The organism is Paracoccus sanguinis (genome assembly GCF_900106665.1).
GTDB classification, from domain to species: Bacteria; Pseudomonadota; Alphaproteobacteria; order Rhodobacterales; family Rhodobacteraceae; genus Paracoccus; species Paracoccus panacisoli.
On sequence record NZ_FNNA01000010.1, the window covers coordinates 1 to 55,341 of the forward strand.

Sequence of the window (55,341 nt, forward strand, 5' to 3'; positions counted from 1 at the left end):
CAGAGGTCGGCCGTCGGTTCCAGCATAGGGGGCTCCATCGGATGGGGCAGGGCGATCAATACACACCATAGTTGATAACATCAAAGTATGTGAAGCGCGATCCTGTCCGCCATGGACATGCGCGCCCTCGTCGGTCGGAACTTCGCACGCATCCGCCGCGAAAAGGGTCTCACCCAGGAGCAGGTCGAGGCCCGCTCGGGCTTCAGCCAGCAGTACCTCAGCGGCCTCGAGCGCGGGAAACGTAACCCGACCGTCATCACCCTCTACGAGCTGGCCCAGGCCTTGGGCGTCAGCCATCTGGAGCTCCTGGTGGAAAGGTAGGAAAATGGGTAGATTCTACGTGACTGGCGCAAGAAAGTCCGCAAGCACCGACTAGCGAGCTTGCCCGGACCGGTGCCGGGCGCAGCCCGTTCGCGGCGGTTGTACGCTGGCTAGGAGCCTCTCTACACTGACACCACAGTGGGGAGACGGATCTGTCTGTCAGGGTGCGCGCATTCGCGTCGACACATTATGGCCGAAGCGCTGCGATAAGCGCCTGCAAAATGTCCGTGTGACCACAGTCCCGCTGCTGCTGAAGTGCCGGCCTTGGTTCAGGACATGGGGTGCCTGATCGAGACGTACGCCCCCCAGAAAAGCGCGGAGCGAGGTGCCCTCCATGGCCAAAGTGCCGTCGCAGTTTTTGGATTTGACACCCCAAGTGCCCACACCGCGTCGCTGACTGTCCAGCTTCTCGCTGAGTCGGCGCCAATCAGCCGTTCGAGCCGCCGGGCGGAGCCGGCATGCCCTCTGCGCCCTCTCAGGCAACGGAATCACGCGCAGCCGCACCGGGCAACGGCCATCTCACAATATCTGAGGCCAAGCGGTTTTTTTCCCCGATCGGCGGCGCGAGAGCACATGCGGAGCCTGCTGCGGCTCGAGTCGCTGGAGATGCAGCTTCTTGGAGCAGCGCCGCGGCCGTCTTCCCGCCTAGTCCGGTGAGGGCACGGGGGAAGGCGTCAGCGGGTGGTCAAGCGCTGGAACTGGGCGCCGGTCAGATAGCCGGTCGACGACAGGTCGTTGGCGCGCTGCCAGTTGGCAATCGCCCGACGGGTACCGGGACCGAAGGTCCCGTCCACGCCGCGGGTGTCGAAGCCTCGCCGGGTCAGCCCGGCTTGCACCGCGCTGCGCTGCGCAATGCTCAACCCCAAGGCACGCTCGCTTTGGGCCGCGCTGCCGCCCCCGGCCGCTTCGGCCGCGGCCGCCGAACCGGCGGAGGGGACATCGCCGGTCGACCGGCCGCGCAGGATCTCGGTCGCCTGGGCACGGGTCAGGGTGCCCGTCTGGGCATAGTTCCGGTCACGCTGCCACAGGGCGATGGCCCGGCGGGTGCCGGGGCCGAAGCTGCCATCGGTACCCCCGGTGGAATACCCAAGGGCGTTCAGGCGCCGCTGCACCTCGACCCGGTCGGCCGCGGACAGCGACACCCCGCCCGAGCCCGCCGGGGTCGTGCCGCCCAGCCGCTCGACCCGGTCGCGGGCATGGCTGGCATAGGCGCCGTTCGGGAACTGGCGAAGATAACTCTGATAGGCGCTCAGCGTGTTGACGCTCTGCGCCTGCGCGAAGGCGGCGCGGTCCTGCTCCTGCTGCAGGTATTGCTTGGCGATGCCGCCGACGATGTCCTTGACCGTGTCGTCCGCATGGGCGGGCACGGCCATCGCCACCATCACCGTGGCGGCCTTGATAAACGAGCTGGGGGTCATGGCAGGATCCTGTCTCGAGTCGACGTTTGTCAGATTTCTGACGGCGCAACGCCCCGGGCGGCGGTTCGGGTTCCGTCTCTGTGCCCAAGTCAGCGCCCATACGGGCGCCGCAACTCTCGGTCGCGGAGCGTGCAGCAGATGCAGCCGTCGAGTATCTTGACCAGCGTCTCCTCGGTGCAGCAAGCTTGATGGCGCACAAGACCAACGCTCGTAACGCTCTCGTACAGGAGCGACTCCAGACTGAAATCTGTCGGTCGTGTCAAAAAATGGTCGTCCGGGGCACGTCCAAACCGGCGGATTCTGACGTAGTCAGAATTCCGGGACAAAACCCCGCCTACTTGGCTCGGTCGGTCATTCCACGCAATTTCCCTTGAATTGCAGCACACCACGCGGCGTCCTGCGCCGATAGTCGAATGCCAGATCGCCGAAGCGGACCGCAATCATTTCACCCCTGTCGAGGCTCTCATATTGGGTGACGCCGCCATCCAAATCCTGCGCGGTGACCTCAACCGGCGGCCCGTCCGACGACAGGCCCAGCCAGCCCGCCTCCGACACCAGCCGCGCGCCCTCGTCGCCGGTAGCGGTTTCGCAAACACCCTCGCGGCAGACCAGCGCGGCTGGGCAGGACAAAGTGTCCGCTGCCGCCAGCACAGGGAAGGCCAGCAGCAGAGGCAAAAGATAGGCCTTATGCAGGGGCCACGGCCGCCAACCGTGGTTGGTGGCCGGAAGAACCAGCAGAACGACGGTCCCGGCCCTCATCGGCCTCCACCGTTCCAGGATTCAATTCGCAGGGCCTGTCGCGCAGTCTCCCGCATCACGCAGGCCTCGGCCGCGATCAGGCCGCCTTCGCCGTGGGCGTAGTGTCGGGCCTCATAGGCGCAGACAGCGTCCCGGAACACCGGAAAGGCCGTGATCTCAGCTTCCAGCAGAGGCAGGTTCTCGGCGTAGCCGTCACGCACCCAGGCCATTAGCGCGGCCTGAGCGCGGTCAAGACGAACCTGCCACTGGGCGGTCGCTGCCTGGGTGCAGGCGGTCATCGAGCCGATCCGGTCCTCGGCCTTCTCCCTCTCGGCGTCCAGGCAGGCAAGATGCGCGAATTGGATGCAGTCCTCGCGCGCGCCATGCGTTTGCGCTGCGGCAAGGCAGGCTGGCAGAAGCTCGTCGTCGAAGGCAAGGGCGAGGGCCGGTAGCGGGGCCAGCAGCGCAGGGGCCAGTGACGCCGCGGCCAGCAGCAGGCGCGTCATTCCTCTCTCTCCACCGGAACGTAAGGCTCAAGCGTCAGGGCGGCGTGCGCGGTTTCCCGCATGAGACACTCCTCTCGCGCGACCTCCAGTGTCTCTCCGCCATCGGTGACGGTCAGGGCGTAAGCGCCGCACAAATCTGCCGCCCAGACCTGACGGGCGGCGAGACCGTCGGTCAGCATGTCAGGCGCCTTATGCTTTTCGCGCAGCCCGGCAAGGCCCGCGTCCTGCCGGGCCTGCCAATCGTCGTGCTCGGCCGCATAGCATCCCGCCATCCGCTGCGCGCTGTCGGTGCGCTCACTGTCGAGACAGACCTGCGCGCCAATTCCGATGCAGCCCGCCCGCGCCGCTTCGCCCTCCATGTGGTAAAGACAGGCAGCGAGAAAGCGCGGGTCGTAATCCGCCTCCTCGGCTAAGGCCGGAACCGCCGCAATGGTGATCAGGGCAATGGTCCAGTGCCACATAGCGGTGTCCCAACGCGTCAGTTCGCTCAACGTCCGCCAAGACTGCCGTGCGCGCAAGCGCGATCTTACGCTCCTCCCACAACAGCTGGGGTCCGGGGTTTTCACCGATACCGACCGCTTGAAGTTGCCCGTTGAACGTCGACTGGTCATTACGCTTGAGTAAGGCGAGAGGGATGGATATGTATATACCGTCTGTATATCCATCCGAAAGACCGCCCGATGCAGGTTGCAAAATGGGGAAACTCGCTGGCGGTTCGACTGCCCGCTGGACTGGTCCGTGAAATGGGCCTCAAGGAAGGCGACCGGGTCGAGCTGACGCCTGCCGAGGGTCATCTGATCGTGCGACGCCAACCTACGCCGGCTGAGCTCCTGGATGGGTTGCGTCGCTTCCGCGGCAGGCTGCCCGCTGCGGACCGCCTGTGCCGTGACGCGGCGAATGAGCGCTGATTTCCTCGATACAAACGTCATTCTCTATCTGCTGGACGATGGCCCCAAGGCAGACCGCGCCGCCGAAGTCGTCGCCAGCGGCGGGACGATCAGTGTGCAGGTGCTGAACGAGACGCTGGCCAACTGCATCCGCAAGGCCCGCATGAGCTGGCACGAAGCCGCCGAGTTTCTCGCCGAAGTTCAAGCGGTGTGTCCGGTATGCGATCTGACGGCCGAGGTGCATCGCGTTGGCTTGGCCTTGGGTGCACGTTACGGGTTTTCTGTTTATGATGCGATGATCGTAGCGGCCGCACTGGTGAACGGCTGCGACCGACTGCTGAGCGAGGACATGCAGGACGGCATGCTGGTCGAAGGCAGGCTCCGCATCATCGATCCTTTCTAAGTTTAGGCGCCGGGCCACCGTCAGCGACAACGGAACCGAGTTCACCAGCAAGGCCATCCTGAAATGGGCCAACGCGAACTGGCCCTCTGGCGTTACGACTACAACAACGTCAGGCCCCATTCCTCGCTGGGCAACAAGACCCCGTCCGACGCGCGCCGAGCGCTTGAGCAATCTGAGGACTCCGCGCCCGGCGCGCTTGCCACACCGAAACCAACCAATATCAACCCCAAGGACTCTCGTTATGAACGAGGGACGACCGGGGGGCAGGTCAAAGGCAATGTCCTACAAACGGTATCCGTTTGGCGCTGCATGGATGCCGACCTGGTCGGCGGGGCAGGTGAGCTCATCGATGGCAGATGGCAGCACGGTCGAGTCCGACGCCAACCGCGACAAGCGGAGGACGCCGGGTGACCTGGTCAGGAGCGAGACCTCAGGGTGTCATTACGCACTTGACACATTCCGAACGTTTGTCCCGGAAGGACTCGTAAAAGCCGGGACCGTCCTCGAGCGTGCCACGATGGGTGATGATGACGCTGGGATCGATCTCGCCCGCCTTGATCCGCTTTAGCAGGCGGTCCATGTAGGCGCGGGTGTTGGTCTGCCCGCCCCGCAGCATCAGGCCCTTGCCGAAGGCGGCGCCGATGGGAAACTTGTCCACCAGTCCTGCATAGACGCCAGGGATCGATACAGCCCCGCCCTTGCGGCAGCACATGATCGCATCGCGCAGTGCGTTCGGCCGGTCGGTTTCCATCATCAACGTCGTCTTTACCCTGTCATAAACATTACCGATGACCGACGCGCCATGTGCCTCCATCCCGACGGCGTCAACGCAGCGATTTGGGAGCTTTCCGCCCGTCAGTTCCATCAGGCTCGCATAGCTGTCCTGTTCGGACAGGTCGATCGTCTCGGCACCCGCTTCGCGCGCCAGCGCCAGCCGACCCTTTTCGAAGTCCAGCGAGAAGACGCGCTCCGCCCCCAGCATCAGCGCCGAGCGGACGGCGAACTGGCCCACCGGCCCCGCGCCCCAGACCGCCACAATATCGCCCGGACCGGTGCCGATCTGTTCGACCGCCTGGTAGCCGGTCGGGAAGATGTCGGTCAGGAAAAGCACCTTTTCGTCGGGCAGGCTTTCGGGAACGGCCAGCAGCCCCACGTCGGCGTGCGGCACACGGACCAGTTCGGCTTGGCCGCCGGCGTATCCGCCGAAAAGATGCGAATAGCCGAACATCCCCCCACCCGACTGGCCATAAAGCTTTTCCACCTTTTCGTGATCAGGGTTCGTGTTCTCGCACAACGAGAAGGCATCGACACGGCAGAAATCGCAGTTGCCACAGGCGATGTTGAAGGGCACCAAGACCCGGTCGCCAACCTTGTGCTTGCCGACGCCGCTGCCCACCGCGACGATCTCGCCCATGAATTCATGGCCCAAGATGTCGCCCTTGCGCATCTCGGGCACGAAGCCGTCGTACAGATGCAGGTCGGATCCGCAGATCGCGGTCGAAGTGACCCGGATCACGACGTCGGTCGTTTCCTCGATGGTCGGGTCATCGACAGTGTCGACCTGGACCTTGCCGGTCCCTTGAAAAGTGAGGGCGCGCATAGGCTTTCTCCTGCTTGACTAAGGTACAATGCCGCGTGGGCACCCGCAGCTCCGCTAATATTTGTGTGGCTTTCTGAAAGCTCCCCCTTCAGATTCCAGGGTCAGACCCCATAAATTGTCTTGAGGCAGCTCGACAGCACGCACATCACGGCACAGCGTACGGCAGCGATCTGCCGTACGCCCAAGACCGACGGAATGGTGCCGAGCACTCTGCTATTTAGCTGCCAGCAGGGTGATCTTATGGATCTGCGGCGGTTCGGAAAACAGCTCATCCGCCTTGTCCATCAGTGCGGCGGCAACCTTTCCGTCAAGATGCGCCTGCCGATCTTCCTCTGTGTCGAACGTATCGAAGATCGCGTACGCACCGGGGCCTTCCTGGATCGCATACCAGGTCAGGGTACCGGGCTCGGCTTGAACGAGCGGTAGCGCCGAGGTGAGAAAATCGGCGACATCGCTTTCTTTTCCGGCCTTGGCCTTCAGTGGCACGTACAGCGCAAGTTTGGCCACGATCAACTCCTCAAGGTAAACGAAAAGATATCATCTGGAAAAATAAACAGGCGAGAGGGTCAAACGTTCCCGGCTCAGGACTCACAACCAGAACATGACGGTTGCAGCGGCCATCCATCGAGATCCGCGTGCCGACGCGGCCCTGTCCAAGCCTGCCCGCAACCGGCGAAGTCCCAAGGTGGGCGCGACCCAGCCTTGTCAGGCGGGCGAGGGCAGGGCCGCCGCATCCCAGATCCGGCCGTGCCATTCCGGGGAGCCGCCGAGAGCATCGAACGCCGCGTCCTTGGAGATCAGGGGACAAGCCAAGGCGATGGCGGTTGCCGCGATCATCCGGTCGAACGGGTCCCGGTGGCTCCACTGCATCGCCCCTGCCAGAAACGCGATCTCGGCCGTGTAGGGCGCGATCTCGGTGCCCTGCGCGCGCCAGAGCGGCAGAAGCTTGCCGATGACGGGATCAAGCTCCGGCCACTTCCCGAGCCGATGCTTCTGCGTGATCTCGTAGAAGCTGATCGGGGCGACATAGGCCACGTCCGCCGCCTCGATCACGTCCCGGGCCGTGGCACTCAGTTCCGAGGACATGACCAGGCTCCAGATGAGGGTATGGGTGTCGAGCAGGACCGCTCTCACTCCCAATCCCTCAGCTCGTTCTCGGACATGGGAGCGAGGAAATCCGGCACCCTGCTGACCAGTCCATCGCCGATTCCGATGCGCACGGTGGGCCGATGGACCGAAACCAGCCGCACGGCCGGCTGGCCGCCGCGCGCGATGATGACGTCCTCGCCCTTTTCGGCCGCGGCGATCAATTCCGACAGCTTTGCCTTCGCCTCTGCGATGTTCATCTGCATGGGGCACCTCCTGAGCTGAAAACAAGATAGTCTTGGACTTGGTTTTGGTCCATAGACCTGTGCTTGTCTCGGTCAAGGGGGAAAGAGTAAACGTCTCACAGGTGTTGAACCTGAACGAAGGTGAACCCTTTGGCGTATACCTTGGGCGCGGCTGCGAAAGCGTCGGGAAAGTCGAAGGCGACGATCTCGAAAGCCATGAAATCCGGGCGCCTCTCCGCGCTCAAGGATGAGACTGGCGTGTATCGGATCGCGCCTTCGGAGTTGCACCGGGGTATACCCCCTCAACGTTGACGGGAACCACGACCGAACCCCCCGAACACCCGAGGAAACCCCGACAAAGGGCCGTCCGTCAGGGAGTTGCAGGTGCGCCTTGAGGCGGCGCATGAGCGTCTGTCCGACAAGGAGGCCATGATCGCCAACCTGCGCGAGGACCGCTGGCGGCAGCCGGCAACCGCGTTGCTGGCCGACCAGCGGTCCGCGCCTGCGCCCGATCAGCCGCCTGCGCAGCCGCGCAGGGGCTTCTGGAAGCGGCTGTTCGGCTGAGGCTCAGGCCGCGAACCGCCCGCCTTCGATGAGGCGGGCTTGACCCAAGGCGCTGAGGCTTTCCAGCAGGGGCATCACCGACGCCGCGCGGGCGCGCTTGAACTGGCGCGCAACCTGTTCGGGCGTGGCCTCGCCCATGTCCGACAGGACGGCGCGGACGGCGGCGATCTGTTCGGGCAGGGCCTTGGGCCACAGCGCCTTGTCGGCGGCCTCGGCCGCCGCGCCCACGTCCAGTTCGACCTGCTGGCCCTTGGCGGCGGCAATGCGGCCTGCGGGGTTCTGATAGTCGGGGCGCAGCCAGCGGACCAGGCCCGCCGCTTCCTCGGCGGCGCGGGCGCGGTTCAGATCGACCAGGCGCGTCAGGATGGCCTCGTCGTCCAGGTCGGCGGGCCAGCGATAGGCGTCGGCCACGGCGGCGTCGATGCGGTCGTGGATGTCCCGCAGGATGCCCACAAGGCCCGCGTCATAGGTTTCCCGGTCGCGCCCTTCGATCCGTTCGCCGGCGCGCAACTTTTCCAGCACGTTGTAGAGGGCCGTCAGGGTCAGCCGGGGATGCGCGGCCTGCTGAGCCTTGCGATGCGCGTCCAGTTCCTCGCCCAAGGCGCGCAGGCGGGTCTTCTGGGCCTCGGTGGCATCTGGGAAGGGGAAGGGGTCGAAGCAAAGCGACTTGTTGTAGCGCGGGCGATCCTCCAGCGTGCCGCCTGCCTTCAAGGCCCAGGCAACATGGATGCGGCTGGACAGCACCGCCAGCGCGGCTGCGTCGTCCAGGCCGATGGCGATCAGCATGTTGTCCGGCAGGGTGTCATGGCCAAGAAACTGGAAGAAACGATGCTTGGCCGTTTCCACCGTGGCGATGTAGCGGGGCAAGCCTTCCAAGGCCGGACGCAACTGCGGGCGAGGCTTTCCATGCAGCCACCAAAGTCGGGCATATTGCGCGCTGTCGGGTGAAGTCGCGGCCTTTGCATCCCTTTCGGGCCGCACACGATCAGATAGCCACTGATAAACGGCGGGAAACCGGGTCCGCACCTCGGCCTCGGACAGGCCGAACAGGTCGATCACCATGACGCCGCGTGGCCTAGCGGTCAGGTCGCGGCCGTTGCGGTAGGTGCGGATATGCGCCTCCAGCCCCGGAACGGTGCCCAGGCCAAGCGCCCGCGCCTCGGCCGGGGTGACGATGAAGCCCGCACCGTGCAGCTTCATTCCTGGTGATGAGATGCCATCATTCGCCCGCAGCGGCCTTGCCCCGGCCACATCCGCGCCGATCCGCAGGTTGGCGTGGATCTTGCCCACCTGCCCGGACAGGGTGACGGGCCGCCCCTCGGCCTCGCGCTCGCCCCGGCGTTCGTCCGTGACGGTGAACAGCCGCCCCGGCGATGATCCGGCCGCTGCCACGGTCATGGCGATCCGCACCGCCGCGCCGTCGCCCGCATCGACCCAAGGGTGATCGGGGATGGCGAAGGCCAGCGACAGGGGTTTCTTCGGGTCGGCCAGATGCGGTTCCAGCACCTGCCGGTTAAAGGTCTGGCGCAGCGAATTGGTGGTGATGAAGCCAAGGCGCCGGGTCTTGCCCGCCCGCACGGCCAAGGCCGCCTTTTCCCACCAGAACATCACGAAATCGGCGCTTTCGGGCATCTTGGGATAGGCCGCGCGCAAGGCCTCGGCATAGCCGTCGCCCAGGGCCTCGCGCATCCGCGATGCGCCGATGAAGGGCGGGTTGCCGACGATGAACTCGGCCTCGGGCCATTTGGCCGGGCGCGGCTTGAGGTAATCCAGAACCTGCACCCGCGCGGCCGGATCGGGCACCTGTTCGCCCGTGACCGGGTGGCGGATGGTGGACACCCCGTCCCAGCGGGTCACGGGGCGCCCCGCCCCGTCCAGCCGGGGGCGGGTGCCGTCCCAGGCCAGCACGGCGTCGCGGTTCTCGATATTGCGGAAGTCGCGCAGGACCGGCTCGGCCGGGCTGGCATTGCCGTGGGTGCGGAAATGCCATTGCAGGTAGCCGATCCACAGCACCAGCTCGGCCACGGCGGCGGCCCAGGGGTTCACCTCGATGCCCAGGAACTGGTGCGGGTCGACGGTGTGGCCTGCCAGCGCCAGCGCGCCCTGATCCTCGCCCAGCTCGCGCAGCAGGGCGATCACCTCGCCTTCCAGGCGCTTCATCAGTTCAAGCGCGACATACAGGAAGTTTCCCGACCCGCAGGCCGGGTCCAGCACCCGCACCTCGCACAGGCGCCGGTGGAAGTCGCGCACGGTCGCGCGGGCCTCGTCCAGCTTGTCCTGGCCTGCCAGCGTGACGGCCGCGGCCTGGATGTCGCGCCATTCGGCCCGCAGCGGCTCGATCACCGTGGGGTTCACCAGCCGTTCGACATAGGCGCGGGGGGTGTAGTGCGCGCCCAGCTTGTGGCGCTGGCGCGTATCCAGCGCGCGTTCCAGCAGGGTGCCGAAGATCGCCGGCTCGACCTCGCGCCAGTCGTGGGACGCGGCCTGGATCAGCAGGCCAAGCTGCATGGCGGACAAGGGCAGGGCGGTTGCCTCCCGAAACAGGCCACCGTTGAACCGCTTGAGGTCGCAGGACAGCGCCGGGCAAAAGCCGCCGGTGTTCATCGTCTGCCACAGGCTTTCCAGCATAGGGGCGGCGTGTTCGGGATGGCCGCGCCTGTCCTGGAGCAGCTTCGAGAAGGCCCCCTCGGGGATCAGTTGCACGTCCTCGGCGAACATGGTGAACAGGGCGCGCATCAGGAAGCGCGCCACCGCCTCGGGGGCATGGCCCTGCGCCTCGAAGGACCGCCCCAGTTCGGCCAGATGCTCGGCCACCTGCCGCGTGACCTGGGCGCTGACGCGGGTCGGGTCGAGGCTGTGCGGATCGGTCCAGATGGCTTGCAGGCGGGCAAGGGTCGCCTCGTCGCGCAGGTCGTCCAGCGTGATCCGGTAGCGGTTGCCGTCCGGGAACTGCGTGTAGCCCTGCCCCTGGCCCGAGAAGTCGGCATAGACCTCGATCACATGGCCCACGTCCACGATCAGCAGGAACGGGGGCCAGCCGTCCTCGCGCGCCACGGCGCGGGCATAGCCGTCGGCCTGGTTGCGGGCGCGCAGCATGGTGTCGTCCCACTGGCGGGAGCCGCGCCTGCCATGCCCCTGGCGCTGCACGGCCGGGACGCCGCCCAGCAGGTCGAGCTGGCTTTCCTCGGGCGCGGCGCCTGTGCCCTGCTTGGCTTCCATGACGAAGCAGCCGCGCCGGTAGAGGTCGATGAAGCCGCGCGACTGCGTGCCGGTATGAATGAAGGTCACGGGCCGCTCGAAGCGGTAGTCGTCGTTCTGCGCATCCGCCGTCGCGGGCTTGGGGGCCGGAACGTCCAAGAGCTGCGTCAGCTCGATGGCGAACTGCTGGAAATTGGCCCGCTCGCTGCCACCCGAGGCCGTCCAGCGGGCAATGAAATCATCGACGTTCAAGATCGGTCCTGCCTGTTTCGGGCCACTCAAGCCGATTTCCGGCGGCTATTCCATGGCCTGTCCCTTTCGCTTTCGTTCTGATCCCCGATCACCAGCGCAGCTAAGGTCAGGTGCGGGCCTTGCCGCCCGGCCAACGACCCGCGGCGACGCCGGAGAGGGAAAGCCAGGCCCTGAAGGCTTGCTGGAAGTGCGGCACCTCTGGAAACGGACGCTCGACGAGGATGCCGCAAATCTGACGCAGAACTGCCGCAGCCCCGGAGGACCTCTGGGGGTATGAACCAGCAGTGTTTATTTCCCGCCTAACACACCCACCATCCGGGACCTGATGCTCGAGGCCGTCGAGCGACGGTTCGGCACATACCGTGCGCCTGCGGTCATCGACATGCTGTCCGACAACGGCTCGCATCGCGAGGGATACGCAGATCTTCGCCCGCCAGCTCGGCCTGAAGCCCTGCTTCACCCCGGTGCGAAGCCCGCAGAGCAACGGCATCTCGACAGGTAACGCCGCTGCCCGATGCACGGACCGTTCCCGAATTGATCGGAGCCTGGATCAAACGACGACAACGAACACCACCCGCACTCAGGGCTGAAGATGCGCTCACCCCGCGAGTTCATCGCAGCTCGAACCGCAACCGCCTGAATGTCCGGCGAAACGGGGGCAAGACCAGCATTGATGAAGGCTGCCCAGACCATCATCAATGCCAGGTTCTGCCGATCATACCGATCCTGGCACGCTTCTGCGGCCTGTGTCCCATTTCGGCGCCGTCACCGTGCCACTAGCCGCTTCCCCTCCCGTCACTCCGCCGAGTTGAGCCGCATCCGGGCACGGCGTTCGCGGCGTTGCAGTTCCCGGCCAAGGCGGATCGACTGCTCGACGAAATCCAGGTGATCGCGGGCAGCCTTGTCGGCCCGGGCGGCGTCGCCCGCCTCGATCGCCGCGATGATTTCGAGGTGCTGGTCCAGCAGCTTGCGGCCGGTGCCGTCGATGCTGCGCAGCAGGTCGCGGTTGTAGAAGATGCCCCGCCTGGTCAGGTCGAAGACCGAGGCCATCATGTGGATCAGCGTCGTATTGTGGCTGGCGTCCACGACCGCGCTGTGCAGCCGGAAATCGGCCTCCTGCTCGGCCTCGCGGTCCTGAGCGTCCCAGGCGACCCGAAGCTCGTCCCGGATCGCGGCCAGGCGTTCCTTGTCGGCCGCGGTCGCGCGTTGGGCGGCGAGGCGGGTCGCGAATGCCTCCTGCTCGCGGCGGTATTCCAGATAATCGTGGAACGCCTCGCCATGGCGCGCGTAAAGGGCCAGCATGGCGGGCGACATCGCCCGTCCCGTGAGTTCCGCGATATAGGTGCCGTCGCCGTGGCGGACCGTGACGAGATTGCGGCTTTCGAGAATCTGCAGGGCCTCGCGCAGCTTCGGGCGCGAGACGTGGAAGGCGTCGGCCATCTCGCGTTCTGACGGCAGGCGGGCGCCGCCCCTCAGCACCCCGTCCACGATCATCGTCTCGATCTTGTCCACTACCATCTGGACCACCGATTCGTGGTCGATGGGTTCAAAGACATCCACTGCGATCATGGTCGGCACTCCTCGACCGCGCGGCGCCAGCGGTCGGCAATATTATTTACCCCCGATGGAACGGTTTCAAGGCGACACGCATACAATGCAAGCAATTGTTATAAATTGTTTTCATGGAAACGCGCTCTGCGCTCAATGGCCTCCCGCAGCGTGGTAAATTAAAATATTTACTTTCAACATAGGATAATAATATAAACCTCTTGCGGCAGACGATTGCCGCCCGCCGGGAGGGGCGGTCAGAGGGAGCGGGAGGATGCCGATCATACCCAGCAGGACGCCTGTGCCTTGCCGAGGCGCGGCTTCACGGGCCGGGCCTGCGCAAGCCTCGAGGCTGGCTGCACGCGGCCCCGGACCGCACCGCCTGCCCGACGGGGCCTGACCGATCGCGTCGTCGCCATGATCCCCGGTGGGCGAGGCGCGGATCAACGGGACGGACCATCCGGAAGTCGTTCTGCGCACGGAAAGTCTCTGTGCAGGTCAAGACCATGTTTCGGTAAAAGGACGGCGCGGAATGGCCGGAACCATCATCGGTCTGGCCGTCCCATACCCAAGCCCCATACCCAAGGGCGCCCTTCAGGGATCGGCCGCCGCTGCGCGCGCTGCAAGGCGCGCCTTGTCCCCGTCCACGCCAACCTTCGCATACCTCCGATAGTGCTTCAGCCAAGGGAAACATGATGAAAGATCAGGCTTCTGACATCGACCCCATCGAATCGCAGGAATGGCAGGACGCGATCGCCGACGTGATCGAGCGCGACGGCGCGAACCGCGCGCATTTCCTGCTGGACAAGGCAGTGCAGCAGGCCCGCGCGGCCGGCGCCAACCTGCCATTCTCGGCTACGACGCCCTATCAGAACACGATCCCGGTGGACGACCAGCACGAGTTCCCCGGCGATCTGGAGATGGAATGGCGCATCCGCACCATCAACCGCTGGAACGCCATGGCGACCGTCGTGCGACGCAACAAGGAATCCAGCGAATACGGCGGGCACATCGCCTCCTACGCCTCGTCGGCGGTGATGTATGACGTGGGCCTCAACCACTTCTGGCGCGCGCAGTCGGAGATTCACGGGGGCGACCTGGTGTTCTTCCAGGGCCATGTGATCCCCGGCATCTACGCGCGGTCCTTCATGGAAGGCCGGATCACCGAGGAGCAGTTGCTGAACTTCCGCTCCGAGGTGGGCGGGGGCGGGCTTTCGTCCTATCCGCATCCCTGGCTGATGCCGGACTACTGGCAGTTCCCGACCGTCTCGATGGGCCTCGGGCCGCTGATGGCGATCTACCAGGCGCGGTTCATGAAATACATGCACAACCGGGGCCTGATCGACATGGCCGACCGCAAGGTCTGGTGCTTTCTCGGCGACGGCGAGATGGACGAGCCCGAAAGCCGCGGCGCCATCGATCTGGCCTCGCGCGAGAAGCTGGACAACCTGATCTTCGTCATCAACTGCAACCTGCAGCGGCTGGACGGGCCGGTCCGCGGCAATGGCAAGATCGTGCAGGAGCTGGAGGGCGATTTCCGGGGCGCGGGCTGGAACGTCATCAAGCTGCTCTGGGGCAAGGGCTGGGACCAGCTGCTGGAGAGGGACACCACCGGCCGTCTGCGGCAACTGATGGACGAGACCGTGGATGGCGACTACCAGACCTTCAAGTCGAAGGACGGCGCCTACATCCGCAAGCATTTCTTCGGCAAGTATCCCGAAACCGCGGCGCTGGTCGAGGACTGGACCGACGACCAGATCTGGGCGCTGAGCCGCGGCGGCCACGACCCCGAAAAGGTCTACACCGCCTTCCGCAAGGCCATCGAGACGAAGAACCAGCCGACCTGCCTGCTGATCAAGACCATCAAGGGCTATGGCATGGGTTCGGCTGGCGAGGGCCAGAACATCACCCACCAGCAGAAGAAGATGGCCGAGGAGCAGTTGCGCGCCTTCCGCGACCGCTTCAGGATCCCGGTCTCGGACGAGGATCTGCCCAAGGCGCCGTTCGTCGCGCTGAACACCGCGCAGAAGGCCTATCTGGCCGACCGCCGCAAGGCCCTTGGCGGGGACTTCCCCAAGCGCAACTCGCAGGCGCCGAAGCTGGAGATCCCCCCGTTGGAGGCGTTCCAGGCGCAGCTGACCGGCACAGGCGAGCGCGAGATCTCGACCACCATGGCGTTCGTGCGGATACTGACCACGCTGATCCGCGACAAGAACCTGGGCAAGCATGTCGTGCCGATCGTGCCGGACGAAAGCCGCACCTTCGGGATGGAGGGGCTGTTCCGCTCGATCGGGATCTACAACCCCGAAGGGCAGCTCTACACGCCCGAGGACCGTGAGCAGATGTCCTATTACCGGGAGTCGGTGGACGGACAGGTGCTGCAGGAAGGCATCAACGAGGCCGGCGCCATGGCCGACTGGATCGCGGCGGCCACGTCCTATTCCAACCACGGCGTGCCGATGATCCCCTTCTTCATCTACTATTCGATGTTCGGCTTCCAGCGGGTGGGCGATCTTGCCTGGGCCGCTGGCGACAGCCGCGCCCGCGGCTTCATGCTGGGGGGCACGGCGGGCCGCACGACCCTGAACGGCGAGGGGCTGCAGCACGAGGACGGCCACAGCCACATCCTGGCCGGCACCATCCCCAACTGCATCAGCTACGACCCGACCTTCCAGCACGAGGTGGCGGTCATCGTCCATCACGGGCTCACGCGGATGTTCCAGGATCAGGAGGATGTGTATTTCTACCTGACCCTGATGAACGAGAACTACAGCCACCCCGACATGCCCGACGGCGTCGAGGACGGCATCATCCGCGGCCTCTACCGCTTCCGCGAGGCCGCCCAGCCGGCAGAGCGGCACGTGAACCTGATGGGCTCGGGCACCATCCTGGTGCAGGCGATCAAGGCCGCCGACATGCTGGAAGCCGATTTCGGCGTCACTGCCGACATCTGGTCGGCCACCAGCTTCAACGAACTGGCCCGCGACGGCCAGGACGCGGCGCGGTGGAACCGGCTCAACCCGCTTAAGGCGCCGCGCGTGCCCTATGTCACGCAGGCGCTGTCAGGGGCGAAGGGCCCCTTCATCGCCGCCACCGACTACATGAAGAACTATGCCGAACAGATCCGCGCCTTCGTGCCGGGCCGCTACACGGTGCTGGGGACGGACGGCTTTGGCCGCTCGGACAGCCGCGTGAACCTGCGCCGCTTCTTCGAGGTGGACGCCAACCACATCGCGGCGGCGGCGATGGTCGATCTGTTCCGCGAGGGCGCGATCGACGAGGCCACGCTGCGGCACGCACTGAGCAGATACGACATCGACGGCGGCAAGCCCAACCCCCGGCTGGTCTGATCGGGAACGAGGAGGAACCACATGGCAATCGAAGTGAACGTTCCCGACATCGGCGACTTCAAGGATGTCCCGGTCATCGGCATCCTCGTGAATGTCGGCGACAGCATCGCCGTCGAGGACCCGCTGATCGAGCTCGAATCCGACAAGGCGACGATGGAGGTGCCAAGCCCCGTCGCAGGCCGGATCGCCGCGATTTCGGTCAACGTGGGCGACAGGGTGTCCGAAGGCGCGCTGATCCTGACCGTCGAGGCCGAAGGAGTGACGGCCGCTGACGCCCCGGCGCAGGACGCGCCCAAGCAGAACATCCCGGACCGGCCCGCCCCGGCGGGGGGCGCCATCACCGACAGCGGTTTCGGCAAGGCCCATGCCTCGCCCTCGGTGCGCGCCTTCGCCCGCCAGTTGGGGGTCGACCTCGGCAGGATCAACGGCAGCGGCCGCAAGGGCCGCATCCTGCGCGAGGACGTGGCCGCCGCGCTGAAGGCCAGCGCCGCCCCCGTGGCGGCGGCCCCCACGCAGGGCGGCATGGGCATCCCGCCGATCCCGGTGGTGGACTTCTCGAAGTTCGGCCCCGTCGAGGACGTCGAGATGCCGCGCATCAAGAAGCTGTCCGGCCCCGCGCTGCACCGGTCCTGGCTGAACGTCCCCCACGTCACCCACAACGAGGACGCCGACATCACCGAGATCGACCGCTACCGCAAGGAGCTGGACGACGAGGCGAAGAAGGACGGATACCGCGTCACGCTTTTGTCCTTCGTCATCAAGGCTAGCGTCTCGGCCCTGCGGAAACACTGGGAGTTCAACTCGTCGATCCATCCCGACGGCGACAAGCTGATCCGCAAGTCCTACTACAACATCGGCTTTGCCGCCGACACGCCAAACGGCCTGGTCGTGCCGGTCATCAAGGACGCCGACCGTAAGGGGATCATCGAGATCTCCAGGGAACTGGGAGAGCTGAGCGCCAAGGCCCGCGCGGGCGAGCTGAAGTCGCAGGACATGCAGGGCGCGACCTTCACCATCTCGTCCCTGGGGGGCATCGGCGGCACGTCCTTCACGCCGATCGTCAACGCGCCCGAGGTCGCGATCCTGGGCCTGACCCGGTCGCGGATGGCCCCCGTCTGGGACGGCGCGCAGTTCGTGGCGCGCAACATGCTGCCGATGTCGCTGAGCTACGACCATCGCGCGGTGGACGGGGCGCTGGCCGCCCGCTTCGCCGCGACGCTGCGGCACCTGCTCGGCGATGTGCGCCGGATCATGCTGTAAGGGAGGGCGACGCCATGGAAGTCAAGGTTCCCGATATTGGCGATTTCAAGGACGTGCCGGTCATCAGCATCCTCGTGGCCGTGGGCGATGAGGTGGCCGAGGAACAACCGCTGATCGAGCTTGAGTCCGACAAGGCGACGATGGAGGTGCCCTCTCCCGCCGCCGGCCGGATCGCGGCAATTGCGGTTAAGCCGGGCGACAGGGTGTCGGAAGGCGCGCTGATCCTGAGGTTGGAGGAGGCTGCGGGCGCCGCCACGGGCGAGGTCGAGCCGCGCAACACCGACAGCGGCTATGGCGGACGCGGCGGTCCGACTGACGCCCCGGCCGGGCCGCAGCCCGCCCCGGCGGCAGTCCCCGCCTCCGCGCGCGGCGACATCCATGCCGAGGTCGTGGTGCTCGGCTCGGGTCCCGGCGGCTACACCGCCGCCTTCCGGGCCGCAGATCTCGGCAAGAAGGTCGTGCTGATCGAGCGTAACCCGACCCTCGGTGGCGTCTGTCTCAACGTCGGCTGCATTCCCTCAAAGGCGCTGCTGCACGCCGCCAAGGTCATCACCGAGGCCGAAGAGATGGCCGGCCACGGCATCGCCTTCGACACGCCCGTGGTGGACCTCGACAAGCTGCGCGGCTGGAAGGACTCGGTTGTCAAGCAACTGACCGGCGGCCTGTCCGGGCTGGCCAAGGGCCGCAAGGTGCAGGTGGTGACGGGCAGCGGCCGCTTCACCGGCCCGAACATGATCGAGGTCGAACGGGACGGGGCGAAAACATCGGTCAGCTTCGACCAGTGCATCATCGCCGCCGGGTCGGAACCCGTGACGCTGCCCTTCATCCCGCATGACGACCCCCGCGTGATTGATTCCACCGGCGCGCTGGAACTGGACGGCATCCCCGAACGGATGCTGGTGCTGGGCGGCGGCATCATCGGGCTGGAGATGGCCTGCGTCTATGACGCGCTCGGCACCCGCATCACGGTGGTCGAGCTGATGGACCAGATCATCCCCGGCGCCGACAAGGACATCGTCAAGCCCCTGCACAAACGCAGCGAGGGACGGTATGAAAAGATCCTGCTGAAGACCAGGGTCACGGACGTGAAGGCGGGCGACGATGGCCTGACCGTCACCTTCGAGGACGAGAAGGGCGCGACCACGACCGACACGTTCGACCGCCTTCTGGTCGCGGTCGGGCGTCGCCCTAACGGCAAGCTGATCGGGGCCGAGGCGGCGGGCGTCGCAGTCGACGAGCGCGGCTTCATCGCCGTGGACAGCCAGCAGCGCACCAACGTGCCGCACATCTTCGCCATCGGCGACGTCGTGGGTCAGCCGATGCTGGCGCACAAGGCGGTGCACGAGGGCAAGGTCGCGGCCGAGGTCGCGGCGGGGCAAAACCGCCATTTCGACGCCCGCGTGATCCCCTCGGTCGCCTACACCGACCCCGAGGTCGCCTGGGTCGGCGTCACCGAGGCGCAGGCCAAGGCCGAGGGCCGCAAGATCGGCAAGGGGGTGTTCCCCTGGGCCGCCTCGGGGCGGTCGCTGTCCTTGGGCCGGTCGGAAGGCATCACCAAGGTCATCTTCGACGAGGCCGACGATCGGGTGATCGGCGCGTGCATCGTCGGGCCGAACGCGGGCGACCTGATCGCCGAGGTGGCGCTGGCGATCGAGATGGGCGCCGACGCGGTGGACCTGGGCCATACCATCCACCCCCACCCGACGCTGAGCGAGACGGTCAACTTCGCCGCCGAGATGTTCGAGGGCACGATCACCGACCTGATCCCGCCGAAGAAGCGGCACTGAGCCGGGCGCGCCCGTATCCCGGTTTTCTGAAAGCCCGGCACGGGGAGGTCGCGCCGGGGACCACTGGAGCAACAAGACGGCGGGGCTGTCCCCGTGATCCGAGGAGGAAAGATGACTGGTTTCCTGATATTCATCCTGGCCCTGCTGCCGATCGCGACAGTGTTCCTGTTGCTGGTGGTGCTGGAACGCTCGGCCAAGCTTTCGATGTTCGTGGCGTACCTAGTTACGGCGGCAACGGCCCTTCTGGTTTGGGGCACCGACCTGAACAAGGTTCTGGGGGCCACCGCCAACGGGGCCATCACCGCGATCAGCCTTCTCTACATCATCTTCGGCGCGATCCTGCTGCTGTTCACGCTTGAGGAAAGCGGCGGCATCCGGTCCATCCGCAGCGGCTTCACCAGCATCTCGCCCGACCGGCGCGTGCAGGCCATCATCATCGCCTGGCTGTTCGGCTCGCTGATCGAGGGCGCGTCGGGTTTCGGCACTCCCGCCGCCATCGCCGCGCCCCTGCTGGTCGCGATCGGCTTTCCCGCCATGGCCGCGGTTCTCGTGACGCTGATCATTCAAAGCACGCCGGTGTCCTTCGGCGCGGTCGGCACGCCGATCCTCGTCGGCGTCAACACCGGCCTCGGCGGCCAGGAGATCGTCGAGTCGACCATCGCGCCGATGGCCTACAGCGACTATCTGCTGGAGATCGCCGTCAAGGTCGCCACCATCCACGGCCTCGTGGGCTTCCTGATCCCGCTGATGCTGGTCGGGATGCTGACGCGCTTCTTCGGATCCAACCGCTCGTTCATCGAAGGCTTCCGCATCTGGAAATTCGCGCTGTTCGCGGGCCTCGCCTTCACCATCCCCTACTGGATCATCGCCAACATCCTGGGGCCGGAGTTCCCGTCGCTTCTGGGCGGCATCATCGGCCTGCTGATCGTCGTTCCGGCGGCGCGGGCGGGCTTCCTGATGCCGAAGGAGGTCTTCGACTTCCCGCCCCGCACCCAATGGGACGACGCCTGGGTTGGCAAGCTGGACGACCTTGAGGATCACCACGCCAGCCGTCCGGTGATGCCGCTGCTGAAGGCATGGGCGCCCTATCTGCTGGTCGTGGTGCTCTTGGTGCTGACCCGCGCGGTCGGACCGGTCAAGGCATGGCTCACTTCGCCCGAAGTGACGGTGGCGCTGGACAACCTGTTCGCCTCGGGCATCAACGCGCGGGTGCAGGTTCTGTATCTGCCCGGCACGGTGCTGATCCTTGCGTCGATTTTCGCCTTCTTCCTGCACGGGATGAGCGGGCGGGACTATGGCCGGGCGCTGCGGTCCTCGGGTTCGACCATGATCGCCGCCGCGCCCGCGCTGCTGCTGGCGGTGCCGATGGTGCAGGTGTTCATCAACTCGGCCTCGGACAGCCTGCCCAGCATGCCGATCGTCCTGGCCGAGGGCGTGTCGGCGGCGGTGGGTCAGGCATGGCCCATGTTCGCGCCGCTGATCGGGGCGATGGGCGCCTTTGTCGCCGGGTCGAACACGATCAGCAACATGATGTTCTCGCTGTTCCAGTTCTCGACCGCCGAGCAGATCGGCCTGGGCGCGGCGGGCGCGGGCACCGTGGTGGCGCTGCAGGCCATCGGGGGGGCCGCGGGCAACATGATCTGCGTGCACAACGTGGTCGCCGCCTCGGCCACGGTGGGCCTCGTCAACCGCGAGGGCGAGATCATCCGCATGACCCTGATCCCGATGACCTACTACATCGTCCAGGGCGGGTTCATCGGGCTTGCGCTGCTGGCCGGGGGATTCAACATGTGGTGGATCGCGGCGGCGGTCTGGGCGGCGGCCGTGCTGCTGTTCATGTCGCGGAACCGGGGGCGCGCGTCCAACCCCGTCGCCGTGCGAAGCTGAGGTAGGTAAAATGTCCGCAAAGCCCAGTCCCCGCGTCGGCCTGTTCGTCACCTGCCTTGTCGATGCCATCCGGCCCGGGATCGGCTTTGCGGCCATCCAGCTGCTGGAGGAAGCGGGCTGCCGGGTCGAGGTGCCGCAGGCCCAGACCTGCTGCGGCCAGCCGGCGTTGAACAGCGGCGATGACAAGGACGCGGCGGACCTTGCGCGCCGGACCATCGCCGCCTTCGAGGGCCATGACTATGTCGTGCTGCCCTCGGGGTCCTGCGCCGGGACGATGGTGCACGCCTATCCCGAACTGCTGGCGGGCGACCCGGAATGGGCCGCCCGCGCCCGCGACTTTGCCGCCCGGACCCACGAGATCACCAGCTTCCTGGTAGATGTCATGGGCTACCGCCCCCAGGGCCGCCGTCTTGACGCGACGGCGACCTATCACGACAGCTGCGCGGGCCTTCGCGAACTCGGCATCGCCGCGCAGCCGCGCGCGCTTCTCGCCTCGGTCGAAGGGCTCGAGATGCGGGGGCTTGAGGGCAACGACGTCTGCTGCGGCTTCGGCGGCACCTTCTGCGTGAAATATTCCTCCATCTCGAACGCCATCGTCACCGAAAAGGCCGAGGCGGTCGAGCGCACCGGGGCCGACCTGCTGCTGTCGGGCGACCTCGGCTGCCTGATGAACATGGCGGGCAAGCTGCACCGGCGCGGCGCGAAGACCCGCTGCTTCCACACCATCGAGGTTCTGGCCGGCCGCGCGGGCGGCCCCGCCATCGGCGAGGAGGGCTGAGCATGAACGCCCCGCAGCAAGGCTTCAAGGAACGCGCCGACGCCGAACTGAAGAACGCGGTCCTGAAGATCGCCATCGACCGGACCACCGGCAACGCCGAGCGCAAGCGCGCCGTCGCGGTCGCCGCCTTTCCCGAGTTTGAGGCCGCCCGCGCACGGGGCCGCGCCATCAAGGACCATGTCATCGCCCATCTCGACCACTATCTCGAGATGTTCGAACGGAACGCCACCGCCGCGGGCGCGACCGTCCACTGGGCCAGTGATGACGCCGAGGCCCGCGCCATCATCACCCGCATCTGCCTTGAGGCCGACGCGAAGCTTGTCACCCGCGCGAAATCCATGCTGGGCGAAGAGATCGGCCTGCCGCATGCGCTGGCCGACGCCGGGATCGAGCGGGTCGAGACGGACCTGGCCGAGCACATCATCCAGCTTGCGGGCGAACGGCCGTCGCATATCGTCTGGCCAGCCATGCACCGCACCCGCGAGCAGGTGGCCATCCTGTTCAAGGAAGCCCATCATCCCCCGCCCGCCGCCGATGATCCGGCAACCATGGTGCAAAGCGCCCGGCGCGAGCTGCGGGCCAAGTTCCTGGGCGCCGACATCGGCATCTCGGGGGCGAACTTCCTGGTCGCCGACACCGGCGCCACCTGCACCGTCACCAACGAGGGCAACGCCGAGCTGACCACCACGCCGCCCCGCATCCACATCGTGACGGCGGGGATCGAGAAGCTGGTGCCATCCACCGCCCACGCCTTCGCGCTGCTGCGGCTGCTGGTGCGGTCGGCCACGGGTGGCGAGATGACGCAGTACACCACCTTCCACTGCGGCCCGAAACGCCCCGGCGACGCCGACGGCCCCGAGGAGATGCACATCGTCCTGGTGGACAACGGCCGCACGCGGATGCTGGCCGACGAGTTCCGTCCCATGCTGCGCTGCATCCGCTGCGGGGCCTGCATGAACCATTGCGTGGTCTATCGCCAGATCGGCGGGCACGCCTATGGCGGGACCTATCCCGGTCCCATGGGCGCGGTGCTGACGCCGGTTCTGGACGGGCTCGCGCAATCCCGCGACCTGCCCCATGCCTGCACCATGAACGGCCGCTGCGCCGAGGTCTGCCCGGTCGAGATCCCCCTGCCCACGCTGCTGCGGGCCTGGCGCATGCGCAGTTGGCGCGAGCGGCTGGAGCCCCGGTCCGTCCGCGCGGCCCTTGGCCTCTGGGCCATGGCGGCGCGGCGGCCGTGGCTTTACCGCCTGGGCAGCCGCATCGGCGTGCGGGCGCTGCGGCTGTTCGGGCGGCGCGGCTGGATCGGCAGCCTGCCCCTGGTCGGCGGCTGGACCGCCTACCGCGACCTGCCGCGCCCCCCGGGCCGCACCTTCATGGAACAGTATCGCGCCGGACAGGCCGGGCGGGCCGGGCAGTCGGGGCGGGAGGCGCGGAAATGAGCGCGCGCGACCGCATCCTTGCCGCCATCCGCGCCGCCCGCCCGGCGCCCCTTCCACCCGCCGAGGCCATCGCCGCCGAGGCCGCCGCCCTGCTGGATGCGCCCGAAAGCGTCCGCCCCCGGCCTGTCGAAGCGGTGCTGGCGGCGGAGTTTGTGCGGAAAGCCTCGGCCCTCGGGACGAGTTTCGACCATCTGCCCGACAGGGCGGCGATCCCCTTGGCCGTCAAACGCTATCTGGACACACATGGCCTGCCGCCGGCGCTGGCGCTGCAGCCGGCCCCGGCGCTTGCCGCTCTGGACTGGACGGGCATAGACACCCGCGACACCGTCGCGCCTGACCAGGCGGCCGCCTTGGGGCTTGCCCTCTGGGGCATCGCCGAGACCGGGTCGCTGGTCATCCACTCCGGGGCGGATGCGCCGATCCTGCTGTCCTTCCTGCCGCTGCACCACATCGTCGTGCTCGAGGAACGCAGCCTGCTGCCGCATCTCGAAGACTATGCGGCGCGCATGGCGGGACAGCCCCAGCCCCGCAACGCCATCCTCATCACCGGCCCCAGCGGCACCACCGACATCGAGGGCAGCTATGTCCGGGGGGCGCACGGCCCCGGATTTCTGCATATCCTCATGATCGGCGGCTGAGGCCGGTCCCGCCCGTCATGCGCATCCCGGACCATCCCGCGTCCGGGCTGCCCCGTCATCGCCGATCCGACTGGAGCTCACGAACATGACCCAGCGATCCCCGACTGACCTCAAGGCGGACCCCGCGCCTGTCGAACCCGTCCGGCCTTCCTTGACGCGCTTCGCGCAACCGTGGGGCCGCGCCACGTCCGGACCCGGCCGCAGGACACCGAGCGCTTCCGCATGGATACCGCCCCGGTGGATGCGAGGCCAAGGCGGTCGTCCGCCCCGGCTAACTGCTGAACTGTGGCAGGTGCTGCAGCTTTGCGTGAGGGCGGGACGGATCGTGATCGCGTAGGAGGCCAACACCGGGCTGACCGAGGGCTCGCCCCCCAAGGGCACCTATGACCGGCCTGTTGCCCCCTTGTCGGCGGCTCCGGCCTGTCCTGCCCCTCTACATCAACGCCTGCTGTCTTCCCGGATACCGTCGCCGCTGCCATCCGGCCGCGACCGGCGGACCGGACCGGGCGGGGCGCGGCCCGGCATGTCACGTCTTCATGGCCGTGTCCCGATGCGCAGGGTTCATCATTTCCTTTCTTCCCGGTATCTGGCTGGGCAATGTTCTGAACCTGCCTGCAAACTTAGGTCGCTGCCCGTGGGCCTGCCGCCCCGCCCTGCGTCTGCGGGACTTGGCAGGCTTGCATCAGCCGGGGACGCGGGGGGTTCAGATCCGGCCTTGCGCGCTGCCGGATAGCGCGCCGATGCGGACTGAAGGAAATGCTGATGCAGAGCCCTGCGCCCCTGACGGTTCTTGGCCTTGTCGCCCTTGCCACCACGGCGATCGTCTGCGGCGACACGGCCGGCAAGCTGCTGACGGGGGCGGGGGTGCAGCCGCTGTTCGTGGCCTGGTCGCGCTTCGCGCTGGCGGCCCTGCTGCTGTTCTGGATGCTGGGCCTGGGGCCGGCCGGCCTGGGGCGCCTGCTGGACTGGCGGCTGATCCTGCGGGCGGCCCTGATCGTCGGCGCCATCGCCTCGATCCTGACCGCGCTTCGGACCGAGCCCATCGCGAATGTCTTTGGCGCCTTCTTCATCGGCCCGATCGTGGCCTATGTGCTGTCGGCCCTGCTGCTGGGCGAGCGCGTGTCCTGGGCGCGCACGGTGATGCTGGCGCTGGGATTTGCCGGCGTGCTGCTGGTCGTCCGGCCCGGCGGCGAGATGGGGACCGGCATGCTTTTCGCGGTGCTGGCCGGCACGCTATACGGCTCGTATCTTGCCGCGACGCGCTGGCTGACCGCCTTCTATCCGCCGCCCTTCCTGCTCGGCTCGCAACTGCTGATCGGGGCGGTGCTGCTGCTGCCTGCGGGCCTTGCCAGCATTCCGGCAAGCACCGACCTGCGGGTCTGGGTGCTTGTGATCGTCAGTTCGCTTGCCTCTGCCTTCGGCAACTATCTGCTGGTGGTCGTGAACCGGACGACGCCGGCGACGGTCTCGGCGCCCCTCATCTATTTCCAGTTGATCGCCGCCACCGTGATCGGGTTCTTCGTCTTCGGCGACTGGCCGGAACCGCTGACCCTGCTGGGCCTTGCCGTGATCTTCGCCTCGGGTGTCGGCGGCCTGGCGCTAGTGCCGAAGCGCTAGGCGCGGCGGCCCCGCTCGTGGCGTACACTGACAAGCGCCACGAAGCTGCTCTGCAGTAGCTCATCCCCTGCACGCGACCACCCGTGCAGCGGCGCGGGAGGTCTGCAGTAGCGACCTGTTCCCCGGACACGGCCGAGAAACCTAAACGCCGTCTGCAGAGCGCAGTGCGCCCAAGCGACGGTATGCAAACCGCAACAGGGCCAAAGGCGAGCGGAGCCCTTAAGGCAGGGGCGCATCTCGCGGCACGGGGATAAGCTCCTACGCTCCTACTCTACGAGGCGGCCGCGCAAGCTCGACCCGGCCAGCGCACCCGCCACAACATGTGCAGATCACACGACCAGCCTGCGACAAACGCCTGTTTGTCGCAAATCCGTCCGGCCGACGGGCGCGCGGGCCCCCGAGCGCCCGTCCGTCTTACGATAAAATCGCAGTAATCTGTTTCCGATAACAGATTGCGGTCATATGTTTGTCGCACATCAGGATGCAGTAAAGGGGGCGGACGATGGCTCTCGTCGGCTACGCCCGTATCTCGACATCAGAGGCTGGTCAGATCATGGACCGCCAGCTCGATGCGCTCGCTGCCGCAGGCTGCGAGCGGGTGTTCGAGGACCGTGCATCGGGGGCATCGGGGGCAACGGGGGCCAAGGACCGGCCCGGCCTCTGACCGCCGTCTCGCGTAGGATGATCTCCCACCGGTAAAGGCACAGCGCCACGAAGCGGCCGGACAGGCGCGGGGCCAGTTCCCAAAGCCACAGCACCGCGCCGCGCGGCGCGTCGGGACGCAGCGGCAGCAACGCCGCCTCGCGCCCCAGCCAGCTGGAACCCCAGCGTCGGCAGCCCGATGAACCCCAGCACGGCGGACGAGCGCAGCCCGCACTCGACGCGGTACATCACGTAGCTTTCCATCTGCCGCGCCACCAGCGGCAGCCGCGCCCGGCCCGACGTTCGACGGCAGCGCCCCGATGCCCCCGGCGGCTCGATCCTGCGGAGCTGACCGGCGATGCCGGTTCAGCGCCGCAGGACTGGCGCGGCGCACTTAACCAACATCAGTCCGAAAGTTGCCGTCCGGAGGCAGCCAAAGCGGCCCGCGCGCGTTTCAGGTGGGACCGCACGGGTATTTTCGCCGGGCCCCGCCCAGATCCGCAGCACCGTTTCACAGCCCCATGTGATCACGCCGATCCACGGGTCCGGGATCCTGCCCGCCCCCTGGGGATGCAGGCGAAACGGGCGAGACCGGCTTGGGCCGCGACCCGCCCCCGGGCAGGCGGCGATCGCCCGCACTCGGTCCACGAACGACGGCTGAGCGGTCGCTGCCGATCCGCCCAGCCACCCGACGGCCGCCGCAGGCCGAAACCAGATCAGGGATATTGCACCATGTTCATGCGCGTCGACCAACTGCAGACCGAACTGCCCCGGCCCTTGCGGGCCGACCCCAACGCCGCCGCGGCCCTACAGGAGCTGCTGGGCGGCAAGTACGGCGAGATGTCCACCCTCGGGAACTACATGTTCCAGAGCTTCAACTTCCGCTCGAAGTCCAAGCTGAAGCCCTTCTACAACCTCGTGGCCGCCATCACCGCCGAGGAACTGGGTCACGTCGAGCTGGTGTCCCACGGGATCGCGATGCTGGCCAACGGGCCGGACAAGCCCGGCGCGGACGAAGCGGACGGAGGCGACGTGTCGGACGCCCCGTTCGCCGCGATGAAGGACATCCGGTCGGCGGCCTCGTTCTTTTCCCATGCCGGGGGCGCGGTGCCGGTGAACTCGAACTCGATGTCGTGGAACGTCGACATGGTGACGACCACGGGGAACGTCGTGTTCGACCTTCTGCACAACTTCCACCTGGAATGCGGCGCACGCCTGCACAAGCTGCGGGTCTATGAATCGCTGACCCAGGACAACGCCACCGGCCGCGAGGTCTGCGGCTATCTGCTGGTGCGCGGGTCGGTCCACGCCCACGCCTATGCGCTGGCGCTCAAGAAGCTGACCGGGGTGGCAATCGAACAGATGCTGCCGACGCCGAACATCCCGCTGGACAAGATCCCCGAGTGCCAGAAGTACCTGGTCGAGGGCTCGCACCGGCGGCTGTATACCTTCTCGCCCGGTGACTATCAGGCGATGCGCGGCATCTGGGAAGGCGAGCACGCCCTGCCGACCGACCCGCCGGGCGAGCTGGTCGTGGTGGATGGCCTGCCCGAGGGCGGCAAGATCCACGACCTGACCGGCGAGCCTTGCGCGTTTACCCCGGACTATGCCCCAGAAGAGATGTTCGAGATCGCCGAGCGTCTGACCAAGGCCGCCATGCAGGGCGCCGGATCGCTCTGACGCCAAGGGGGTGCGGCTGTACGGCGGCACCCCTGCCCCACCACCCTTCCGGTGGGTTTCTCTGAACCCGCATTTTTTGCGGAGCTGGCTCGGGACGAGACGGATCACCCCACGCCGCATCCGCCCGCATCGCCCCGCTTGGCTTGGATCACGGCCGCGCAGCGGGCAGGACTAGAGACGGGCCCCGACGCGCCAGAGGCGGGGGGACGCCAAATTATGCCTGTCAATATTGGATGGACGCATCATGATCCGTGCTCATCTGAGAAGAAGAAAACGCTTCTCCTGCTCGCGCTCCTGGCGGGCATTGAGCCGCGCCTTTGCGGCCATGGAACGGGCAGGGTCGTCTCTAGGGTCTTCGAATTGAAAATGGTCAGAGAGCGACGAGGTCAGGGCAACTAGGCCGCAGCACTGCAAATGGGCTGGCTGAAGACGCCGGACTTCGCTGCGATCAAACCTGCTCGAATGCCGCGAGAGCGCGAAGGCGCCCTTCCGCCAACCCGATGATCGGACGCAGGTCGTAGCCGCGTGATGGGTCCAGCCCCCAAGACCGGGGAGCCGCGTCGAAGAACGCGCGCGCGCCGTCCGACTTGCTGCCCTGCCAGCCATAGAGCCAGCGTCGACGATAGACCCCGTCAGGATCGAACTTCTCGGCTTGGGTCGCCGGGTTGAATATCCGGAAGAACGGAGAGGCATCCGGCCCCGAGCCTGCCACCCACTGCCAGTTCGTTGCATTCGACGCGGGATCCCAGTCCATCAACGTGTCAGCGAACCAGTCAAGCCCCGCGCGCCAGTCGATCAGCAAGTGCTTGGTCAGATAGCTCGCCGCCGCCATGCGAGCGCGATTGTGCATCCGCCCGGTAACAAACAACTCGCGCATACCGGCATCGACGAGAGGCTCGCCGGTCTGACCCCGCTGCCAGGCAGTCAGGTCCTCCCGTACCTCGCGCCACGGAAAACCTACGAAGCGCGGGTTCCATGTCTTGCTCTCCATCCAAGGCGCCTCGATCAGAAGCGACCAGGCGAAGTCGCGCCACAGCAGTTCACTCATGAACTTTTCGGCCGCAGGCGCATGTTCGGGGTCGCAGGCGATATCCTGCGCGGCGGCCCAAACGGTCCGCGGAGAGATTTCTCCTACCGCCAAGGCATCGGAGAGCCCGGAGCCTGCCATCTGCTTGTCCAGCCTATCACGTCCAGCCACGTAGTCCGCAGACCGGCTGATGAACTGAGCCAACCGAGTCGTTGCTGCCGCTTCGCCTGCCGGCGGGCTGTGCGCGTTCACGACATCGGCCCCGCGATCCATATCCGGGGCAAGGTCCGGGATCGTGGCCGCGAACCCCGGGGGAAGTCCTGCCGGAACAATCCAGCACACCCCCGACGGTGCAGGACGCGGAGGTGCGGCACCGACCGTCCGGGCGGCCCTTGAGAATGGCGTGAAGACCCGGAAGCCTTTGCCCTGCCGGGTCTGCACGGCGCCGGGAGGTAGCAGCGTATGGGCATGGTGCACGACCAGCCGGAGGCCGGAGGCCTCAAGGGTTCGAGCCAGAAGACGATCGGCCTCAAGGCGCGCCGGCGCTGGCCAGTCACAGACATGAACCTCGCGCGCGTCGATCGCCGACGCCAAGGCCAATACTGCAGCTTCATCACCTTCAACGACGGTCATGGCGCCACCCTGGCGGCGCAGATCGACATCCAGGGCCTTCAATGCCTCCCCAACCCGCCACCGGGAGGCAGCACCTTGGGCACGGAGCACCGCATCGACCCAGAAGGCAGCGCAGACCGGTCCGTTGGCCGCCGCTGCCGCCAGCGCGGGGTTATCGGTCAGCCGCATATCGCGGCGGAAGAGGCAGATCGACGTCATCTCCGATGGGATGTGCTGATCAAGTCTCGTCGTCGAGCGCGACCTGGGCATGCTGGACGACCGTCCAGTCATCGTGAGCCCGGCGGCGGTACACCGATGTGCAGGCGGCCGTGAACCGCCGTTCGCCCTTTGCCGCCCTGACGCGATAGCCGACCACGATCATGCCTTCCTCTGGCCGCATCACCTGCTGGTCCGAAAAGCTGACCTCGTCCCAGTCGGGCGTATGCTTAACTGCCTCGATGGCTGCCGGCCCAGCAAACACCCAAGGAGTATGGCTAAAACGCAGTTATCGTCGACACGACTGTCATACCGCTCTTCTGAAGCCCGCCAGAGGCTTTACTCAAACGCCCAAACCCGGCCGTCGTCCATGGCATAATCCTCCGCCTACGTTTTCTCTGACAGTTGTGACAGGTAACCACCAATCCCGCAACGGTATCTGACTGCCGATGGAAGTATAAACCCGATGGGATACGAAGCGTCAAAAACGACCCTATGGGAGACTGCCAAAACTTCCACTCATCCTGGCTGGCTCGTCACCCAGCAAAGCGTTCTCGGGTGCGGTTGGCGAACGCCACCAGGGTCAGCATCACCGGCACCTCAACCAGCACCCCGACCACGGTCGCCAGCGCCGCGCCCGAGTTGAGCCCGAACAGGCTGATCGCCACGGCGACGGCGAGTTCGAAGAAGTTCGAGGTGCCGATCAGCGCGCAGGGCGCGGCGATCCGGTGCGGCACCTTGAGCGCGAAGGCCGCGGCGTAGGCCAGCGCGAAGATGCCATAGCTCTGGACTAGGATCGGGACGGCGATCATCGCGATGACCAGAGGCCGGTCGAGGATGACGTTGCCCTGGAGGGCGAAGAGGATGACCACCGTCGCGACCAGACCGATGATCGACCAGGGCTTGGCCCGCGCGATGAAGGCGTCAACGGCGGCCTCGGAGCCCAGGGCGCGGCGGGTGATCAGGCCGGCAATCAGTGGCAGCACGATGTAAAGCACGGTCGCCAGCACCAGCGTCCGCCACGGCACGGCGATGTCGGTGACGCCCAGCAGCAATGCGACGATGGGGGCAAAGGCCACCACCATGACGAGATCGTTCACCGAGACCTGGACCAGCGTGTAGGTCTCGTCCCCCCGCGTCAGCTGCGACCAGACGAACACCATCGCCGTGCAAGGCGCGGCGCCCAGCAGGATCAGCCCGGCGATGTATTGCGCGGCGTCCTCGGGCGCGATCCAGGGGGCGAACACGTGCTCGAAGAACAGGACGGCCAGCGCGGCCATGGTGAAGGGCTTGATCAGCCAGTTGACCGCCAGCGTGACCAGCAGTCCCCTGGGCTGGCGGGCGACGTTGGCGACCGCGCCGAAATCGACGCCGATCATCATCGGGTAGACCATCGCCCAGATCAGGGCCGCCACCACGAGGTTGATGCCGGCGACCTCGGCCGCGGCGATCGAGCCGACAAGGCCGGGGGCGATCGAGCCGATGATGATGCCCAGAATGATCGCCAGCGCGATCCAGAGGGTGAGCCAGCGTTCAAAGCGCCCCAACGGAGCGGGCCGGTCCATGGCGGCGTCGCTCATGGCCGGGCCTCGCCGATCTGGTCCAGCTTGCGCTTGAGCGACATGCGTTCGAGCGAGCCGATCGGCAATGCGGTGAACAGGCCGATCCGTGTCGCCAGCGTGCGGTGGGCGGCGTTGAAGGCGGCGGCGATCTCCGCCTCGGAGCCGGTCGCCGCCGCAGGATCGGGAACGCCCCAATGCGCACTCATCGGCTGGCCGGGCCAGTAGGGGCAGGGTTCGGCCGCCGCCGCGTCGCAGACCGTGAAGACGAAATCCATCCGAGGCGCATCGGGCGCCGCGAATTCGTCCCATGATTTCGACCGCAGCTGCGAGGTGTCATGGCCAAGCCGGTCCAGCAGCTGAATCGTTCGCGGGTTCGGGATGCCCGCCGGCTGCGACCCGGCGGAAAAGGCGCGGAACCGTCCCGAGGGGTCGGCATTCAGCACCGCTTCGGCGATCAGCGATCGGGCCGAATTGCCAGTGCAGAGGAACAGGACGTTGAAGGGGGCATCGTGCATGGTCGGCTCCGGGGACCGGGTAAGGGGGCCGCAGACCGCCGGGTTTCCCCCGCAGCAGTCATCGGTGAGGAATCCGATCAGCGCCCCGATCGTGTCGAGCCGCGCGAAATAGCGGATCTGCCGCCCCTCGCGCTGCGAGTGCACAAGGTTGGCCTGGCTGAGCACGCCAAGGTTCGTCGAGAGGGTGTTGGGGCGCGCATCGAGGGCGGCGGCAATCTCGCCGGCGGTCAGGCCGTCAGGTTCGGCGGCCACGAGGTGGCGAAGCGCCTGCAGGCGCATGTCCTGCGAGAGGGCGGCGAAGGCCGTGAGGGCTGATGATGATTCCATAGTTCCAGAATCATGGAATCGTATCTGTTCGTCAAGCCGGTTCGATTGCTCGAAAACGGCCGTTTTTGGAAGTGTAATTTTCAGGAGACGCCTGCACCACTGCGACAGGCATTCCGCCCTGTGTGCAGCTGCCTTCTGACAGCTGAATGTCAGCACTCACCGACACGAAAATCGTGTATGCTCAGCATTCGTGTGCACGAGGCAGGGCTTGGGCATGGCAGGGGAGACCGCGCAGATCACCGAGCAAGGCGTCGCCACGCTGTCGAACGAAAGGTGGGAGGAGGCGCGGCGCAGAGCGGACGTCATCGGGCCATTGGCCCAGCATGATATGGTTGGTCATCAAGCTGCAGATGAGGCGGCCCGAGCTTTGGGTCTGTCGCGGCGGCAGATCTACGTTCTGATCCGCCGTGCGCGGCAGGGTGGTGGTCTCGTGACGGATCTGGCGCCCCGACAGTCCAGCGGAGGGAAAGGCAAAGCGCGCCTGCCGGAGCCGGTGGAACGGGTCATTCGTGACCTGCTGCAAAAGCACTTTCTTGGCAAGCAGAAGCCCAGTCTGGCGGCCGTTCATCGCAAGGTCGTAAAGGAGTGCACGGCGCAGGGGCTGCAGGCGCCGGTGCGCAACACCGTGGCCCTGCGGGTCTCGCGCCTCGATCCGGTCACGACAGCCCGGCGCCGGATGGGCAAGGATGCAGAACGCACTCTGACGGGCGCGGGCGGAGTGCCGCCGCCAATCACGGCTCCTCTGGAGCAGGTCCAGATCGACCACACGGTCGTGGACCTGATCGTCGTGGACGAGCGTGATCGTCAGCCGATCGGCCGTCCGTATCTGACCGTTGCCATCGACACCTTCACGCGATGCGTGATTGGCCTGGTCGTCACACTGGAGGCGCCATCCGCCTTGTCGGTGGGCCTCTGCCTGGCACATGCGGCCTGCGACAAGCGACCTTGGCTGGAAGACCTCGGCTTGGATATGGACTGGCCGATGGGCGGCAAGCCCCGACAGCTCTATCTTGACAATGCACCCGAGTTCCGGAGCGAGGCCCTGCGCCGGGGCTGCGAACAGCACGGCATCGGACTGGATTACCGCCCGCCGGGACAGCCGCACTATGGCGGCATCGTGGAGCGCGTCATCGGCACGGCCATGCGGATGGTTCACGATGAGCTGCCGGGAACCACCTTCTCCAATCCGGAGCAGCGCGGCGATACCGACCCGGAGAGAACGGCGGTCCTGACGCTGCGGGAGCTTGAGCGCTGGCTTGCCCTGGCCGTGGGCACGTACCATGGCACCGTGCACGGCAGCCTGTTGCAGCCACCAGCCGCCCGCTGGGCAGAGGCCGTGGCTCAGGGCGGGCCGCCAACGGTCGTCACGCATGCGGCCGCGTTCCTGATCGACTTTCTGCCGGTGATCCGGCGAACCTTGACCCGAACCGGCTTTGTCATCGACCACATCCGCTACTACGCCGACGCGCTCAAGCCCTGGATCGCCCGGCGCGACCACCTGTCCGCCTTCCTGATCCGGCGCGATCCGCGCGATGTCAGCCGCGTGTGGGTGCTGGAGCCCGAAGGCAAGTATTACCTGGAGGTGCCCTACCGCACCTTGGCGCACCCGGCTGTCACGCTCTGGGAGCAGCGGCGGGCATTGGCACGGCTGCGCGAGCTGGGGCACGAGAAGGTGGACGAGGCATCGCTGTTTCGCATGATCGGGCAGATGCGCGATATCGTCGCCACGGCTCGGAAGGCCACGCGCAAAACCCGCCGCGAGGCCGACCGCCGCCGGCATCTCACGGCAAAGCCACCGCCCGCCGCGCTTGTCCCGCCAAGCGTGGATACCACCGGCCCGCAGGCAAACTGCCACCAGCATCGCCTTTCGATGAGATCGAGGAGTGGTAGCCGTGGACGCCTCTCCTTCGAACGACCTGTCCCACCTGCTGCCGGCCGCGCAAAGGCTGGCCCGCTTGCCGGCAGAGGAGCGCATCCGGCATATCCGCGCCGATCGCTGGATCGGCTACCCGCGCGCAGTGGATGCATTGCAAAAGCTGGAGGCACTGCAGGCGTGGCCAACAAAGCAGCGCATGCCCAACCTGCTTCTGATCGGGCCGACCAACAACGGCAAGTCGATGATCGTCGAGAAGTTCCGGCGCACGCACCCGCCGGAGTCCGCAGCGGATCAGGAATACATTCCGGTTCTGGCCGTGCAGATGCCGTCGGAGCCATCGGTGCTGCGGCTCTACATGGCGCTGCTTGCAGCCATGGGCGCGCCGCTGCACCCGCGCCGGCGACTGGCGGAAGTCGAGCAACTGGCGCTGAAGCTCCTGCGCAGGGTGGGCGTGCGCATGCTGGTGATCGACGAGTTGCACAACATCCTGGCCGGCAACGGTCCCGCGCGGCGGGAATGCCTGAACCTGCTGCGTTTCCTCGGCAACGAACTGCGCATTCCCCTGGTGGGCGTCGGCACGCGCGAGGCCTATCTCGCCATCCGCCTGGACGATCAGCTGGAAAACCGCTTCGAGCCTATGACGCTGCCGCTGTGGGAACCCGATGACGCCTGCTGCTCGTTGCTGGCAAGCTTTGCCGCATCGCTTCCGCTCCGGCAGCAATCGCCGATCGCCACACCCGACATGGCGCGTTATCTGCTCGCCCGGAGCGAGGGCACGATCGGCGAGCTGGCGCGGCTGCTGATGGCGGCGGCTATCGCCGCCGTGGAAAGCGGCGAAGAGGCCATCAATGCCCGTACGCTTGGCATGGCCGATTATGCGGGTCCCGGTGAGCGGCGGCGGCAGTTCGAGCGGGAGTTGAGGTGAAATCTGCATCGCGCTGGCCGCTGCACCCGGAGCCACAGGAGGAGAGGCCCTGTCCTCCTGGCTGCGCCGGGTTGCCGGCTGCTATGACATCGACGCGCGCGAACTGCTGAAGCACGATCTCGGTCAAGGCCTGCACGACGACCTGGACGTGAATCCCGCGCCAGGGCTGCTGAGGCTCTTGTCCAGGCGCAGTGGAGTAGACCTGAAGCGGCTGCACCGGATGAGCCTTGCCGGATGGGCACCAGACCTGTTCGACAGCCTGGAAGGGGCGGACCCCGACGCCTTGGAGGACTACGCCTTCAGGCTGACGATCCTGCTGCAAGATCGCAGCCGCGCAACGAGGTCCGTTGCCGGATGGCGGGCATGGCGCCCCGATCGGCCGATCAGCCGCGCCTGCCCACACTGCATGGACGAGCGGGCAGATCGGCCCATGTGGCTGATGTGGATGGTGCCGCTGATGCTGAGCTGCCCCCGGCACGGCTGCTGGCTGGAAGCCTGCTGGGGCCTCCCTGGCACATTCGTTAATTGGAAAAGCAACGATACTTCACCGCGTCCGGCCAGTGCGGCGATCCGGAGCATGGATCAGCGCAGTTGGGAGGCGCTGACGACCGGTCATGTTCGATTGCCGCGCCAGCGCGTTCCCGCGGACTTGTGGTTTCGTCTGCTGCGCAGCCTGCTGGAAGAACTCAACACACCCATCTCCCGGTGCGGCGCAGGGTCCCGCAGCCTCCGGGCGGTCTGGAACCACTTCGGCCAGCCGCTGCGTGCCGGGCGACTGACGTGGCAGCCTTTCGAAGCTCTGGGCTTACCCGCGCAGCTGCAGATGCTGGAGGTGGCGGCCAATGCCATTGAGTTGATCGAGACCGAAGCAATCAGGCCATTGGGCGCACAGGCTGAACTGTTCCTGCCCGGACCGGGTGCTGAGCTTACCCTTGATCGCCTCATGCGCATCCTGCGGCGCAAGTCGGGCAAAGGCTGGCAAGAAGCCTGGAAGGTCGTCCACGACGCCATCGCCGACGCGCAACACAATCCTGAGACGGCCCGGGCGCTCTATGCGCTGGCCTCCTGTGGGAAGCGGCACGACCCGGTTGCGTTGGAGGGATTGCGCGCGCTCTTCATCGAGGCACAGGTGTCTCAGGAGTTCCTGCCTCTTGAGGGTTCGGAAGCGTTGTCCGCGCTTCGATCTACCTGTGCGCAGGGCCTGAGCCTTGCCTTGCGGAAACTGCCGCCGACCGGCTGCCGGGAACCTTGCCTTGAACGGGCCGGTTGACCCCTGCCGCAACCGGAGAGTCCTAATGTCCTATGCCCGTTTCGGCCTGATGATCCTGACCTCGACCGTGGTCATGTACGGGCTGATGTATCTCAACACCTACGAGCTTGACCACGTCGCCTGGAGCCAGACGCGCGCCTGGATGGCGCTGCTGATGGGCGGGGTCATGGCCGTCATCATGATGGGCTTCATGTGGGCGATGTATGACAAGAAAGGGCGCAACTGGGGCATCATTGCGGCCGCGGTGATCGTAGCGGCGGGATCGCTATGGTTCGTGCGCAGCCAGGCGACCGTGGGAGATGTGTCCTACATGGAAGCGATGATCCCGCACCATTCCATCGCCGTTCTGACCAGTTCGCGCGCGCATATCCGCGATCCCCGCGTGCGCGAACTGGCGGATGGCATCATCAAGGCGCAGATGCAGGAGATCGCTGAGATGCGGGCGCTGATCGCCGATCTCGATGCAAACCCGATCCCTGATGCCGCCCCGGACCTGCCGCCCCTGCGCCCGGATGATGTCGCCGTGGGCGAGGCGGTCGAGAAGGCGCTGCAGCCCCCCGCGCAGTGAGAGCCTTCCGTAGCTTTCAGCAGCGTTGTCCTCTTCGAGGCCGTGCTCCGATGGAGCGAGCGGGTGGAGCCGGAAACGCCCGGCTCCACCTTTCCGGGTCCGATCAGTTCGGGCTTGCGTAGACGATGCCGTTGGGACCATCGCCCACTGGCATCGTTCCAAGGACGTTCTGCTGCCGCACGTCGATGACCGAAACGCTGTCGTCCGCGGTATTGGTCACGAACACCAGCGCCCCATCCGCCGATGCCGACACGCCGTGTGCGCCAAGTCCGGTTTTCAGCGTCTTGGCCACCTGTCCGGTCGCCGCGTCGATCACGGAAACCGTATCGTTCGGCGCATTCTCCGGTCCCTGGTTGGCCACATAGACTTGCTTGCCATCCGCGGTTGCGACAAGCTGGATCGGACCCGGCCCGACCTCCACCTTGCCCACGACCTCACGCGTGGCGGTGTCGATCACGGCCACGCGGTTCTCGTCGCGCAACGAAACATAGACCTTGCCGCCGTCAGGGGTGAACCCGACCTGGACCGGCGCCGCGCCCACCGGAAGGCGCGCCGCTTCCGTCAGGCTTGCAGTGTCGATGACGGACACAGAGCCGTCCTCGACATTGGCAACGTAAAGCTCGGCACCGTCCGGGCTGAGCCGGAGCCCATGCGGAGAGGCGCCGGTCCCGACGCGGCCGATCACCTCGGCACGTGCCAGATCGACGACCGCGACCTCGTTGCCGCCCGACAGCGAGACAAAGGCGCGCCCTTGGCCGTCGGCCACGACATGCGCCGGGTGCGATCCGACCTCGACCGTGGCAGCGGGCCGCGACATGTCCGCCGGATCGAGGATCACCAGAAGACCCGCCGCCCCGCCATCAGCGGCATGGCCATGCCCGCCTGCGGCATGATCGCCTGCGGCAGGCGAGCCGACCGCCAGCAGAAAACGACCGTCCGGCGTCAGATCGACGTTGTGCGGCGACACGGGCAGCGGCACCGTGGTCACCGCCCCGGTGCCCAGGTCGATGGCGCTGAGGCTGTTGCCGCCTTCGTCCGCCGACCAGACGGTTCCTCCTGTCTGGCCAAAGTCCACCGCCTTCGGGCTGGCCTTCCTGTCCAGCCATGTCTGCATTTCGGCGATCTCGCCTTCCTGCGCTTTGACGATCCGGGCGGCCCATGCCCTTGTTTCGGGATCGTCCCCATACTGCTGCACGATCTTCGCCATGGCGATGGCGCCCTGGTGATGCGGGATCATGCCCCGGACAAAGGCCATGTCGGGATCATCCGCCATGACGCCTTCCATCATCGGCCCGTGCATCGCGTCCATGGCGTCCACATAGGCGCGGGTGAAGTCAGGACGGTTCTCGCCGGCATGGACCGCATCCGGCGGGGCCTTCATCTCCTGCATCATTCCGCCCTGCATCATCTGCTGCATGGCGGTCATGCATTCGGAGGGCAGGCCCTGCATCATGGTCCGGCATTGCTCGGGCATGCCCGGCATGGCGGCCATCGCCCCGGCCGCGGTTGCGGGGGTCTGATCCGCCTGCACAGGGGGCTGCGGATCGTGGTGGGTATCATGCCCGGCCTGAGCCAGTGCAGCGGCCGGCAGCGCCGCCAGGAGGCTGACGGAAAAAGCGATTGCAGTTCGTTTCATGGAGATTCAACTCGCGTTCGGACGGGAAGCGGCGTTCTGTGTCGCGCACGGCTTCCCCGTGGATGGTAATGGGCGACTACGGCGCTCTTCATCTCACCGAGACGGTCGGAGGGCACGGCCTCGACCGGTCACAAGCGCCGTCAGAGGGATGCAGACAGGCGTGGAGGCCTCAATACCCCGTCGAGTGCGCGTCCGGAGCGATGCGACCAGAGGGATGGGAGGACATCATCCGCCCATGTCGGCTCAACCAGAGACATCTCAGGCAGAACGGCGACAAAGGTGCAAAACTGAATGCAACAATCATGCCGCAGGGATGATCGGGAATCATCGGAACAACCCGTCTCGGTAACACTTTCCGAATCCATGCCCCCGGCCGCGGGAAAATGCGCGCAACCCTGATACGCCGCGGCAGCGGTCTGGCTGGCGTGGGTCATGTGCCCCGCCAGGGCGGGCTGAACCGCCGCCTGCAGGGTGAAGACCGCAAATCCCAGAAGCACAAGCAGGGCCGCAGCCCGCCGCAGCCGATCCGCCCAAGACCGCCCGACCGGGGCCGCATGGCCATTCATGCAGCCATGCAGATCGGCGGCGGGGACGCGCCGGCTGATGGCGGAAGTGTTCTGGAATCTTTCCAGCTTCATGAGCGCCATTATTCCACCGCTGCGTATCAGGCGCGAGGCTGAAACCTCCAGATGAACCGCAATGGCCCGCGACATGATGCCTCCCGCTGGAACGTCGCGGCACCAGCGGCCATCATCACACAGACGATCAGCTGACTCCGTCTTGAGTTTCTTTTCGCAAAGGTTGTGGCGGCTCACGACAGTTTGTCGTGACATTGCCGGATGCGGTCTCGACGCGCCGGCACGGGCTTGGCACCTTTATCGCATGCAGCTGTTTCGGACCCTGGCCGTGATCGCTCTCGTGCTCCTGGTGCTTCCGTGGGGCGCCTATGCCAGCATCAAGGCGCCACCTGTGACCGGAACTCAGGAACTTGCGGTCCGCCAGACCTTTGCTGTCCCCTCTCGGATGGCGCCACGCGTCAAGGTTGCGTTGACCGCCACGCCAGCAGAGGGGGAGTGCCATAGGTCACTGCCCGGCACGCCCTGTCATCCCGAACACCTGCTGCTTGCCACTGCCGAATCCTGTGGCCGCGATCCTGCACGGGAAGGCCGCTGCATTGATCGCAGCCGAGCCGGAGCGGGACAGAGCCCGCCGCCCATCTACCGCCCCCCACGGTCCTGCTGAGCCGAGCCGCCGCGCCGCAGGCGCGTACTTCCTCAGCTTTCACAAGGACCGCCCAACATGATAACCCGACGCAACTTCGCCGTGGCTAGCGCTGCCGTGCTCCTGTCGGCCTGCACCCGCCCCGTCGCGAAACCTGCCACCCCGCCCCCGCATCCGCCCGTGAAACCGGCAGCGCCAGCCGTCCCTTTTCTGCCGATGCCGGACTTCTACGGCGCCATCACCGACGAACCCTATCCGATCCCGGCCGTGCCGCCCGGCGTGGTGCCACCGCATCTGTGGCGGCAGGAGGTCGTCAACCCTTTCCCCGACGAGCCACCCGGCACGATCATCGTCGATCCCGACGCGGGCATGCTGCATCTGCTCGAAACCAAGGACCGCGCAATGCGCTATGGCGCGGGAACGGGACGCGCTGCCTTCGCCTGGTCGGGCGACGCGCGCCTGCAGTTCCGCCGCAAGTGGCCGCGGTGGAAAGTGCCCGACGAGATGATCGCCCGCCGACCGGAGCTGGAGCCCTATTCGGTCGCCAATGGCGGGATGGAGCCGGGACCGGGCAATCCGCTCGGTGCGCGGGCGCTGTATCTGTTCCAGAACGGCGAGGATACGCTTTACCGGATACACGGCGCCTGCGAACCGGAATACCTGGGCAAGGCGGTGTCCTCGGGTTGCGTCAGGCTTCTCGACCAGGACGCCATCGACCTGTATCGGCGCGCACGGCACGGGGCGACAGTGCGCGTGCTGCCCTCTACTCTGCCTGCAACACTTTCGGCGTGATCGGCAGGTGCTTGCAGCACCCATACCGGTTTCTTCCGCCCGCCGAAGCTCCAAGCTGCGGCGGGCGGTGACGCTGGCACGCGCCAGTTGATTTCAAGCCGCCATTTTCCGGCAGCTTTCCGCGCAACGCCGGCAGGCGTCCACGCAGTCCTGCATGTCGCCGACCTGCTCGCAGCTTGCGGCGCATTGTTCGCAGATCTCGGCGCAGACGGCGCAGAGACGCTTGTGGATGTCGCTGCCGGTCAGCATCACGTTGGCCGAGGCCTGGCAGATTTCGGCGCAGGCGATCATCAGCCGGAAGTGCTCCGGTTCGAGATGTTTGCCGCCCGCTTCAAGGCAGTGGTTCATCGCCATGCCAAGGCAGGTCTGGTGGCAGTCCAGACAGGCCTCGATGCAGGCCTGCATGTCGGCGGATTGATGGTGCATGGAGTTCACCTTTCCTGTTTGCTGCGCCGGGGTTCATCCGCAAGGGGTGGCGCGACCTCCTCGCGAAGACGGGTGCGGGCGGATGCGCGGTGCCGGGTCACACCCGCACCGTTCTCAGCCGCAGGGCGTTCAGCACGACCGAGATCGAGGACGCACTCATGGCGAAGGCCGCAAACATCGGGCTGATGAGGATGCCAAAGAAGGGATACAGCAGCCCCGCGGCGATCGGCACCCCGGCGGCGTTGTAGATCAGGGCGAAGAACAGGTTCTGGCGGATGTTCCTCATCGTCGCCTGCGCCAGCCGCCGCGCCCGGACAATGCCGTCGAGGTTGCCCCTGACCAGCGTGATCCCGGCACTCTCGATCGCTACATCGGCCCCGGTTCCCATGGCGATGCCGACATCGGCCTGCGCCAGCGCAGGCGCATCGTTCACGCCGTCGCCCGCCATCGCCACCTTCCGGCCGGCGGCCTGCAGTTCGGCGATGATCCGCGCCTTGTCCTGGGGCAGCACATCGGCGCGGATCTCGTCGATGCCGAGGCGCGCGGCCACGGCACGGGCCGTGCGCTCGTTGTCGCCGGTCGCCATGATGATGCGGAAGCCAAGCGCGTGCAGCGCCTTCAGCGCCGAGGGCGTGGTATCCTTGACCGGGTCCGCGACCGCAACCATGCCGGCGACGGCGCCATCCACCACGACGAACATCACCGTCTCGCCTTCGTCGCGCCGCGCGTCGGCACGCGCGGTCAGGGCGCCGACATCCAGCCCCATGTCCGCCAGCAGCCGGATGTTGCCGAGCGCAACGGGCTGCCCGTCCACGGTGCCACGAACCCCTTGACCGGTGACGGCCTCGAACTCTCCGGCCTCGACCATCTCGACGCCGCGTTCCTCGGCGCCGCGGACAATCGCCTCGGCCAGCGGATGCTCGGAGCCGCGTTCGAGCGAGGCGGCAAGGCGCAGGATCGCGTCCTCGTCATGCCCGGGCTCGGGCAGCACGGCGACGAGGCGCGGCTTGCCCTCGGTCAGCGTGCCGGTCTTGTCCACAATCAGGGTGTCGACCGTCTCGAAGCGCTCGAGCGCTTCGGCGTTCTTGATCAGCACCCCCGCCTGCGCGCCGCGTCCGGTTGCGGTCATGATTGACATGGGCGTGGCCAGCCCCAGGGCGCAGGGGCAGGCGATGATCAGCACCGCCACGGCGGCGACTAGGCCGTAGGACAGCGAGGGTGCCGGCCCCCAGATCGCCCAGGCGACGAAGGCCACGATCGCGACCCCGATCACCGCCGGCACGAACAGGCCAGCCACCTTGTCGGCATATTTCTGGATCGGCGCGCGCGAGCGTTGCGCATTGGAAACCATTTCCACAATCTGGCTCAGCATGGTGTCGGCGCCGACGCGGGTAGCCTCGATCACCAGCGATCCGGTGCCGTTGATCGTGGCCCCGGTGACCGGATCGCCCGACACCTTCTCGACGGGCAGCGGCTCGCCGGTGATCATGCTCTCGTCCACGGACGAGCGGCCCTCGGCCACCACGCCGTCCACGGGCACCTTGTCGCCGGGACGCACCCGCAACCGGTCACCCACCTGCACCGCGTCGAGCTGTACTTCGGTGTCGGAGCCGTCGGGGCGGATGAGGCGCGCGGTCGCCGGCGCCAGATCGAGCAGGGCGCGGATGGCGCGGCCGGTGCCCTCGCGGGCGCGCAGCTCCATGATCTGGCCCAGCAGGACCAGCGTCACGATCACGGCCGCCGCCTCGAAATAAACGCCGACATGCCCCTCGGCGTCCCGAAAGCCCGCCGGGAAGATCTGCGGCGCCAGAACGGCGGCCACGCTGAACAGCCATGCCGCCATTACCCCCATGGCGATCAGGCTGAACATGTTCAGATTGCCGCTGCGGAAGGATCGCCAGCCCCGCACCAGGAACGGCCAGCCGCTCCACAGCACCACCGGCGTTCCCAGGATCAGCTCGATCCACAGCGTCGCGCGCTCGCCGAAGATGCTCCGGACCCCACCCAGTCCGACCAGCGGCCCCATGGTCAGCACCAGCAGCGGCACGGTCAGCGCGGCGCCGACCCAGAAGCGGCGGGTGAAATCGACAAGTTCCGGGTTGGGACCGTTGTCCACCATGGCGGCGGATTCGAGTTCCAGTCCCATGCCGCAGATCGGGCAGGAGCCGGCCTCGGTCTGCCGCACCTCGGGGTGCATGGGACAGGTATAGACCGCTCCCGTCCAGCCGGGCGGCACGTGATCATAGGTCTTTCCTGGCTCGGGACGGGCGGCCGTGTCGTGGCCGTCCGCGTGGTGTGCGGATGCGCCATGGCCATGATGTTCGTGCCCGTGACACGCGGGACCGGCGGCCGCCCCGGAGGCTTTCGCCTCGGGCACCAGATGCATCCCGCATTTCGGGCAGCGACCAGGGCCGGGCTGCCGGACCTCCGGGTGCATGGGGCAGACATGGACGCCCTCGGCTGTCGCGAGGGGGCGCGGGGAAACATCATGGGACATGGGCTGCTCCTTGAGGTGAGCCGGCTCGGCGAGGATCGGTGCACTCGCCGGGCCCGCACTGGCGCGGGCGCGCTCAGGCCGCTGCTGGCGCCGCAGGATAGCCTGCGGCCGCAAGCGCGGCGGCGATCTGCTGGCGAGGCAGATCGGTCGAGACCTCGACCTCCCGGCTGGCCTGGTCGATGGTGATGCGGGCCTTCGCATCGACGGACTCGATGGCGCGGGTGACGCCACGGGCGCAGCCGCCGCAGCTCATATTTGGAATGTGAAAACGCATGGGGCCTTCCTCGGCTTGTCTCATGCCCTCCCATGTGGAAGGTTCCAGCGCGGGAAGGTCAAGACCGGGTGAGGAAATCCGCGCTCGGGTTGACCTCGGCGTCGGCGGCGGCACTCATGCACGCATGATCCCAGAGCCTCCCGTCCTCCTGCGCCGGTCCTTCGCCTGGCTGATTGTCCTTGCCCTTGTGGTCCTGGTGATCGTCGCGGCCTGGGCTTACGGCAAGACCCCCGACCTGCGGCGCGGGGCCGCGCTCTATGCGCAGCACTGCGCCTCCTGCCACGGCGCGCGGCTGGAAGGGCAGCCGGACTGGCAGATCGCGGGCGCGGACGGGGTGCTGCCCGCCCCGCCCCATGACGAGACCGGCCACACCTGGCATCACGACGACGCCATGCTGACCGACTACGTCCGCCGCGGCGGGCAGGTGGTGCTGGACGACATGGGCGTCGCCATGACCTCGGGCATGCCGGGATTCGGCGACGTGCTGTCGGAGAACGACATCGCCGCCATCCTCGCCTTCATCAAATCGCGGTGGCCTCCGCGCATCCGCGCGATCCAGACCGAGCGGAGCGGCGGCTAGCGTCCGTTCGCGTCGGGGTGACCTCCCGTCAGCGCGTCGAGGATCGCACAATCCGGTCTCGCGTCACCCGCGCAGCTGTCGACAAGCTGCTGCAGGGCCTCACGCAACTGGCCGAGTTCCGCCAGACGCTCGTCCACCTGCGCGAGATGGCGCAGGGCGATCTCGCGCACATCCGCACTGCTGCGGCTGGTGTCTGCGCTCAGGGTCAGAAGCTCGCGGCAGTCCTGGAGCGGGAAATCCAGACGCCGCGCGCGGCCCAGGAAGGTCAGCCGCCGGACCTCCTCCGGGCCGAAGTAGCGGTAGCCGTTCCGTCCGCGCTGCGGGGACACGAGGCCGATCTCTTCATAATAGCGGATCGTCTTAGCGCTCAGGCCCGAAGCGCGGGCGGCCTCGGTGATGTTGATCCCTGTCCCGCCCCTCATGAGATGCCGTTCGCGCGCTGCAATTCGCGCACATAGGCGATGATCGCGGCAAGCTCGCCATCGGTCAGAGGCTGCTCGACCGGCGGCATGTTGCCGAACGACCAGTGATGCGCCCGCACGCCGTTCCGCGCCGCCAGCACGAAGGCCATGTCGCCGTGGTGCGACGGCTCGTAGATGCGGTGGACAAGCGGCGGGGCGATCCCTTCCTGCCCGGCGGCATCCGCACCGTGACAGGAGGCGCAGGCCGCGGTGTAATAGACCTGGCCCTGTTGCGCCTGTGCGGAAAGCTCCGCCGGCACGACGACCCGCGCCATGGGCGCCCCTTGGGCGGTGCCGTCGGATGAGGTGGCGAGGCTCGTGGCCCCGCCGAGCCCGTCCTGGCTCCAATACCAGCCCGCCGTCGCAATGACGGCAACAGCCAATGCGCCGATCAATCCCTTGTTCATGATCTCACCCTTTGTCTCTCTGCGCCCGCTCTGCGGCGGCACGGCCGACCGATCTGGCTTTCGGCCATACCGGCAGGGCGCCTTGTTAACCTGTCTTGCCACCGGAAAGCGGCTGCCCCCGGTGGCGCTCTCTCAGGCTGTGACGGCGAACTCGGTCATCATGCCGGTGAAGAGATGCGGCATGTGGTGGCAGTGCAGCATCCAGCGCGCGGCCTCACCCGCGTCGAGCGCCACCGTCACCATGACCATCGGCGGCACATAGACCGTGTCCCGCAACGCACCGACAATCGCCTGCCCGTTGACGTTGACTACTTGGAACACATGGCCGTGCAGGTGCATCGGATGCCCCATCATCGACATGTTGTGGAAGGTCAGATGCACGCGCTCGCCCGTCCGGGCTGTGATCGGCATATGGTCGCCCCAGGTCCGGCCGTCGATGGTCCAGAGATAGGGCTGCATGGAGCCGCCGAGCATGATCATATGCGAGCGATCCGCTGGCCGTGGCGCCAGCGGCATCGCCGCATTCACCGATGCCGCGCGAAGCAGACCCTCCTGCGCCAGGTCGATATCGAAGGCGCCGCTGACGCTGTCGCCCTGGGCCTCGATCCGGGACACGGAGGCACCGGACGTGGCAAGGACGATCCCGGTCCGCTCGCGTGCGCCTTCGCGGAGGGCAAGGATCGGGAAAGCCCCTGCATCAGTAATGTCGATCTCCAGGTCGAGCCTCTGGCCCATGGCCAGCCCGAAGCGCGTGCCGGGGACAGGCTCCACCGGATGCCCGTCCACCGCCACCAGCCGCGCCGCGATCCCGCCGGTGTCGATCCAGAAGGACGTGGCCGCCGCCGCGTTGATGACCCGCAGCAGGACGCGCCCCCCACGCTCGACCGCGATCACCTCGGGGTCCGCCAGCGTGCGGTCGTTGGCGAGATAAGCGTCGAACTCGATGTCGTTGAGGTCCATGGCCATGCCGCCCATGCCCGAATGACCCGTTCCTCCCATCGCCATGCCGGAGTGGTCCATGCCGGCCATGGCCCCATGCCCGGCCGCGGGCGCGCCCATGGCCGCCATGTCGTGGTGCCCGCCGCCTTCCACCAGTTCGGCCATCACCTCGGAGGGCGGACGAAACGAGAAGTCGTGCAGGAACATCACCACCTCCTGACGGTCGGCCGCGAGATCCTCGGGCCGGCGCACGATCAGGGGGGCGGCAAGCAGGCTCATCTCCTGCAGCGGCACATGGCTGTGCATCCAGAAGGTGCCGGGCAGAGGCGCATAGTCGAAGCTGCGGGTCTCGCCCGGCTTCAGCAGGGGCATCGGCAGGCCCGGCACGCCATCCTGCGCGTTGGGCGGGATCTGCCCGTGCCAGTGGATGATGGTGTCCTCGGCCAGAGCGTTGGTCAGGTCCACCCGGAAACGCTGGCCAGGGTCCAGGATCAGCCCTTGGCCGCCGGAGCCGTTCGCCAGCCCCATCACAGTGGCGGCGCGGCCATCGACCTCGATCACGCGGGTCGTGGCGGTCAGGGACAGCGGCTGTTCACCGGCGGCGGCAAGGCGCGGCCATGCGGTTGTGGCGGCCATGGCGGCGGATGCGGCCAGAAAGCCGCGGCGTGTCAGTGTCATGTCTAAAAATCCATCAGACCCCGCAGGGTAGCACTCGGACTGGAGCCAACTTGCGGCTCCGCTCAGGAGGCGATCAGAGGGATTTGGGAGGGCGGTCGTCCGGGTCGGTCAGCCGGCCCCGCAGGACAAGCGCGGACGGAAACCAGAGCGCGATCGTGGCGAACTCTGCCAGAAATGCGCTGGCAGGCTGCGGCGCCGGGGCCATCGGCCCGACACAAGCGATCGCGCAGGCTTCCGACATCCTGTGCCCCGCTTGGCCGCATGGACCCGCGGTGTCGGGATGCTCGGCCAATCCCGCTTGGTGATGCAGGCACGCGCCTGGCATCTCGGGCGCTCCTCCCGCCATGGAGGCATGGGGAAGCGCCGCGAAAAATAGGACGGCTACCATCAGCAGCAGGGAGGTCAGGTGGCGCAGCATTGTGCACAAGGACGATAGGACGACATCCGATGGAGTATAAACCGCCCGGTATTGATCGCAATGCTTGGCAGCAGATCGGCATCGGCATTTCTTGGGCAGAATGGCGAATGAATAAACAGCATTGTTTCTATCAACTCGCAAGGGCCACATCTGAACTATGCCGCAGCCGCTCCTCAGCTCGCGTCCAGACAGGCCAAGTATACAGCCAGCCGAGATTTACTAAATAGGTATACCTCATCCGGACAGATGCATCGGACACCGGGGCTTGTCCAAATAGGGTTTGTTCCACGGGCTTTCGGACGGTAGCGTGCACGGGTCTAGACCTCAACAGGACAGAACGGCCCCTCATGACCCTTTACGGCTACGCGCGGGTATCTACGACCGACCAAGATCTCGCGCTGCAAGAAACAGCTCTGCGGACCGCCGGCTGTCAGGTGATCCGATCCGAGAAGAAAACCGGCACCCGACGCGAAGGCCGGGCCGAGTTGGACATCCTGCTCCAGTTCCTGCGCGCAGGCGATACGCTGGTCATCACCCGCATCGACCGGCTGGCGCGCTCGCTGAAGGACCTGCAGGACATCGTGCATGAGCTGAAGGCCAAGGGCGTCACCCTGAAGGCCACCGAACAGCCGGTGGACACCTCGACCGCCGCCGGCAAGGCCTTCTTCGACATGCTGGGCGTTTTTGCCGAGTTCGAGACCAACCTGCGCCGCGAGCGGCAGATGGAAGGAATTGCCGCTGCCAAGGTGCGGGGCGTCTACAAGGGCCGCAAGCCGAAGATCGATCCCGCGGAGGTCCGCAGGCTGCACTTCGAGGAACGGCTCAGCCCCACCGCCATCGCAAAGCAACTCGGGATCGCGCGCTCGTCGGTCTACAGGTTCCTGCCAGCACCCAAGCAACCCGTGGCACAGGAACTTACTCCACCAAATCGCCGGGGAGCGCAAAGCCCGGAAGCCTGATCTGCGCCTCTCTCGGCCTATCTGCTGATCCGAAATGGGGTGCGCCTAACGTCAAGGGTTTCGGTAGATATCCAAGTGCCAAGCGCTTCTGACAATAAGTGCAGTCGTCTTCTGAAAGTGACAGGAAGTGCGCGCGCTTCCCCTCCTTGACCGCGCCACAACTCCCTGCCTAAACCCGGCAGGTTGTTGAAGGGTTTGGGCATGATCCTCGGCTATGCGCGTGTCTCGACCGAGGACCAGCACCTCGACGCTCAGCTGGCGGCCCTTGAGACCGCGGGCGCGGGGCGGGTCTTTGCCGAGAAGGTCACCGGCACGCGCACTGCCAGGCCAGAACTCGAGCGGCTGATCGACCAGCTGCGCCCCGGCGACGTTGTGGTCGTGACCAAGTACGACCGCCTCAGCCGCTCGCTTCAGGACCTTCTCGGGATCGTCGCCCGGATTCGGGAGGCAGGCGCGGGCTTCCGGTCCCTGGCCGAGGACATCGACACCACCACCCCGGCCGGGCGCTTGGTGTTCCATGTCTTCGCCTCGATCGCCCAGTTCGAGCGCGAGCGGATCGCCGAGCGCACGCGCGAGGGTCTTGCCGCCGCCCGGCGGCGTGGCCGGGTGGGAGGCAGGCCCCCTGCCCTCTCGCCCGAGCAGCGCGCCGAAGTGCGCCGCCTGCGCGACGACGATCGGCGCTCCATCGCCGAGCTCGCCCGGCTGTTTCGCGTCAGCTTGAATACCATACGCCGCGCGTAAGGCGGGTCAGCTCGGCCATGCGCTGATGCCGCGGCCGCTGGCCCATGCCTAGGAACACGCCGGCTCTTGCACACGCTGCAGCGCTCCAGCGGTCGTCGAGAGGCAGCCGGGGGCAGTGCCCCAAGCTTGGCAGCCAGACAGGTCGGCGCTCGCCAACCGGGTCAGACCTGCAGGATTGCGAGCTTGGGCAAGATGCACGTGTGGATTCAGGATCAGCCGAGGCCTACACACCTGAGGGTCATCCAGAGGCGTCTGGCCGCTGCGGCGCGCGCCATCTCTCCCACATCCGCTCGATTAGCTGGCCTTGCGTGATGCCCAGGCGCTCGGCCTCGTCGGCGATCGCCTGACCCACCTCTGGGAAAACCTTCGGGTGCAGTTGGAAGGTCCGCGGACTTGGCTTCCGGCCGGGCTTCCGGCGCGGGGTGCGGTCCAGAAAGCCCCTCGCCTCTCCGACCTCGTCGACCCGCCGGACCTCTTCGACGGTGGTGTCCTTGGGGCGCGCCCTCAGGCCCGCCAGCCTATTTGAGCCGGTCATAGACGGCCTCCGCGAATGATCGGGCGTTTTCCTGCGCCTTTTCGATGTTCCCGCCGGTGGTGATGGTCTCGTCGGCAGCCATGTCGGTCAGGTCGCCCCCATAGGCGAACAGCTCGGAAAAGGCCGCCCGGTTGACCAGAGCGGGCTGGATGAGGTCGATCCCTGCATCGCAGAGCTGGGCCTCGAGTTCTTTCTGGACCCGGCTTCTCACCGCCGCATTGGTCTTGGTCAGCACGACGGCATGGCGGATCGGCCGGCCTAGTGCCTCCTCCTCCTCGCGGACGAGTGCCAGGGCCTCGGAGCCGATCTCGGCATCGAGCGCGGTCGGCTGCATGGGCACGATCACCAGGTCCGCCTGCGAGATCGCGCGGCTGACCAGCTGCGATGCGACGCCTTCCAGGTCGACGATGACGATACGGCCGTCTCCATCCGCCGCCCGGATGGCGGGCACGATGTCGGATCGGCCGACGTCGCTGCGCAGTGTCACCCCCTTTGGGGTGCGATGCCCCGCCCATCGGCTGAGGGACCTGTTGGGGTCACAGTCGAGGACGGTCACATCCGCCCCCATCCGGGCGAATTCCGACGCGAGCAGCACGGCGCAGGTCGATTTTCCGACCCCGCCCTTTGGGCTGGCCATGACGATGACGGGCATGGGTAATCCTTACGAGACGAGCAGCGGCAGTTTCGCATACCGCAAACTTATCCACAATCTAAAACAAACCGGATTTATATCGGGTTGTTTTAAAAAAACCTGATACAAATCCATAACCGGAATTAAATCCCTATTCCGGGCTGCCGCGCTTCTCGAACCATTTGCGGCAGAAGCCGACGAACGCAGCGTCCGCATCCCGTGGCGGCTCGACGATCCATTCGCGCCATTCTCTCTCGAGGTAGTACACGTCCCAGCCGGGGGCTGCGGCACGGGCCGATTCATACGTCTCCGCGTGCAGCGGCGACACGAGCGTCAGACCTGGTGGGGCAGGGGACATCGTCCCCCGGTTGGTGAAGATCACCATGTCCGCCGTCTCGTCATAGGCGACATGATAGTCGGGCAGGTGATCGTTCATCACCAGTTCCCGGATCATCTGCCGGAAGCGCTTTTCGGGACTTTGCGAGCCGGACTTCAGCAGGAGCTTAGCGAGCGAGATGCGCCACGTCCTCTGCTGGCCGCAGTGCTTGCGCGCCAGCTCGTAAACCCGTCGCTCGACCGGCTTGCGCAGGCGGAAATAGTCCCGATGGAGCGTGAGCACCTCTTCGTTCCGGATCGCGTTGAAGACCCATTCCGACAGTTTGACTTCGCACCACAGCAGCCGGCCATCCATGCCGTGCTTCCGGCGGATGGAGGAGGCATCGATCAGTCCGAAGCCGTCGATCTGCTCTTCGTCGCCGGTGGTGATGTTGGTCCGGATCCGCGTCCCTTCCAGACGATCCAGGGCGTCGATCAGCGACATGTACTCGCGCCCGCTCGTGCCGCGATTAGTGAAGATCAGCAGCTCGTGCGAGTTGATGCGGACGCGCGGCGACACCGGCTCGCCGCGCTTCAGCTTCGCCATGATCTGGCTGATGCAATAGATCAGGATGTCCTTGTCATAGATCGTGGCCAGCCCCTTCACGCTCGGGGTGATCTCGAGCCAGTTGTCCCCATTCCGGTACCGCTTGACCGTCGTCTCCGGCTTCTTGGAAAGCGAGTAGAAGGGGTGCTCCATGTGCTGCATCACATCCTTGAGCACAGCGTCTGCCACGTCGCAGATGAACAGATCATGCTGCGGGTGCCGGTCAGGCAGAAGGGCAGGGAGCGGGTTCGTGGTTTCAGTTACCATGCCCCATATTCGTGTTTTCAGTTACCGCCGTCAAGATTCGTGTTTTCAGTTACCGAAAGCAGGATTTCAGTTACCAAGATTCGTGTTTTCAGTTACTGCCATGCGGCGTAATATATTGAATATAGACGTATAAATTGTACTATTTTCTCGCGTAACACCTATTTTAACACATCTATAACACCCAGACCTGTGGATAAGTCAGAGGCAAGGGGACCGATCCACGATCATCCGTATCCATCGTCCCAACCTTCATCCTGTGCCTTGATCCGCTGCTGCATGGTCTGCGCATCGTCCCGATCATGATCTGCTGAGACGGCCGTGGAGACCTTCGGCTCCGGGGTGTGCAGCGAAGATGGGTGGTGAACGGGGGAGAGGACATGGATCGCCTTGGGCTGTTGCTGCTGCGGAGCTTTCGCCCTCGACGCTTTCGCTGTCTCAGCGTCATCCTTACGGATGGCGTCGTTGATGGATTTCTCAATGAGGTCGTCGAGCAGTTTTTCCTTGGCCCCCAGCCGCTGTCCAAGCTGAGCGGCGTAGTCCCAGGCGACATCGACGGCGATCTTTTCGTGACGAAGATCGCGCTGAAGCTGGCGGATCTCGGCAGCCCTGTCCTCCAAGGCCCGCGACAGCACCCGGTTCTGCCTCTCCAGCCGATCGAGCTGATGCTTCATCGCTGGCGTACCGATGGTCTGCCGCTCGAGGGAGAGGATCTTCACCTCATGCTCCCTCTGCTCCCGGCGCCTGGCCGACCAGGCGCCCACCAGAGCGCCGGTGGCAGCCTCCGAGGCCCTCTGACGCCACTGGGCGTCCGTCTCCTTCCCCCGGCCGAGGAAGTTGCCCGGGCGGCGCTCAGGGAGCTCCACGGCGTGCTCCGGGTCATTGAGATGGGCATAGGCGCTCTTCACCCGCTCATGGGTCGCCTTCGAGCCCTGTACGCCACGTTCGAGCCCATGGGGCTGGCCGACCTGTTCCGCAAAGTCGGTCTGCATGGCCGACAGCTTGCCCCGATCGCCAACGAGGGCGCGGGCGTTGAGCCTGCCCCGGTCATCGAGGGGGATGGTCATCACCGTCATGTGCGGGGTGGCCTCATCACGGTGGATCACGGCCGACAGGACGTTCTCCTTGCCATGCCGGTTCTCGAGCCACTCGAGGGCGCGGCGGAAATACACGTCCTGCTGCTCGCGGCTCATGGCGTTCAGCGCGCCCGGGCTGCCGCCGATGAAGTACTCCAGCCCGTGGACGGCGTTGACCCGGATCTTCTCCGGGGCGCGGGCCCGCCAGGCGTCCAGGACGCCACGGCTGTCCTCCGCCCCGACGAGGACGGTGTTGTCGCGGATGCGGGCCGGATTGGCGTTCGGGGTCTCACGTTCGCGGAACGTGTGCTGAAGGCTGGCGCCCATGTTGCCGAGGTTCTTGATCTTGGCGCAGCGCAGGATGGCGAAGCGCCGGCCGCCGTCCTGGATGCGCCCGCTGTTCGTCCGCCCCAGCCGGAGCTCATCCTCGTCGTGATAGGCCATGATCACCTCGCAACCCGCCAGCCGGCAGAGTAGAAGGGGCTGAAGAGGGAAGGAAGGTTGAATGTGTACTCACTAGACATTCTGACTTCGCCGGAATGTCGTTCGCCCGCCGCAGGCGGGAAAGAAGGTGCACATTCAACCTTCCTTCCCGGCGCCTCGGGCAGCCAGAGCTACCCCGATGCGCGACGCCAGGCCCTGCCTGCGCCGCTTGGACCCCTCGCGTCTGCGCCGCGCAGGCAAGGACACAAACGGCCCGAGGCCGGGGCGGCGGAGTTGGTTCATGCTGAAATGAGGGGTTGCGCCAGAAACCGGTCAGAAGGACCGCACTCTGCGGCGGGGCTGCGGCGGGGCTGCGGCGGGGCTGCGGCGGGGCTGCGGCGGGGCTGCGTTGGCCTAGGTACCCCCCCACTGGGGTCGCACGGTTCCGGCGCAACCCCGCCGCAGCCGGGTCTGTGCCTGAGTAGGATATGGTTCTGAGTAGGATATGGTTACGGTTCGGATATGGTTCTGAGTAGGGTATGGGTCAGATATGAGTAGGATATGGTTCAGAGTAGGATACGGTTCTGAGTAAGATCTGAGTAGGATTAGTGTCAGGTTCTGTGTCGTGTCCGGCGAGCGTCTGGCGTCATCTCGAACCTGGATCCGTCAGATGTCGCCTGATGAACTGGCCCCCTTTTCGACCGGACACCTGGGCATAATCATGGAGGCTTAGGCATATGCCTGAGCATGTGATCATGTCTGAGATCGAGATCATCACCGACGGCGGCCGCCGTCGTCGCTGGAGCGCGGCCGAGAAGCTGCGCATTGTCGAGGAGACGCTGGACAAGAGGGCCAGCATTTCGGTAGTCGCCCGCCGCAATGGCGTTGCCCCGAACTTGCTCTATCGTTGGCGCCGCCTGATGCTGGATGGGGGAGCCGTGGCCGTGTCGGAAGATGACGATGTGACCAGCAACCGGACCGTCCGGCAGATGGAAGACCGGATCCGCGAACTCGAGCGCCAGCTCGGCCGCAAGACGCTGGAGGCCGAGATCCTGCGCGAGGCCCTGGACAAGGCACGCTCAAAAAAACCGACCTTGCTCGCGCGGTCGCCTCTCAGGGACGGTTTCCGGTGAAGGTCGTCGCCGAGACCCTGGGGGTGGCCCGTTCCAACCTGATCGACCGCCTGCAAGGCAGGGCGAAGCCGCGTCGGCGCTATCACAAGGCGCAAGACGCGGCGGTGGTGCCGTTGATCATGGCGCTCGTGTCAGCGCGTCCCACATACGGCTATCGCAGGATCACGGCGCTTCTGAACCGCCAACTGCGGGCGGAAAGCCTGGCGCCCGTGAACCACAAACGGGTTTACCGGATCATGAAGGCCCACAACCTGCTGCTGGCGCGGGAATATTCCGAACGCCCCGAGCATGTGCACGACGGCAAGATCATCGTGATGCGCTCGAACCTGCGCTGGTGCAGCGACGGGTTTGAGTTCACCTGCTGGAACGGCGACATCGTCCGCGGCGCCTTCATCATCGATGCCCATGATCGGGAAATCATCGCCTGGCGGGCTGTGGTCAACGCCGGGGTCAGCGGCTCGGACATCCGGGACCTGATGCTCGAGGCCGTCGAGCGCCGGTTCGGCACATACCGTGCGCCTGCGGTCATCGAGATGCTGTCCGACAACGGCTCGCCCTACATCGCCAAGGACACGCAGGTCTTCGCCCGCCAGCTGGGCCTGAAGCCCTGCTTCACCCCGGTGCGAAGCCCGCAGAGCAACGGCATCTCGGAGGCTTTCGTGAAGACGCTGAAACGCGACTACGTCCAGGTCACGCCGCTGCCGGATGCCAGGACCGCCCTCGGATTGATCGGCGCCTGGATCGAGGATTACAACGAAAACCACCCGCACTCAGGGCTGAAGATGCGCTCGCCTCGCGAGTTCATCAAAGTTCAAACCGCAACGGCCTGAGTGTCCCGCGAAACGGGGGCAAGACCACCTGACTGGTCATCCACCAGCCCTGTCGTCCGGCCCATCAGGGCGCAGGCTGCGCTTTCGTCCTGGACAGGGTAATCAGCTTCCCGAGAGGGCCGGGGCAACGCGGCCGGGAGCGGCTGCTCCAAGAAGCTGCATCTCCGGCGCCTCGAGCCGCAGTAGGCTCAGCATGTGCTCCCGCGCCGCCGACACCCCCTCGGGCCAGAAGCCGTCGATCGTGGAGCCGGGACCACTGGGCGACAAGCCAGGGATCGCCCGGCCCACCACAGCCTTCACCTCGAACTCCGTCCGGGCGCAGACAAGGCCCGCCGACAGGACCACCAGGCCGACCTTCAGGGGGCTGAAGTCCGGAAACAGGAACCGCGCGCGTTCCACGACCTCGGTGCTGCCCTCGACCCACCCCTTCACGCTGATGCCCAGCCCGGCAGCCGCCTCGACGATCTCCCACGACGGCGCCCGGATGGCCTCGATGATCGGCCAGGGGTTGTGGTGGTGTCTGGCCTGAGCCAGCTTCATCGAGGAGCGCGGGCCGCTGTACGTATCAGGGCTTTCGTCATCGACCTCGCCCAGCTCGCGCCGGATCAGCGCCAGTTCCATGAGCCCCGCGGTATGCGGCAGCTCCATCAGCGTCTCACAGAGGTCGGCCGTCGGTTCCAGCATAGGGGGCTCCATCGGATGGGGCAGGGCGATCAATACACACCATAGTTGATAACATCAAAGTATGTGAAG

At 66.4% G+C, this 55,341-nt stretch carries 48 protein-coding genes and 4 pseudogenes; 25 read left to right on the forward strand and 27 right to left on the reverse strand.

All coding sequences use genetic code 11. From position 1 onward, the window contains the following. Nucleotides 1-111: 111 nt before the first annotated feature. Entirely contained in the window at nucleotides 112-321 is a 210-nt protein-coding gene (locus BLW17_RS16500; protein ID WP_036733484.1) for a helix-turn-helix domain-containing protein, read from the forward strand. A gap of 674 nt (nucleotides 322-995) precedes the next feature. On the opposite strand, the gene BLW17_RS16505 is transcribed toward BLW17_RS16500, so the two are convergent. From BLW17_RS16505 to BLW17_RS16520, 4 genes are all read right to left on the reverse strand, one after another. Then, entirely contained in the window at nucleotides 996-1,739 is a 744-nt protein-coding gene (locus BLW17_RS16505; RefSeq protein WP_036733481.1) for a peptidoglycan-binding domain-containing protein, read from the reverse strand. A gap of 351 nt (nucleotides 1,740-2,090) precedes the next feature. Further along, nucleotides 2,091-2,498 (reverse strand): hypothetical protein, encoded by a 408-nt coding sequence (locus BLW17_RS16510; RefSeq protein ID WP_036733478.1) that lies wholly within the window; start codon nucleotides 2,496-2,498, stop codon nucleotides 2,091-2,093. Continuing rightward, nucleotides 2,495-2,983 carry a lysozyme inhibitor LprI family protein gene (locus tag BLW17_RS16515; protein ID WP_036733475.1) on the reverse strand — a complete coding sequence of 163 codons (489 nt, stop codon included), beginning with the start codon at nucleotides 2,981-2,983 and terminating at the stop codon, nucleotides 2,495-2,497. The genes BLW17_RS16510 and BLW17_RS16515 overlap by 4 nt, the downstream gene beginning before the upstream one ends. Further along, on the reverse strand, nucleotides 2,980-3,444 hold the full coding sequence (locus BLW17_RS16520; RefSeq protein ID WP_036733472.1) for a hypothetical protein: 465 nt from the start codon (nucleotides 3,442-3,444) through the stop codon (nucleotides 2,980-2,982). The genes BLW17_RS16515 and BLW17_RS16520 overlap by 4 nt, the downstream gene beginning before the upstream one ends. Before the next feature lie 219 nt (nucleotides 3,445-3,663). On the opposite strand from BLW17_RS16520, the gene BLW17_RS16525 reads away from it, so the two are divergent. From BLW17_RS16525 to BLW17_RS17515, 3 genes and pseudogenes are all read left to right on the forward strand, one after another. Then, nucleotides 3,664-3,891 carry an AbrB/MazE/SpoVT family DNA-binding domain-containing protein gene (locus BLW17_RS16525; protein WP_074827059.1) on the forward strand — a complete coding sequence of 76 codons (228 nt, stop codon included), beginning with the start codon at nucleotides 3,664-3,666 and terminating at the stop codon, nucleotides 3,889-3,891. Next, nucleotides 3,881-4,273 carry a PIN domain-containing protein gene (locus tag BLW17_RS16530; protein ID WP_036733469.1) on the forward strand — a complete coding sequence of 131 codons (393 nt, stop codon included), beginning with the start codon at nucleotides 3,881-3,883 and terminating at the stop codon, nucleotides 4,271-4,273. Before BLW17_RS16525 ends, BLW17_RS16530 begins: the two co-directional genes overlap by 11 nt. 19 nt (nucleotides 4,274-4,292) lie before the next feature. Continuing rightward, nucleotides 4,293-4,518, forward strand: a pseudogene (locus tag BLW17_RS17515) (integrase core domain-containing protein); the annotation flags it as partial. A gap of 185 nt (nucleotides 4,519-4,703) precedes the next feature. Here the strand turns inward: BLW17_RS17515 and BLW17_RS16540 are convergent. From BLW17_RS16540 to BLW17_RS16555, 4 genes are all read right to left on the reverse strand, one after another. Continuing rightward, the gene (locus BLW17_RS16540; protein ID WP_036733466.1) at nucleotides 4,704-5,873 is read right to left on the reverse strand and encodes a zinc-dependent alcohol dehydrogenase; all 1,170 of its coding nucleotides are present in this window, start codon (nucleotides 5,871-5,873) and stop codon (nucleotides 4,704-4,706) included. Between the two features lie 213 nt (nucleotides 5,874-6,086). After that, nucleotides 6,087-6,380, reverse strand: coding sequence for a putative quinol monooxygenase (locus tag BLW17_RS16545; protein WP_036733497.1), 294 nt, complete (start codon nucleotides 6,378-6,380; stop codon nucleotides 6,087-6,089). 198 nt (nucleotides 6,381-6,578) lie between these two features. After that, the gene (locus BLW17_RS16550) at nucleotides 6,579-7,007 is read right to left on the reverse strand and encodes a type II toxin-antitoxin system VapC family toxin (RefSeq protein WP_036733463.1); all 429 of its coding nucleotides are present in this window, start codon (nucleotides 7,005-7,007) and stop codon (nucleotides 6,579-6,581) included. After that, nucleotides 7,004-7,225, reverse strand: a complete 222-nt coding sequence (locus BLW17_RS16555; protein ID WP_036733460.1) for a type II toxin-antitoxin system Phd/YefM family antitoxin — start codon at nucleotides 7,223-7,225, stop codon at nucleotides 7,004-7,006. Before BLW17_RS16555 ends, BLW17_RS16550 begins: the two co-directional genes overlap by 4 nt. Nucleotides 7,226-7,633: 408 nt before the next feature. Between BLW17_RS16555 and BLW17_RS18860 the strand changes: the two genes are divergently transcribed. Further along, nucleotides 7,634-7,768, forward strand: coding sequence for a hypothetical protein (locus tag BLW17_RS18860; protein WP_269429079.1), 135 nt, complete (start codon nucleotides 7,634-7,636; stop codon nucleotides 7,766-7,768). A 3-nt stretch (nucleotides 7,769-7,771) separates the two neighbouring features. On the opposite strand, the gene BLW17_RS16565 is transcribed toward BLW17_RS18860, so the two are convergent. Next, nucleotides 7,772-11,218 (reverse strand): class I SAM-dependent DNA methyltransferase, encoded by a 3,447-nt coding sequence (locus BLW17_RS16565; RefSeq protein ID WP_036733454.1) that lies wholly within the window; start codon nucleotides 11,216-11,218, stop codon nucleotides 7,772-7,774. 313 nt (nucleotides 11,219-11,531) lie between these two features. On the opposite strand from BLW17_RS16565, the pseudogene BLW17_RS17960 reads away from it, so the two are divergent. Beyond that, nucleotides 11,532-11,858, forward strand: a pseudogene (locus BLW17_RS17960) (IS3 family transposase); the annotation flags it as partial. A gap of 155 nt (nucleotides 11,859-12,013) precedes the next feature. Here the strand turns inward: BLW17_RS17960 and BLW17_RS16575 are convergent. Continuing rightward, on the reverse strand, nucleotides 12,014-12,787 hold the full coding sequence (locus BLW17_RS16575) for a FadR/GntR family transcriptional regulator (protein WP_036733451.1): 774 nt from the start codon (nucleotides 12,785-12,787) through the stop codon (nucleotides 12,014-12,016). Between the two features lie 674 nt (nucleotides 12,788-13,461). On the opposite strand from BLW17_RS16575, the gene aceE reads away from it, so the two are divergent. The 10 genes from aceE (at nucleotide 13,462) to BLW17_RS16625 (ending at nucleotide 27,847) form a co-directional block, all read left to right on the forward strand. Continuing rightward, nucleotides 13,462-16,116: a pyruvate dehydrogenase (acetyl-transferring), homodimeric type gene (aceE, locus tag BLW17_RS16580; protein WP_036733448.1), complete on the forward strand. Its 2,655-nt coding sequence runs from the start codon at nucleotides 13,462-13,464 to the stop codon at nucleotides 16,114-16,116. Nucleotides 16,117-16,137: 21 nt separating this feature from the next. Continuing rightward, the gene (locus BLW17_RS16585; protein WP_036733444.1) at nucleotides 16,138-17,376 is read left to right on the forward strand and encodes a 2-oxo acid dehydrogenase subunit E2; all 1,239 of its coding nucleotides are present in this window, start codon (nucleotides 16,138-16,140) and stop codon (nucleotides 17,374-17,376) included. A 14-nt stretch (nucleotides 17,377-17,390) separates the two neighbouring features. Further along, on the forward strand, nucleotides 17,391-19,163 hold the full coding sequence (gene lpdA / locus BLW17_RS16590; protein ID WP_036733440.1) for a dihydrolipoyl dehydrogenase: 1,773 nt from the start codon (nucleotides 17,391-17,393) through the stop codon (nucleotides 19,161-19,163). A gap of 111 nt (nucleotides 19,164-19,274) precedes the next feature. After that, the gene (locus BLW17_RS16595; protein ID WP_036733437.1) at nucleotides 19,275-21,050 is read left to right on the forward strand and encodes an L-lactate permease; all 1,776 of its coding nucleotides are present in this window, start codon (nucleotides 19,275-19,277) and stop codon (nucleotides 21,048-21,050) included. Between the two features lie 10 nt (nucleotides 21,051-21,060). Next, nucleotides 21,061-21,828 carry a (Fe-S)-binding protein gene (locus BLW17_RS16600; RefSeq protein WP_036733434.1) on the forward strand — a complete coding sequence of 256 codons (768 nt, stop codon included), beginning with the start codon at nucleotides 21,061-21,063 and terminating at the stop codon, nucleotides 21,826-21,828. A 2-nt stretch (nucleotides 21,829-21,830) separates the two neighbouring features. After that, nucleotides 21,831-23,270, forward strand: a complete 1,440-nt coding sequence (locus BLW17_RS16605) for a lactate utilization protein B (RefSeq protein ID WP_074827064.1) — start codon at nucleotides 21,831-21,833, stop codon at nucleotides 23,268-23,270. Continuing rightward, nucleotides 23,267-23,908: a LutC/YkgG family protein gene (locus tag BLW17_RS16610; RefSeq protein ID WP_074827067.1), complete on the forward strand. Its 642-nt coding sequence runs from the start codon at nucleotides 23,267-23,269 to the stop codon at nucleotides 23,906-23,908. The genes BLW17_RS16605 and BLW17_RS16610 overlap by 4 nt, the downstream gene beginning before the upstream one ends. A 762-nt stretch (nucleotides 23,909-24,670) precedes the next feature. Further along, nucleotides 24,671-25,525 carry a DMT family transporter gene (locus BLW17_RS16615; RefSeq protein WP_036734722.1) on the forward strand — a complete coding sequence of 285 codons (855 nt, stop codon included), beginning with the start codon at nucleotides 24,671-24,673 and terminating at the stop codon, nucleotides 25,523-25,525. Nucleotides 25,526-26,027: 502 nt separating this feature from the next. Next, a complete protein-coding gene (locus BLW17_RS16620; RefSeq protein WP_081969177.1) occupies nucleotides 26,028-26,189 on the forward strand; it encodes a recombinase family protein in 162 nt (53 codons plus the stop codon). 716 nt (nucleotides 26,190-26,905) lie between these two features. Continuing rightward, a complete protein-coding gene (locus BLW17_RS16625) occupies nucleotides 26,906-27,847 on the forward strand; it encodes a manganese catalase family protein (RefSeq protein WP_211656947.1) in 942 nt (313 codons plus the stop codon). A gap of 448 nt (nucleotides 27,848-28,295) precedes the next feature. Here BLW17_RS16625 and BLW17_RS16630 read toward each other — a convergent pair whose 3' ends face one another. The 4 genes from BLW17_RS16630 to BLW17_RS16645 all read right to left on the reverse strand — a co-directional run bounded on the left by BLW17_RS16630 (nucleotide 28,296) and on the right by BLW17_RS16645 (nucleotide 32,262). Then, nucleotides 28,296-29,705: a cryptochrome/photolyase family protein gene (locus BLW17_RS16630; protein WP_081969176.1), complete on the reverse strand. Its 1,410-nt coding sequence runs from the start codon at nucleotides 29,703-29,705 to the stop codon at nucleotides 28,296-28,298. 19 nt (nucleotides 29,706-29,724) lie between these two features. Then, the gene (locus BLW17_RS18385) at nucleotides 29,725-29,868 is read right to left on the reverse strand and encodes a hypothetical protein (RefSeq protein ID WP_197055290.1); all 144 of its coding nucleotides are present in this window, start codon (nucleotides 29,866-29,868) and stop codon (nucleotides 29,725-29,727) included. 370 nt (nucleotides 29,869-30,238) lie between these two features. Continuing rightward, nucleotides 30,239-31,282, reverse strand: coding sequence for an ACR3 family arsenite efflux transporter (gene arsB / locus BLW17_RS16640; RefSeq protein ID WP_036734703.1), 1,044 nt, complete (start codon nucleotides 31,280-31,282; stop codon nucleotides 30,239-30,241). Continuing rightward, complete coding sequence (locus BLW17_RS16645) at nucleotides 31,279-32,262, reverse strand: arsenate reductase/protein-tyrosine-phosphatase family protein (protein ID WP_244507347.1); 984 nt, start codon at nucleotides 32,260-32,262, stop codon at nucleotides 31,279-31,281. Before BLW17_RS16645 ends, arsB begins: the two co-directional genes overlap by 4 nt. Nucleotides 32,263-33,253: 991 nt before the next feature. On the opposite strand from BLW17_RS16645, the pseudogene BLW17_RS19000 reads away from it, so the two are divergent. The 4 genes and pseudogenes from BLW17_RS19000 to BLW17_RS16665 form a co-directional block, all read left to right on the forward strand. After that, nucleotides 33,254-33,622 (forward strand): annotated as a pseudogene (locus BLW17_RS19000) (Mu transposase C-terminal domain-containing protein); the annotation flags it as partial. Between the two features lie 367 nt (nucleotides 33,623-33,989). Next, nucleotides 33,990-34,907 (forward strand): TniB family NTP-binding protein, encoded by a 918-nt coding sequence (locus BLW17_RS16655; RefSeq protein ID WP_420818688.1) that lies wholly within the window; start codon nucleotides 33,990-33,992, stop codon nucleotides 34,905-34,907. 49 nt (nucleotides 34,908-34,956) lie between these two features. Next, nucleotides 34,957-36,177 (forward strand): TniQ family protein, encoded by a 1,221-nt coding sequence (locus BLW17_RS16660; protein ID WP_080623348.1) that lies wholly within the window; start codon nucleotides 34,957-34,959, stop codon nucleotides 36,175-36,177. 25 nt (nucleotides 36,178-36,202) lie between these two features. Further along, on the forward strand, nucleotides 36,203-36,745 hold the full coding sequence (locus BLW17_RS16665) for a DUF305 domain-containing protein (protein WP_051578254.1): 543 nt from the start codon (nucleotides 36,203-36,205) through the stop codon (nucleotides 36,743-36,745). 103 nt (nucleotides 36,746-36,848) lie between these two features. Here BLW17_RS16665 and copM read toward each other — a convergent pair whose 3' ends face one another. Then, a complete protein-coding gene (copM, locus tag BLW17_RS16670) occupies nucleotides 36,849-38,381 on the reverse strand; it encodes a CopM family metallochaperone (RefSeq protein ID WP_036734698.1) in 1,533 nt (510 codons plus the stop codon). Nucleotides 38,382-38,521: 140 nt separating this feature from the next. Continuing rightward, a complete protein-coding gene (locus BLW17_RS17970; RefSeq protein ID WP_139306056.1) occupies nucleotides 38,522-39,196 on the reverse strand; it encodes a hypothetical protein in 675 nt (224 codons plus the stop codon). A gap of 622 nt (nucleotides 39,197-39,818) precedes the next feature. Between BLW17_RS17970 and BLW17_RS16675 the strand changes: the two genes are divergently transcribed. Beyond that, on the forward strand, nucleotides 39,819-40,394 hold the full coding sequence (locus BLW17_RS16675; protein WP_081969202.1) for a L,D-transpeptidase: 576 nt from the start codon (nucleotides 39,819-39,821) through the stop codon (nucleotides 40,392-40,394). A gap of 93 nt (nucleotides 40,395-40,487) precedes the next feature. Here BLW17_RS16675 and BLW17_RS16680 read toward each other — a convergent pair whose 3' ends face one another. From BLW17_RS16680 to BLW17_RS16690, 3 genes are all read right to left on the reverse strand, one after another. Next, on the reverse strand, nucleotides 40,488-40,820 hold the full coding sequence (locus tag BLW17_RS16680) for a four-helix bundle copper-binding protein (protein WP_036735275.1): 333 nt from the start codon (nucleotides 40,818-40,820) through the stop codon (nucleotides 40,488-40,490). Nucleotides 40,821-40,917: 97 nt separating this feature from the next. Continuing rightward, on the reverse strand, nucleotides 40,918-43,257 hold the full coding sequence (locus tag BLW17_RS16685; RefSeq protein WP_231572823.1) for a copper-transporting P-type ATPase: 2,340 nt from the start codon (nucleotides 43,255-43,257) through the stop codon (nucleotides 40,918-40,920). 133 nt (nucleotides 43,258-43,390) lie between these two features. Continuing rightward, entirely contained in the window at nucleotides 43,391-43,591 is a 201-nt protein-coding gene (locus tag BLW17_RS16690; RefSeq protein ID WP_036719171.1) for a heavy-metal-associated domain-containing protein, read from the reverse strand. 124 nt (nucleotides 43,592-43,715) lie between these two features. On the opposite strand from BLW17_RS16690, the gene BLW17_RS16695 reads away from it, so the two are divergent. After that, entirely contained in the window at nucleotides 43,716-44,171 is a 456-nt protein-coding gene (locus BLW17_RS16695) for a c-type cytochrome (protein ID WP_074827077.1), read from the forward strand. Here BLW17_RS16695 and BLW17_RS16700 read toward each other — a convergent pair. The 4 genes from BLW17_RS16700 to BLW17_RS16715 all read right to left on the reverse strand — a co-directional run bounded on the left by BLW17_RS16700 (nucleotide 44,168) and on the right by BLW17_RS16715 (nucleotide 47,074). Then, a complete protein-coding gene (locus BLW17_RS16700; protein ID WP_036735292.1) occupies nucleotides 44,168-44,575 on the reverse strand; it encodes a MerR family DNA-binding protein in 408 nt (135 codons plus the stop codon). The genes BLW17_RS16695 and BLW17_RS16700 overlap by 4 nt on opposite strands. Before the next feature lie 14 nt (nucleotides 44,576-44,589). Next, nucleotides 44,590-45,039 (reverse strand): c-type cytochrome, encoded by a 450-nt coding sequence (locus BLW17_RS16705; RefSeq protein ID WP_036735277.1) that lies wholly within the window; start codon nucleotides 45,037-45,039, stop codon nucleotides 44,590-44,592. A 132-nt stretch (nucleotides 45,040-45,171) separates the two neighbouring features. Beyond that, nucleotides 45,172-46,614 (reverse strand): multicopper oxidase family protein, encoded by a 1,443-nt coding sequence (locus BLW17_RS16710; RefSeq protein ID WP_244507348.1) that lies wholly within the window; start codon nucleotides 46,612-46,614, stop codon nucleotides 45,172-45,174. 115 nt (nucleotides 46,615-46,729) lie between these two features. After that, nucleotides 46,730-47,074, reverse strand: coding sequence for a hypothetical protein (locus BLW17_RS16715; protein ID WP_028720318.1), 345 nt, complete (start codon nucleotides 47,072-47,074; stop codon nucleotides 46,730-46,732). A gap of 347 nt (nucleotides 47,075-47,421) precedes the next feature. Between BLW17_RS16715 and BLW17_RS16720 the strand changes: the two genes are divergently transcribed. Together BLW17_RS16720 and BLW17_RS16725 are read left to right on the forward strand one after the other, a co-directional pair. Then, on the forward strand, nucleotides 47,422-48,033 hold the full coding sequence (locus BLW17_RS16720; protein WP_051578253.1) for a recombinase family protein: 612 nt from the start codon (nucleotides 47,422-47,424) through the stop codon (nucleotides 48,031-48,033). A 201-nt stretch (nucleotides 48,034-48,234) separates the two neighbouring features. Then, nucleotides 48,235-48,774 carry a recombinase family protein gene (locus BLW17_RS16725; RefSeq protein ID WP_036735283.1) on the forward strand — a complete coding sequence of 180 codons (540 nt, stop codon included), beginning with the start codon at nucleotides 48,235-48,237 and terminating at the stop codon, nucleotides 48,772-48,774. Nucleotides 48,775-49,292: 518 nt separating this feature from the next. On the opposite strand, the gene BLW17_RS16735 is transcribed toward BLW17_RS16725, so the two are convergent. The 3 genes and pseudogenes from BLW17_RS16735 to mobV all read right to left on the reverse strand — a co-directional run. Next, nucleotides 49,293-49,961 (reverse strand): ParA family protein, encoded by a 669-nt coding sequence (locus BLW17_RS16735; protein ID WP_036735285.1) that lies wholly within the window; start codon nucleotides 49,959-49,961, stop codon nucleotides 49,293-49,295. 130 nt (nucleotides 49,962-50,091) lie between these two features. Then, nucleotides 50,092-51,129 (reverse strand): replication initiator protein A, encoded by a 1,038-nt coding sequence (locus tag BLW17_RS16740; RefSeq protein WP_036735287.1) that lies wholly within the window; start codon nucleotides 51,127-51,129, stop codon nucleotides 50,092-50,094. Nucleotides 51,130-52,040: 911 nt separating this feature from the next. After that, nucleotides 52,041-52,646, reverse strand: a pseudogene (mobV, locus tag BLW17_RS19005) (MobV family relaxase); the annotation flags it as partial. A 716-nt stretch (nucleotides 52,647-53,362) separates the two neighbouring features. On the opposite strand from mobV, the gene BLW17_RS16755 reads away from it, so the two are divergent. After that, nucleotides 53,363-54,588 (forward strand): IS3 family transposase gene (locus BLW17_RS16755; protein WP_139306057.1). Its coding sequence is split into 2 segments (ribosomal slippage): nucleotides 53,363-53,705 and nucleotides 53,705-54,588, totalling 1,227 coding nucleotides; the frame shifts between segments, so codons are not numbered across the junction. A 102-nt stretch (nucleotides 54,589-54,690) separates the two neighbouring features. Here BLW17_RS16755 and BLW17_RS16760 read toward each other — a convergent pair. Beyond that, a complete protein-coding gene (locus tag BLW17_RS16760; RefSeq protein ID WP_036733487.1) occupies nucleotides 54,691-55,272 on the reverse strand; it encodes a hypothetical protein in 582 nt (193 codons plus the stop codon). Nucleotides 55,273-55,341 lie beyond the last annotated feature (69 nt).

What these genes read in the sequence shown, in the direction of transcription:
- aceE (WP_036733448.1), top strand. Translation starts at nt 13,462, where the DNA reads ATGAAAGATCAGGCTTCTGACATCGACCCCATCGAATCGCAGGAATGG.
- BLW17_RS16675 (WP_081969202.1), top strand. Translation starts at nt 39,819, where the DNA reads ATGCCGGACTTCTACGGCGCCATCACCGACGAACCCTATCCGATCCCG.
- BLW17_RS16725 (WP_036735283.1), top strand. Translation starts at nt 48,235, where the DNA reads ATGATCCTCGGCTATGCGCGTGTCTCGACCGAGGACCAGCACCTCGAC.
- arsB (WP_036734703.1), bottom strand. Translation starts at nt 31,282, where the DNA reads ATGAGCGACGCCGCCATGGACCGGCCCGCTCCGTTGGGGCGCTTTGAA.
- BLW17_RS16735 (WP_036735285.1), bottom strand. Translation starts at nt 49,961, where the DNA reads ATGCCCGTCATCGTCATGGCCAGCCCAAAGGGCGGGGTCGGAAAATCG.
- BLW17_RS16630 (WP_081969176.1), bottom strand. Translation starts at nt 29,705, where the DNA reads ATGACGTCGATCTGCCTCTTCCGCCGCGATATGCGGCTGACCGATAAC.
- BLW17_RS16520 (WP_036733472.1), bottom strand. Translation starts at nt 3,444, where the DNA reads ATGTGGCACTGGACCATTGCCCTGATCACCATTGCGGCGGTTCCGGCC.
- BLW17_RS16685 (WP_231572823.1), bottom strand. Translation starts at nt 43,257, where the DNA reads ATGCACCCGGAGGTCCGGCAGCCCGGCCCTGGTCGCTGCCCGAAATGC.
- lpdA (WP_036733440.1), top strand. Translation starts at nt 17,391, where the DNA reads ATGGAAGTCAAGGTTCCCGATATTGGCGATTTCAAGGACGTGCCGGTC.
- BLW17_RS16540 (WP_036733466.1), bottom strand. Translation starts at nt 5,873, where the DNA reads ATGCGCGCCCTCACTTTTCAAGGGACCGGCAAGGTCCAGGTCGACACT.
- BLW17_RS16665 (WP_051578254.1), top strand. Translation starts at nt 36,203, where the DNA reads ATGTCCTATGCCCGTTTCGGCCTGATGATCCTGACCTCGACCGTGGTC.
- BLW17_RS16555 (WP_036733460.1), bottom strand. Translation starts at nt 7,225, where the DNA reads ATGCAGATGAACATCGCAGAGGCGAAGGCAAAGCTGTCGGAATTGATC.
- BLW17_RS16585 (WP_036733444.1), top strand. Translation starts at nt 16,138, where the DNA reads ATGGCAATCGAAGTGAACGTTCCCGACATCGGCGACTTCAAGGATGTC.
- BLW17_RS16575 (WP_036733451.1), bottom strand. Translation starts at nt 12,787, where the DNA reads ATGATCGCAGTGGATGTCTTTGAACCCATCGACCACGAATCGGTGGTC.
- BLW17_RS18385 (WP_197055290.1), bottom strand. Translation starts at nt 29,868, where the DNA reads ATGATCGTGGTCGGCTATCGCGTCAGGGCGGCAAAGGGCGAACGGCGG.
- BLW17_RS16760 (WP_036733487.1), bottom strand. Translation starts at nt 55,272, where the DNA reads ATGCTGGAACCGACGGCCGACCTCTGTGAGACGCTGATGGAGCTGCCG.
- BLW17_RS16715 (WP_028720318.1), bottom strand. Translation starts at nt 47,074, where the DNA reads ATGCTGCGCCACCTGACCTCCCTGCTGCTGATGGTAGCCGTCCTATTT.
- copM (WP_036734698.1), bottom strand. Translation starts at nt 38,381, where the DNA reads ATGAAACGAACTGCAATCGCTTTTTCCGTCAGCCTCCTGGCGGCGCTG.
- BLW17_RS16605 (WP_074827064.1), top strand. Translation starts at nt 21,831, where the DNA reads ATGAACGCCCCGCAGCAAGGCTTCAAGGAACGCGCCGACGCCGAACTG.
- BLW17_RS16690 (WP_036719171.1), bottom strand. Translation starts at nt 43,591, where the DNA reads ATGCGTTTTCACATTCCAAATATGAGCTGCGGCGGCTGCGCCCGTGGC.
- BLW17_RS16595 (WP_036733437.1), top strand. Translation starts at nt 19,275, where the DNA reads ATGACTGGTTTCCTGATATTCATCCTGGCCCTGCTGCCGATCGCGACA.
- BLW17_RS16500 (WP_036733484.1), top strand. Translation starts at nt 112, where the DNA reads ATGGACATGCGCGCCCTCGTCGGTCGGAACTTCGCACGCATCCGCCGC.
- BLW17_RS16525 (WP_074827059.1), top strand. Translation starts at nt 3,664, where the DNA reads ATGCAGGTTGCAAAATGGGGAAACTCGCTGGCGGTTCGACTGCCCGCT.
- BLW17_RS16515 (WP_036733475.1), bottom strand. Translation starts at nt 2,983, where the DNA reads ATGACGCGCCTGCTGCTGGCCGCGGCGTCACTGGCCCCTGCGCTGCTG.
- BLW17_RS16710 (WP_244507348.1), bottom strand. Translation starts at nt 46,614, where the DNA reads ATGGCCGCCACAACCGCATGGCCGCGCCTTGCCGCCGCCGGTGAACAG.
- BLW17_RS16705 (WP_036735277.1), bottom strand. Translation starts at nt 45,039, where the DNA reads ATGAACAAGGGATTGATCGGCGCATTGGCTGTTGCCGTCATTGCGACG.
- BLW17_RS16695 (WP_074827077.1), top strand. Translation starts at nt 43,716, where the DNA reads ATGATCCCAGAGCCTCCCGTCCTCCTGCGCCGGTCCTTCGCCTGGCTG.
- BLW17_RS16530 (WP_036733469.1), top strand. Translation starts at nt 3,881, where the DNA reads ATGAGCGCTGATTTCCTCGATACAAACGTCATTCTCTATCTGCTGGAC.
- BLW17_RS16740 (WP_036735287.1), bottom strand. Translation starts at nt 51,129, where the DNA reads ATGGTAACTGAAACCACGAACCCGCTCCCTGCCCTTCTGCCTGACCGG.
- BLW17_RS16625 (WP_211656947.1), top strand. Translation starts at nt 26,906, where the DNA reads ATGCGCGTCGACCAACTGCAGACCGAACTGCCCCGGCCCTTGCGGGCC.
- BLW17_RS16680 (WP_036735275.1), bottom strand. Translation starts at nt 40,820, where the DNA reads ATGCACCATCAATCCGCCGACATGCAGGCCTGCATCGAGGCCTGTCTG.
- BLW17_RS16600 (WP_036733434.1), top strand. Translation starts at nt 21,061, where the DNA reads ATGTCCGCAAAGCCCAGTCCCCGCGTCGGCCTGTTCGTCACCTGCCTT.
- BLW17_RS18860 (WP_269429079.1), top strand. Translation starts at nt 7,634, where the DNA reads ATGATCGCCAACCTGCGCGAGGACCGCTGGCGGCAGCCGGCAACCGCG.
- BLW17_RS16505 (WP_036733481.1), bottom strand. Translation starts at nt 1,739, where the DNA reads ATGACCCCCAGCTCGTTTATCAAGGCCGCCACGGTGATGGTGGCGATG.
- BLW17_RS16620 (WP_081969177.1), top strand. Translation starts at nt 26,028, where the DNA reads ATGGCTCTCGTCGGCTACGCCCGTATCTCGACATCAGAGGCTGGTCAG.
- BLW17_RS16615 (WP_036734722.1), top strand. Translation starts at nt 24,671, where the DNA reads ATGCAGAGCCCTGCGCCCCTGACGGTTCTTGGCCTTGTCGCCCTTGCC.
- BLW17_RS16510 (WP_036733478.1), bottom strand. Translation starts at nt 2,498, where the DNA reads ATGAGGGCCGGGACCGTCGTTCTGCTGGTTCTTCCGGCCACCAACCAC.
- BLW17_RS16720 (WP_051578253.1), top strand. Translation starts at nt 47,422, where the DNA reads ATGACCCTTTACGGCTACGCGCGGGTATCTACGACCGACCAAGATCTC.
- BLW17_RS16610 (WP_074827067.1), top strand. Translation starts at nt 23,267, where the DNA reads ATGAGCGCGCGCGACCGCATCCTTGCCGCCATCCGCGCCGCCCGCCCG.